This window comes from Allobosea vaviloviae (assembly GCF_001298265.1).
Classification (GTDB): domain Bacteria; phylum Pseudomonadota; class Alphaproteobacteria; order Rhizobiales; family Beijerinckiaceae; genus Allobosea; species Allobosea vaviloviae_B.
Genome location: NZ_LGSZ01000077.1, coordinates 1 through 56280, shown reverse-complemented (window position 1 = coordinate 56280; position 56280 = coordinate 1). Strand labels below are relative to the sequence as shown.

At 67.4% G+C, this 56280-nt stretch carries 50 protein-coding genes, 2 tRNA genes and 1 riboswitch (1 of these 53 only partly in view); of the genes, 32 read left to right on the top strand and 20 right to left on the bottom strand.

The window, feature by feature from the left end; genetic code table 11:
* Positions 1–728, top strand: partial view of an acyltransferase family protein gene (locus AE618_RS23960; RefSeq protein WP_082365537.1) — the 3' portion only. 343 nt of this gene lie to the left of the window's left edge; 728 of the gene's 1071 nt are visible here — the last part of the coding sequence; its start codon lies beyond the left edge, outside the window; the stop codon is at positions 726–728.
* A 40-nt stretch (positions 729–768) separates the two neighbouring features.
* Here AE618_RS23960 and AE618_RS23955 read toward each other — a convergent pair.
* Positions 769–844 (bottom strand) — tRNA-Phe (locus AE618_RS23955).
* 427 nt (positions 845–1271) lie between these two features.
* Between AE618_RS23955 and AE618_RS23950 the strand changes: the two genes are divergently transcribed.
* From AE618_RS23950 to AE618_RS23895, 12 genes are all read left to right on the top strand, one after another.
* Positions 1272–1362 (top strand) — tRNA-Ser (locus tag AE618_RS23950).
* 321 nt (positions 1363–1683) lie between these two features.
* Complete coding sequence (locus AE618_RS23945) at positions 1684–2622, top strand: ABC transporter permease (protein ID WP_054211587.1); 939 nt, start codon at positions 1684–1686, stop codon at positions 2620–2622.
* Positions 2619–3512 (top strand): ABC transporter permease, encoded by an 894-nt coding sequence (locus tag AE618_RS23940; RefSeq protein WP_082365536.1) that lies wholly within the window; start codon positions 2619–2621, stop codon positions 3510–3512. The genes AE618_RS23945 and AE618_RS23940 overlap by 4 nt, the downstream gene beginning before the upstream one ends.
* 79 nt (positions 3513–3591) lie before the next feature.
* A complete protein-coding gene (locus AE618_RS23935; RefSeq protein ID WP_054211586.1) occupies positions 3592–5151 on the top strand; it encodes an ABC transporter substrate-binding protein in 1560 nt (519 codons plus the stop codon).
* Position 5152: 1 nt separating this feature from the next.
* Positions 5153–6040, top strand: a complete 888-nt coding sequence (locus AE618_RS23930; protein WP_054211585.1) for a metallophosphoesterase family protein — start codon at positions 5153–5155, stop codon at positions 6038–6040.
* A 317-nt stretch (positions 6041–6357) separates the two neighbouring features.
* On the top strand, positions 6358–7185 hold the full coding sequence (locus AE618_RS23925; RefSeq protein WP_054211584.1) for a sugar phosphate isomerase/epimerase family protein: 828 nt from the start codon (positions 6358–6360) through the stop codon (positions 7183–7185).
* Between the two features lie 145 nt (positions 7186–7330).
* On the top strand, positions 7331–8965 hold the full coding sequence (locus AE618_RS23920; RefSeq protein ID WP_054211583.1) for an ABC transporter substrate-binding protein: 1635 nt from the start codon (positions 7331–7333) through the stop codon (positions 8963–8965).
* 13 nt (positions 8966–8978) lie between these two features.
* Positions 8979–9971, top strand: a complete 993-nt coding sequence (locus AE618_RS23915; RefSeq protein WP_054211582.1) for an ABC transporter ATP-binding protein — start codon at positions 8979–8981, stop codon at positions 9969–9971.
* Complete coding sequence (locus tag AE618_RS23910; protein WP_054211581.1) at positions 9968–10969, top strand: ABC transporter ATP-binding protein; 1002 nt, start codon at positions 9968–9970, stop codon at positions 10967–10969. The genes AE618_RS23915 and AE618_RS23910 overlap by 4 nt, the downstream gene beginning before the upstream one ends.
* Positions 10969–11901, top strand: coding sequence for an ABC transporter permease (locus AE618_RS23905; protein WP_054211580.1), 933 nt, complete (start codon positions 10969–10971; stop codon positions 11899–11901). Before AE618_RS23910 ends, AE618_RS23905 begins: the two co-directional genes overlap by 1 nt.
* Positions 11902–11966: 65 nt before the next feature.
* The gene (locus tag AE618_RS23900) at positions 11967–12770 is read left to right on the top strand and encodes an ABC transporter permease (RefSeq protein WP_248311005.1); all 804 of its coding nucleotides are present in this window, start codon (positions 11967–11969) and stop codon (positions 12768–12770) included.
* Positions 12771–12774: 4 nt separating this feature from the next.
* Positions 12775–14247 carry an alkaline phosphatase family protein gene (locus AE618_RS23895; protein WP_054211578.1) on the top strand — a complete coding sequence of 491 codons (1473 nt, stop codon included), beginning with the start codon at positions 12775–12777 and terminating at the stop codon, positions 14245–14247.
* Positions 14248–14356: 109 nt separating this feature from the next.
* Here the strand turns inward: AE618_RS23895 and AE618_RS23890 are convergent, their stop codons facing one another.
* Complete coding sequence (locus AE618_RS23890) at positions 14357–15163, bottom strand: SDR family NAD(P)-dependent oxidoreductase (protein ID WP_248311004.1); 807 nt, start codon at positions 15161–15163, stop codon at positions 14357–14359.
* A 160-nt stretch (positions 15164–15323) separates the two neighbouring features.
* On the opposite strand from AE618_RS23890, the gene AE618_RS23885 reads away from it, so the two are divergent.
* On the top strand, positions 15324–16013 hold the full coding sequence (locus tag AE618_RS23885; RefSeq protein WP_054211577.1) for a DUF2161 domain-containing phosphodiesterase: 690 nt from the start codon (positions 15324–15326) through the stop codon (positions 16011–16013).
* Between the two features lie 41 nt (positions 16014–16054).
* Here AE618_RS23885 and AE618_RS23880 read toward each other — a convergent pair whose 3' ends face one another.
* The 5 genes from AE618_RS23880 to AE618_RS23860 all read right to left on the bottom strand — a co-directional run bounded on the left by AE618_RS23880 (position 16055) and on the right by AE618_RS23860 (position 21178).
* On the bottom strand, positions 16055–16762 hold the full coding sequence (locus AE618_RS23880) for a L,D-transpeptidase (protein WP_054211576.1): 708 nt from the start codon (positions 16760–16762) through the stop codon (positions 16055–16057).
* 132 nt (positions 16763–16894) lie between these two features.
* Positions 16895–18175 (bottom strand): FtsX-like permease family protein, encoded by a 1281-nt coding sequence (locus AE618_RS23875; RefSeq protein WP_054211575.1) that lies wholly within the window; start codon positions 18173–18175, stop codon positions 16895–16897.
* Positions 18172–18927 carry an ABC transporter ATP-binding protein gene (locus AE618_RS23870; protein WP_082365535.1) on the bottom strand — a complete coding sequence of 252 codons (756 nt, stop codon included), beginning with the start codon at positions 18925–18927 and terminating at the stop codon, positions 18172–18174. The genes AE618_RS23875 and AE618_RS23870 overlap by 4 nt, the downstream gene beginning before the upstream one ends.
* Complete coding sequence (locus tag AE618_RS23865; RefSeq protein WP_248311003.1) at positions 18905–19384, bottom strand: hypothetical protein; 480 nt, start codon at positions 19382–19384, stop codon at positions 18905–18907. Before AE618_RS23865 ends, AE618_RS23870 begins: the two co-directional genes overlap by 23 nt.
* A gap of 54 nt (positions 19385–19438) precedes the next feature.
* Positions 19439–21178 (bottom strand): alkaline phosphatase, encoded by a 1740-nt coding sequence (locus AE618_RS23860; RefSeq protein WP_054211597.1) that lies wholly within the window; start codon positions 21176–21178, stop codon positions 19439–19441.
* 254 nt (positions 21179–21432) lie between these two features.
* Here AE618_RS23860 and AE618_RS23855 point away from each other — a divergent pair, with 254 nt between their 5' ends.
* The 5 genes from AE618_RS23855 to AE618_RS23835 all read left to right on the top strand — a co-directional run bounded on the left by AE618_RS23855 (position 21433) and on the right by AE618_RS23835 (position 25554).
* A complete protein-coding gene (locus tag AE618_RS23855) occupies positions 21433–22551 on the top strand; it encodes a mandelate racemase/muconate lactonizing enzyme family protein (protein WP_054211573.1) in 1119 nt (372 codons plus the stop codon).
* Positions 22552–22749: 198 nt separating this feature from the next.
* Positions 22750–22851, top strand: a riboswitch (TPP riboswitch).
* Positions 22852–22916: 65 nt separating this feature from the next.
* Positions 22917–23960: a glycine oxidase ThiO gene (thiO, locus tag AE618_RS23850; RefSeq protein WP_054211572.1), complete on the top strand. Its 1044-nt coding sequence runs from the start codon at positions 22917–22919 to the stop codon at positions 23958–23960.
* On the top strand, positions 23944–24141 hold the full coding sequence (gene thiS, locus AE618_RS23845; RefSeq protein WP_054211571.1) for a sulfur carrier protein ThiS: 198 nt from the start codon (positions 23944–23946) through the stop codon (positions 24139–24141). Before thiO ends, thiS begins: the two co-directional genes overlap by 17 nt.
* Before the next feature lies 1 nt (position 24142).
* On the top strand, positions 24143–24931 hold the full coding sequence (locus AE618_RS23840) for a thiazole synthase (RefSeq protein WP_054211570.1): 789 nt from the start codon (positions 24143–24145) through the stop codon (positions 24929–24931).
* Positions 24928–25554 (top strand): thiamine phosphate synthase, encoded by a 627-nt coding sequence (locus AE618_RS23835; RefSeq protein ID WP_054211569.1) that lies wholly within the window; start codon positions 24928–24930, stop codon positions 25552–25554. Before AE618_RS23840 ends, AE618_RS23835 begins: the two co-directional genes overlap by 4 nt.
* A gap of 122 nt (positions 25555–25676) precedes the next feature.
* Here AE618_RS23835 and AE618_RS23830 read toward each other — a convergent pair whose 3' ends face one another.
* Entirely contained in the window at positions 25677–25991 is a 315-nt protein-coding gene (locus tag AE618_RS23830) for a SelT/SelW/SelH family protein (RefSeq protein ID WP_054211596.1), read from the bottom strand.
* A gap of 95 nt (positions 25992–26086) precedes the next feature.
* Positions 26087–26905, bottom strand: coding sequence for an IclR family transcriptional regulator (locus tag AE618_RS23825; protein ID WP_054211568.1), 819 nt, complete (start codon positions 26903–26905; stop codon positions 26087–26089).
* Between the two features lie 177 nt (positions 26906–27082).
* On the opposite strand from AE618_RS23825, the gene AE618_RS23820 reads away from it, so the two are divergent.
* From AE618_RS23820 to AE618_RS23790, 7 genes are read left to right on the top strand one after another with little or no spacing between them, the layout of a single operon-like run.
* On the top strand, positions 27083–28135 hold the full coding sequence (locus AE618_RS23820) for an ABC transporter ATP-binding protein (RefSeq protein WP_054211567.1): 1053 nt from the start codon (positions 27083–27085) through the stop codon (positions 28133–28135).
* On the top strand, positions 28132–29031 hold the full coding sequence (locus tag AE618_RS23815; RefSeq protein ID WP_054211566.1) for an ABC transporter permease: 900 nt from the start codon (positions 28132–28134) through the stop codon (positions 29029–29031). The genes AE618_RS23820 and AE618_RS23815 overlap by 4 nt, the downstream gene beginning before the upstream one ends.
* A 5-nt stretch (positions 29032–29036) precedes the next feature.
* The gene (locus tag AE618_RS23810; protein WP_054211565.1) at positions 29037–29831 is read left to right on the top strand and encodes an ABC transporter permease; all 795 of its coding nucleotides are present in this window, start codon (positions 29037–29039) and stop codon (positions 29829–29831) included.
* An 11-nt stretch (positions 29832–29842) separates the two neighbouring features.
* A complete protein-coding gene (locus AE618_RS23805; RefSeq protein WP_054211564.1) occupies positions 29843–30133 on the top strand; it encodes a (2Fe-2S)-binding protein in 291 nt (96 codons plus the stop codon).
* The gene (locus tag AE618_RS23800) at positions 30130–31518 is read left to right on the top strand and encodes an FAD-dependent oxidoreductase (RefSeq protein ID WP_054211563.1); all 1389 of its coding nucleotides are present in this window, start codon (positions 30130–30132) and stop codon (positions 31516–31518) included. Before AE618_RS23805 ends, AE618_RS23800 begins: the two co-directional genes overlap by 4 nt.
* The gene (locus tag AE618_RS23795; RefSeq protein WP_054211562.1) at positions 31515–32711 is read left to right on the top strand and encodes an NAD(P)/FAD-dependent oxidoreductase; all 1197 of its coding nucleotides are present in this window, start codon (positions 31515–31517) and stop codon (positions 32709–32711) included. The genes AE618_RS23800 and AE618_RS23795 overlap by 4 nt, the downstream gene beginning before the upstream one ends.
* Positions 32708–33760 carry an ABC transporter substrate-binding protein gene (locus AE618_RS23790; protein ID WP_054211561.1) on the top strand — a complete coding sequence of 351 codons (1053 nt, stop codon included), beginning with the start codon at positions 32708–32710 and terminating at the stop codon, positions 33758–33760. The genes AE618_RS23795 and AE618_RS23790 overlap by 4 nt, the downstream gene beginning before the upstream one ends.
* A 153-nt stretch (positions 33761–33913) precedes the next feature.
* On the opposite strand, the gene AE618_RS23785 is transcribed toward AE618_RS23790, so the two are convergent.
* The 3 genes from AE618_RS23785 to AE618_RS23775 form a co-directional block, all read right to left on the bottom strand.
* On the bottom strand, positions 33914–37105 hold the full coding sequence (locus AE618_RS23785; RefSeq protein ID WP_054211560.1) for an efflux RND transporter permease subunit: 3192 nt from the start codon (positions 37103–37105) through the stop codon (positions 33914–33916).
* A 148-nt stretch (positions 37106–37253) separates the two neighbouring features.
* Complete coding sequence (locus AE618_RS23780; protein WP_054211559.1) at positions 37254–38480, bottom strand: efflux RND transporter periplasmic adaptor subunit; 1227 nt, start codon at positions 38478–38480, stop codon at positions 37254–37256.
* A gap of 58 nt (positions 38481–38538) precedes the next feature.
* Positions 38539–39375 (bottom strand): alpha/beta hydrolase, encoded by an 837-nt coding sequence (locus AE618_RS23775; RefSeq protein WP_054211558.1) that lies wholly within the window; start codon positions 39373–39375, stop codon positions 38539–38541.
* Positions 39376–39506: 131 nt separating this feature from the next.
* On the opposite strand from AE618_RS23775, the gene AE618_RS23770 reads away from it, so the two are divergent.
* A complete protein-coding gene (locus AE618_RS23770) occupies positions 39507–40460 on the top strand; it encodes a LysR family transcriptional regulator (protein ID WP_054211557.1) in 954 nt (317 codons plus the stop codon).
* Positions 40461–40518: 58 nt separating this feature from the next.
* Here the strand turns inward: AE618_RS23770 and AE618_RS23765 are convergent, their stop codons facing one another.
* From AE618_RS23765 to AE618_RS23760, 3 genes are all read right to left on the bottom strand, one after another.
* Entirely contained in the window at positions 40519–40773 is a 255-nt protein-coding gene (locus AE618_RS23765; RefSeq protein WP_156330465.1) for a hypothetical protein, read from the bottom strand.
* 124 nt (positions 40774–40897) lie between these two features.
* Complete coding sequence (locus tag AE618_RS28235; protein ID WP_156330464.1) at positions 40898–41173, bottom strand: hypothetical protein; 276 nt, start codon at positions 41171–41173, stop codon at positions 40898–40900.
* A 106-nt stretch (positions 41174–41279) separates the two neighbouring features.
* Positions 41280–42773 carry a carboxypeptidase M32 gene (locus AE618_RS23760; RefSeq protein WP_054211555.1) on the bottom strand — a complete coding sequence of 498 codons (1494 nt, stop codon included), beginning with the start codon at positions 42771–42773 and terminating at the stop codon, positions 41280–41282.
* Between the two features lie 82 nt (positions 42774–42855).
* On the opposite strand from AE618_RS23760, the gene AE618_RS23755 reads away from it, so the two are divergent.
* Positions 42856–43134: a hypothetical protein gene (locus AE618_RS23755; protein ID WP_054211554.1), complete on the top strand. Its 279-nt coding sequence runs from the start codon at positions 42856–42858 to the stop codon at positions 43132–43134.
* 9 nt (positions 43135–43143) lie between these two features.
* Here the strand turns inward: AE618_RS23755 and AE618_RS23750 are convergent, their stop codons facing one another.
* Positions 43144–44235, bottom strand: coding sequence for an NADH:flavin oxidoreductase/NADH oxidase (locus tag AE618_RS23750; protein WP_054211595.1), 1092 nt, complete (start codon positions 44233–44235; stop codon positions 43144–43146).
* 172 nt (positions 44236–44407) lie between these two features.
* On the opposite strand from AE618_RS23750, the gene AE618_RS23745 reads away from it, so the two are divergent.
* The 4 genes from AE618_RS23745 (at position 44408) to AE618_RS23730 (ending at position 51285) form a co-directional block, all read left to right on the top strand.
* Entirely contained in the window at positions 44408–44890 is a 483-nt protein-coding gene (locus tag AE618_RS23745) for a MarR family winged helix-turn-helix transcriptional regulator (RefSeq protein ID WP_054211553.1), read from the top strand.
* Between the two features lie 19 nt (positions 44891–44909).
* Positions 44910–46121, top strand: a complete 1212-nt coding sequence (locus tag AE618_RS23740) for an efflux RND transporter periplasmic adaptor subunit (RefSeq protein ID WP_054211552.1) — start codon at positions 44910–44912, stop codon at positions 46119–46121.
* Positions 46122–46165: 44 nt separating this feature from the next.
* Entirely contained in the window at positions 46166–49243 is a 3078-nt protein-coding gene (locus tag AE618_RS23735) for an efflux RND transporter permease subunit (protein WP_054211594.1), read from the top strand.
* Positions 49244–49374: 131 nt separating this feature from the next.
* Complete coding sequence (locus AE618_RS23730) at positions 49375–51285, top strand: WG repeat-containing protein (RefSeq protein ID WP_054211551.1); 1911 nt, start codon at positions 49375–49377, stop codon at positions 51283–51285.
* Positions 51286–51491: 206 nt separating this feature from the next.
* Here the strand turns inward: AE618_RS23730 and AE618_RS23725 are convergent, their stop codons facing one another.
* The 4 genes from AE618_RS23725 to AE618_RS23710 form a co-directional block, all read right to left on the bottom strand.
* Positions 51492–53165: an SDR family oxidoreductase gene (locus AE618_RS23725; RefSeq protein WP_054211550.1), complete on the bottom strand. Its 1674-nt coding sequence runs from the start codon at positions 53163–53165 to the stop codon at positions 51492–51494.
* Positions 53165–53590: a thiol-disulfide oxidoreductase DCC family protein gene (locus AE618_RS23720; RefSeq protein ID WP_156330462.1), complete on the bottom strand. Its 426-nt coding sequence runs from the start codon at positions 53588–53590 to the stop codon at positions 53165–53167. Before AE618_RS23720 ends, AE618_RS23725 begins: the two co-directional genes overlap by 1 nt.
* A 193-nt stretch (positions 53591–53783) precedes the next feature.
* Positions 53784–55058: an acyl-CoA dehydrogenase family protein gene (locus AE618_RS23715; RefSeq protein WP_054211548.1), complete on the bottom strand. Its 1275-nt coding sequence runs from the start codon at positions 55056–55058 to the stop codon at positions 53784–53786.
* Positions 55059–55238: 180 nt separating this feature from the next.
* Positions 55239–56276, bottom strand: a complete 1038-nt coding sequence (locus AE618_RS23710; RefSeq protein WP_054211547.1) for a phosphotransferase family protein — start codon at positions 56274–56276, stop codon at positions 55239–55241.
* Positions 56277–56280 lie beyond the last annotated feature (4 nt).

Sequence of the window (56280 nt, the reverse complement as noted above, 5' to 3'; positions counted from 1 at the left end):
TGCCGGTCTCGAATCTGTACCGGATGACCTATGGCCCCTTTGGCGGCCAGTTATGGTCGGTGATGGTCGAGATCCAGTTCTATCTCCTCTTCCCGGTTCTCGCGCTGGCCTTGAAGGCCAAAGGACCGCGGTTTCACTGCACGCTCATCCTCCTTCTGATCACCATGCGGGCGGCAGTCTTCGTCCTGAACGGCACCGTCTATCACATGGCTTACTTCTCGATATTCGGGAATCTGGACATCTTCCTGATCGGATGTCTGGCCGGCATCGCCTACAAGGCAACCGAAGGCCGGACCTTCGCCTGGTACTGGCCCGTTCTCATCATCGTCGCCATGAACATCCTGCTGGTGGTCCTGTACCGGTTTCTGCGGCTGTCCGATGCATCGCCGCTCTGGATCATCTGGCCTGATCTGCAGGGCGTGGTCTGGGCTGCGCTGATCATCACCTATCTTCGGGCACACATGCGCATCCCGCTGTCGAGCGCCCTCAGCTATCTCGGCAAGATCAGTTATTCGATCTATGCATGGCATATCCTGGTGTGGATGCTCGTGGCGCGCGTGATGCCGCTGCCGCTGGGTACGCCTTATCTGACGGGGCTCGTGCTCGTCTTGCCGCTGACGATCGCATTGTCGGCCCTCAGCTATGCCGTGATCGAATCGCCGTTCCTGATGATGCGGGCGAGATACGTCTCGCCGTCCGCAGGCGCCGAGGAACCCGCCAGGGGGTGATCCGGCGCGGTCGCATCAAAGCTGTCATTTGGAGAAGAAATGGTGCCCAGACCTGGATTCGAACCAGGGACACTGCGATTTTCAGTCGCATGCTCTACCAACTGAGCTATCTGGGCGCCGGAGAAGCGTGAAGCCGCTTCCCGTTGGTGGGCGCGGTATAGTCGGTGGCGCGCGCGCTGTCCAGTCGCTTTGACAGCTTTGCGACAAGTGCCGGGCTTGCCCATGAACCCTGCCGTTATGCCGGCGGCAGCGAGGCATTCCTGCGCGCCAGCGGGGGCGGTGCGAGGCCTGGTTGAGGGGGAAGCGGCGCCCGGCGGCTCCCTGTCGATTCGAGCCCTCGCGGACTTTCGATCGGCCGTTGAGGCGCGATCGCACGATCAGGCACCCTCGGCAGTCGGATCACGCTTGCCATCCGCGTTCGAGCAGCCCGCCGGCGCAAAGGCTGCCCCCCGATCGTGAAAAGCCACTGTTTGCGGAAAAGGCGGGATTGTCCGTTGGACGGCTTGTCAAAGCGGTCGGCCATCGGGCATAGAGCATCTCAACGGAGACGTGGCCGAGAGGCTGAAGGCACTCGTTTGCTAAATGAGCATACCCCAAAAGGGTATCGAGGGTTCGAATCCCTCCGTCTCCGCCACTCCTAAGTAAGCGATGTGCAGTCCACGCGTCCGAGGTGGTCCGTCACGCGGCCGAGTCCCGGTCAGGGCTGCACGTCCAAGCCTCGTTTCCGGGGCGTTGAGCCGACGTTATCAGGAAAAAGCCAGCCGCGCGACCCGATCGGGTGACGCGCGACCCTGTTAAGTAGGCAGCCTCGCCACGTCGCCGCCCGGAAAGGCCGCGTCTCGGTGTCACTTCGCTGACACCTGACCGCGCTAGGCGACCGGGCAGCCTGCCCTGCAGCAGCGCCGAGATGGTGACCCCACTGCCGCGTGATGGTCCCGTGAGGAATGGGAGCAGCATGCTGAACTTCATCGTCCGGCGGATGCTGCGAGCGCTTCTGACGCTCGCGATCTGCGTCACGGCCGTGTTCGTCGTCCTCCGTCTGGCGGGCGACCCGACAGATATCCTCCTGCCCGATGATACGCCGCCCCTGGTCAAGGCGGAGTATCGCGAGCGCTGGGGCCTCGACCGGCCGATCGCGGAGCAATACGCCCGCTTTCTCATCGCGGTGACACGCGGCGATCTCGGGGTGTCGTTCGCCGATGGTCGTTCCGCCGTCATGGTCGTGGCCGAGGCCATTCCCAACACGCTGATGCTGGCCGCCGCGGCCCTGTCCCTGGCGCTGATCATCGGCATCCCCTTGGGGATGCTGGCGGCGCTGAAGCATAATTCGGCGCTGGACCGCATCGTCATGTCGATCGCCGTGCTGGGCTTTTCGATCCCCACATTCTTCCTCGGCATTCTGCTGATCCTGCTGTTTGCCCTGACGCTGCGCTGGCTGCCGTCCTCGGGCACGGACACCTGGTGGCATCTGGTCATGCCGACCTTGACGCTCGCCGCCGGCCTGCTCGGCAAGATCGCGCGCTTCACCCGCACGGCGATGCTCGAGGTTCTGGGCCAGAGCTTCGTGCGGACGGCGCGCGCCAAGGGCGTCCCGCGCCTGCCCGTGCTCCTGCGGCATGCCTTTCCCAATGCGGCGGTGCCGCTGCTGATGTTCTTGGGTATCGAGACCGGCCTGCTGTTTGCCGGCGCCGCCGTCACCGAGACGATCTTCGCCTGGCCGGGCGTCGGCCGCCTGCTGGTGTCGTCGGCCGGGGTCCGCGATCTCGCGGTGATCCAGACCGCGATCCTGTTCGTCGCGGCCGTCATCATCGTCTCGAACCTGGCCGTCGACATCATCCACGCCCTGATCGACCCCCGCATCGATGTGCTCGGCGCCAAGGGCCACGCCTCATGAGTGCGGCCGAGCCTTTGACCGCCCGCGTCCTCACGCCCGGCGCGCGTTCGATATTCGTCGGCGCCATGCCGGTCAGCATCCGGCTCGCGCTCGGATTCCTGCTGCTGATGGTCGTCGTATCCTGCCTCGCGCCCGTGCTCGCGCCCTATGATTTCGCCACGCAGAATCTCGCGCGCCGCCTGCGCCCGCCGGTGTTCTGGGGAGGGGACTGGGCCTATCTGCTGGGCACCGATCACCTCGGGCGCGATATCCTCAGCCGCCTGATCTACGGAATCCGGACCTCGATCGCGATTGCGCTGGCTGGAACGCTGATCGGTGCCGCCATCGGAACCCTGTTGGGCTATGTCGCCGCCCGTCGCAGAGGCTGGCTGGACGATGTCATCATGATGATGGTGGATGTCCAGGCGGCCTTGCCGGCCTTCTTCATCGCCATCGCTTTCATTGCCCTGGTCGGCTCCAACCTGCTGATCTTCGTCGTGCTGGTCAGCCTTGAGGGCTGGGAGCGCTATACCCGTCTCGTGCGGGGCTTGGTGATCTCGGAGCAGGCGGCCCTCTATGTGCGGGCGGTGAAGGCGCTGGGGGCGACGACCAACCGCGTCAATCTCAAACATGTCCTGCCCAACATCGCGGCCTCTTTGGTGGTGCAGATGACCATCACCTTTCCCTGGGTGATTCTGCTCGAGACAACGCTCTCCTTTCTGGGGCTGGGCGTGCAGCCGCCCGGCACATCTCTCGGACAGATGCTGGGCGCAGGCCGCAATTACCTGCTGCAGGCCTGGTGGATCGCGGTGTGCCCCGGCCTCGTGATCTTTCTCACGACATTGTCGGTCAGCCTCCTCGGGGACTGGCTGCGCGACCGGCTGGACCCGACGCTCGACGGGGCCGCCTGACCCGCTCCCGGCCGGCCTGTCACGGGCCTGTCGCCTGCGTCGCATAGCCGTCGGCCACCGCTCTCCTGGAACCTCCGCCATGTCGCTCGATCGCCGCCGTTTCGTTCAGGGCGCCATTGCCGCACCGTTCGTCGTCACCACCCCTCACGCCTTCGCCCAGACCGACAGGCGCCCGGCCATGACGGTGGCCGTCGCCGAACTGCCCAAGGTCCTCGAACCGGCGATGGAGCTGAACAATGTCGGCACGCGCGTCACCTATTCCATCTTCGACACGGTGATCCGGCGCGACTTCAAGAGCCAGTCCGGGGGAGGGGGCTCGAAGCTGGTGCCGCATCTCGCTGTGTCCTGGGAACGCGAAAACCCGCGGTCGCTGGTCGTCAAGTTCCGGCCGGACGTGAAGTTCCACAATGGCGACGAGATGACCGCCGAGGATGTCGCCTACACCTTCCGGGACGGGCGTCTGTGGGGCGACAAGGCCGAGATCCCGGGCGGTCGGCCGTTCTTCGGCACGCTGGAGGCCGTCGAGGCGATCGACAGGCACACCGTTCGCTTCAAGACGGTCGCGCCCGATGTGCTGATGGAGCAGCGGCTTGCCTCCTGGTGCTCCTGGATCGTCAACAAGCGCCATTACGAGAAGGTCGGCCTCGACGGCTTCGGCAAGAACCCGGTCGGGACCGGCCCCTTCCGCTTCTCGCGCATGCGCGCCAACGAGTTCATGGAGTTCGAGGCCTTCGACGGCTACTGGATGGGTCGTCCCAATGCCCGGCGCGTCACCTTCCGCGAAGTGCCGGAGCTGTCGACCCGGATCGCCGGCCTTGTCTCCGGCGAGTTCGACCTCATCACCAATGTGCCGCCGGACCAGATCCAGGTCATGTCGAGCTACAAGGATGTCGAGGCGCGTTCGGTCGTGCTCGCCAACAGCCATCTGCTGACCTTCGACGCGCGCAGCCCCGGCACGTCGGACAAGCGCATCCGGCAGGCCCTGGCGCTCGCCATCGACCGGCGCAAGCTGGTCGATGCCTTGTGGCTGGGCAAGGCGGTGATCCCGCCCTCGCACAATTATCCCGAATATGGCGACATGTTCCTGGAAGGGCGCAGCCTTCCCTTCAACCCGGAGCGGGCCCGCGCGCTGCTGCGTGAAGCCGGTTACAAGGGCGAGCCGATCACCTATCGCACCATGCCGAACTATTACACCGGCGCGCTCGACGCCGCGCAGATCATCGTCGAGATGTGGAAGGCGGTGGGCATCGACGCGCGCCTGCAGGTGGTCGAGAACTTCGCCCAGATGCAAGGTCCCGGTCAGCAGGTCGGCAACACCTCGAACTCGACCCGCTTTCCCGATCCGCTCGGCGCGATCTGGCCGAGCTGGGGCCCGGCTTCCGCCTTCCAGACGACCAAGGCCTTCGCCGAGGCGGATGCCGCGCCCTTCAACACCGCGGGGCGTGCGCTGCTCGGAGAGACCGATCCGGTGAAGCGCAAGGCGCTGTTCTCCCAGATGCTCGACGCCTATGAGGATGCCTGCCCCGGGACGATCCTGTACCAGCCGTTGGAAACCTATGGCGTGAAGAAGAAGGTCAACTGGACGCCCTACAGCTTCTTCTTCATGGACCTGCGCGCCGACAATCTGAGCTTCGCCTGAGATGAGCGCAGCCGACCCATCCGACCGCCCCCTGCGCGTCGTCCAGGTTTCGGACACGCACCTGTCCGAGACCCATGCTTATTTCATCGACAACTTCGATGTCTTCGTCGACGAGATGCAGGCGCTAAAGCCGGACCTGATCGTCCATACCGGCGACATTTCGTTCAACGGCCCGGTGAGGCGCGCCGATCTCGCCTTCGCGAAGGCGCAGCTGGACCGGCTGCCGGCGCCCGTGCTGACGCTGGCGGGCAACCACGACATCGGCGAGGCCCCGCCTTTCTCGCGGCTCGATCAGCCGATCGACGCGGCGCGCATGGCGGCCTGGACGACGGCTGTCGGCCCGATGTGGTGGAGCCACGATCTCGGCAATTGGCGACTGATCGGGCTCGACAGCGCCCTGATGGCCTCGGGCCTGGCGGAGGAGGCGGCACAGCTCGCCTTCCTGCGCACGCAGCTCGCCTCGCGGGGCCCCCGCCAGGCCATGGTCTTCATGCACATGCCGCCCTTCGAGACCGATGCGAAGGATGAACGCCCGACCACCTCCTGCGTGCCGCATCCGGCACGGCGGGCGCTGCTCGACACCTGTCGCGACGCGGGCGTCAAGGTGATCGCCTGCGGTCATCTGCATGTCTACCGCAGGCTCCGCTATCAGGGCATGGGCATCGTCTGGGCGCCGCCGACGGCCATGATCAATTTCGAGCGCCAATGGCGCAAATGGCGGCGCTGGTCGCGACCGGGTTATCTGGTCTGGACCCTGGAAGGCGGCAAGATCCGCCATGATCTCGTCGAGCCCCGCATGATGATCGCGCAGGACACCTCGCGCTGGACCGATATCGGCGGCACCACCACCAACATGCCGCCGCGGCCCCTGCGCAGGCATTTCGCGTAAGCCAGCGAGACCGCTTCGGACGCGTCGTCGCGCTGATCCCGTGGCGGCCGCTCGCTTGGGTAGGCGGTCGCGGCGGCACCGATCAGGCGCGACGACGTGCCGGACACCAGGAGCGACCCGCCGCGGCCCTTTTCTCGGCATTGTCGATAGCCAGCTAGGCGAATCGGCGAGATCGACCGCTTCCCCCCACATCTCGGGTCGATCTGTCATCTGCTCGTCACCGGCCGCAGGCTAGTTCCGCGCCGAGGCAGAGGCGTCTGCCAGCTGGGGCATTGCCCGGTCCCAGATCCGATTTCCCGTCTTTCCGGACCGCTCCTATGGCCATTCACCAAGCCTTGCCCGTCCTCGGCGTCGCGCTCCCGCTCGCCGGCATCCGTCTTCACCGCGACTGGATCCTCGACAAGCAGCGCGATCTGGAGGTGCAGGATTTCTTTTTCGCCGATGTCCTGAACGGCGACTGGAGGCCGCTGGCCGACGAGGTCAAGCAGACGATCGACGGCCATACCGGACGCCTGGGCATTCACGGCCCGTTCTGGGGCTTCAGCATCGCCTCGAAAGACCCCGATGTGCGGGCCGTCGTCCATAAGCGCATGCATCAGGGGCTGGATGTCTGCGCCCATCTCGGCGCGACGCAGATGGTGATCCACTCGCCCTACACGACCTGGGACTACAACAACCTCGACGATCATCAGGATGCGCGCCAGGCGACGATCGAGCTGACGCATGCCGCCATCGGCGACGCGGTCCGGCGTGCGGCCGATATGGGCGTCGTGCTCGTCATCGAGAACATCGAGGACAAGGACGCCCATATCCGCGTCGATCTCGCCCGCTCCTTCGACAGCGAGTTCGTCCGCGTCTCGATCGACACCGGCCACGCCAATTACGCCCATGGCTCGACCGGCGCGCCGCCGGTCGACTACTTCGTCCATGCTGCGGGCGACATGCTCCACCACGTCCATCTTCAGGATACGGACGGCTATGCCGACCGCCACTGGAATCCGGGCGAGGGCAACATCCGGTGGGCCTCCGTGTTCCGCGCGCTCGAGCGGCTGAACAGCAACCCGCGCCTGATCCTCGAGGTCCGCAACAAGGAAACCGTCAGGGCAGGCGCAGATCACCTGATCGCGCTGGGTCTGGCGCAGTAACGGCACTGGCGCCCAGCGTCATGTCATCCAGCTGTTGCTCTGGCTGACTAGCGTTCGAAGTCATGGCGCCGCGGCCCCAGGCTTGGGTCCCGGCGGGTCCCGACGGCGTTCGAAAATCGCCCATTCAATCAACGGAGAGACTGTCATGGCCGCTTTTACGCGACGCAAGGCGCTGCAGTTCGGCGCGGCGACACTGGGTGCATCCGCCCTGCCGCAATTCGCCATCGGCCAGGCGGATAACCGTCCCTCGATCACCATTGCGGTGCAGAAGATCGTCAACTCCAACACGCTCGACGTGCTGCGCGAGCAGTCCAATGTCGGCGAGCGCGTCTTTTTCACCTCGCTCTGGGAGCCGCTGATCGGCAAGGACTGGCTCGGCAACCTGCTGCCGCGTCCCGGCCTCGCCACCGAGTGGAAGCGCATCGACGACCAGACGATCGAGCTCAAGCTGCGGCAGGGCGTGAAATTTCACAACGGCGCCGAACTGACTGCCGAGGACGTCGTCTTTACGTTCTCCCGCGAGCGCATGTTCGGCAACACTGCGGCCAAGAACCGCTCGACCATCAAGGCATTCGAGACGATCCCGACGCCGCGTCCCGGCAAGGAACTGCCGGTCGACATCCCCGCCGTGGCGCGCCGGGCCTGGCCCGACCTGCTGCGCGTCGACGCCATCGATAAATACACCGTCCGCTTCTACAACGCGACGCCGGACGTGACGCTGGAAGGCCGCTTGGCGCGCTACGGCTCGGACATCATGAGCCGCAAGGGCTGGGAAGACGCCGCCAGCTATCTCGACTGGGCCCGCAAGCCGATCACCACCGGCCCCTACAAAGTGGTCGAGTTCCGTCCCGACAATTCGCTCACGCTCGAAGCCCATGACGAATACTGGGGCGGCCGCCCGCCGCTGAAGCGCATCCGCTTCGTCGAGGTGGCCGAAGTGCCGAGCCGCATCGCCGGCCTGCTCTCCGGCCAGTACCAGTTCGCCTGCGACATCCCGCCCGACCAGATCAGCGACATCGAGAAGAATGCCGGCTTCGAGGTGCAGGGCGGCACCATCCTCAATCACCGCCTGACCGTGTTCGACAAGAACCATGCCCAGCTGCAGAACCCGCTCGTGCGGCGCGCCTTCACCCACGCCATCGACAGGCAGGCCATCGTCAACTCGCTCTGGGCGGGCCGCACCAAGGTGCCAGCCGGCCTGCAGTGGGAATACTACGGCGACATGTTCCACGCCGACTGGACGGTGCCCGAATACAACCCGAAGCTGGCCGCCGACCTTCTCAAGCAGGCGGGCTACAAGGGTGACCCGATCCCCTATCGCCTGCTGAACAACTACTACACCAACCAGAACGCCACCGCGCAAATCCTCACGGAGATGTGGCGCTCGGTCGGTCTCAACGTGCAGATCAATTCGCTCGAGAACTGGTCGCAGATCATGCAGCGCGACGACAGCCGTGCGGTGCGCGACTGGTCGAACTCAGCCCCCTTCAGCGATCCGGTGTCGTCGATCGTCAACCAGCATGGGCCCAACGGCCAGCAGCAGCAGATCGGCGAATGGACTAATGCCGAGATGAACCAGCTCTGCGAGGTGCTGGAGACCTCGACCGACCGGGCCCGCCGCCGCACCGCCTTCCGCCGCATGCTGGAAATCTGCGAGCGCGAGGACCCCGCCTATACCGTCCTGCATCAGAACGCGACCTTCACCGCCAAGCCCAAGGCCTTGCAGTGGAAGGCCTCGCCGGCCTTCGCCATGGACTTCCGGCCCGGCAATTATGTTTGAGGCGGGCCGGCAGATGGCCTCGACACGGCTCACCCTGTCGGGCCTGACGGTTCGCTTCGACGGCGTGACTGTCCTGCACGGCATCGATCTGTCGATCGGCAAGGGGGAGGCGCTCGGCCTCGTCGGCGAGTCGGGATCGGGCAAGTCCGTGACCTGGCTCGCCGCGCTGGGCCTGTTGCCCGGCAAGGCGCGGGTCTCCGGCAGCGCAAGGCTCGATGATCTGGAACTCGTGGGCGCAAGGCCCGCCGCGCTCGACAAGGTGCGCGGCGGCCGCGTCGCCATGATCTTCCAGGACCCGACCAGCGCGCTCAACCCGGTGCTCAAGGTCGGAACCCAGATCGGGGAGGCCTTGTCCCTGCACCGCGGCCTGTCCGGCCGGGCGATCAAGGCCGAGGCCAAGCGTCTTTTTGATCTGGTCGGCATTCCCGACGCGGAACGGCGCCTCTCGGCCTATCCGCACGAATTCTCCGGCGGGCAGAACCAGCGCGTCATGATCGCCATGGCGCTGGCTGGCGCGCCTGACATCCTGGTGGCCGACGAGCCGACAACGGCGCTCGACGTGACCATTCAGGCTCAGATCCTCGATCTGCTCAACACGGTGCGGCGCGAGATGGGCATGGCGCTCGTGCTGATCAGCCACGACCTGGGCGTCATCGCCGAGACCTGCGATCGCGTCGCGGTGATGTATGCGGGGCGGATCGTCGAAGAAGCGCCGGCCGCCGAGCTCTTTGCGGCGCCCCGGCACCCTTATGCGCAGGGTCTCCTGAACTCCTTGCCTCCGCTGGGGGGCGCGCGCCGCAAGCTGGTCTCGATTCCCGGCGTCGTGCCCGATCCGCGCGCGCTGCCCAAGGGTTGCGCCTTTGCGCCGCGCTGCACGCAGGCGGCCGAGATCTGCCGCGAGGTGGTGCCCGCTTTGCGCAATGCCGCAACGGACAGGCGCGTGGCCTGCGTGTTCGAGCCAGTGGTTCCGGCTCCCGCGCCTGACCGCGAGCTCGAGCTGGCATGAGTACTGTCCTGCTCAGAGCCACGGACCTGTCGCGGACCTACGGGTCGCGGCGGGGCCTGTTCGGCGCCGTCACCAAGGTTCGCGCGGTCAACCGCGTCAGCTTCAGCATCGCCGCCGGCGAGACGCTGGGCATCGTCGGCGAGTCCGGCTCCGGCAAGTCCACGATGGGCCGCATGGCGCTGGGCCTCGAGGCCCCGGACGAAGGGCAGGTGCGCTTTGCCGGCGAGCCGATGCCGGCATCGGGCTCGCCCGCATGGCGAGCGCAGCGCGCGCGCATGCAGATGATCTATCAGGATCCGCTCGGCGCGCTCGATCGCCGCTTGCCGGTCATCGTCCAGGTGCAGGAGCCGCTCGACATCCACCGCATCGGCGATCAAGCGCAGCGCCTTCGGCTGGCGCAGGAGATGCTCGCCCGCGTCGGCCTGTCATCCGAGCAGATGACCCGCTATCCGCACGAACTCTCCGGCGGCCAGCGCCAGCGCGTCGTGCTGGCGCGGGCCCTGATGACCAGGCCCGACTTTCTCGTCTGCGACGAGCCCGTCTCGGCGCTCGACGTGTCGATTCAGGCGCAGGTGGTCAATCTGCTGGTCGATCTGCAGGCAGAGTTCGGGCTCGCCATGCTGTTCATCAGCCATGATCTGCGCGTGGTCCGGCAGGTCTCCAACCGTGTGGCGGTGATGTATCTCGGCGATTTCGTCGAGGAGGGGGACGCGGACGACCTCTTTGCCGCGCCGCTGCACCCCTATACGCGCGCCCTCGTTTCGGCTGCGCCGGTCACAAAGCGTAGCAGCGGCCAGGCCCGCATCGTGCTGACGGGCGAGCCGCCGAACCCCGCCGATCGGCCGGGCGGCTGCAGTTTTCATCCCCGCTGTCCGCTGGCCATCGCGCGCTGCAAGCAGGAGGCCCCCGTGCTGCGCTCCGTCGAACAGGGGTTTGGCCGCCGCGTCGCCTGCCATCTGGTCGAGCCGTCCAGCATGCCCAACAGCAAGGCCGCGTGATGCTGCGCTATTTCGCCATCCGCTTCGGGCGCGCGGCCATCACCATCGCGCTGGTCGTCACCTTCGCCTTCGTGGTGTTGCGCCTGTCGGGCGATCCCGCGCAGATCATTCTGGGTCCCGAGGCGCCGCCGGAGGCGATCGCCGCCTTCCGGGCGGCCTGGGGTCTCGATGATCCGCTCTGGCTGCAGTATTTCCACTATTTCGGGGCGATCGCCCAGGGCGAGCTCGGCCGCTCGATGCGCGATGGGCGCTCCGCGATCGAACTGGTGGTGGAGCGCATCCCCATCACGCTCGCGCTGACATTGCCGGCGCTCGCCATCAAACTGTGCGTCGGCGTTCCCGCCGGCATCTATGCCGCCCTGCATCGCGGCAGCCTGGCCGACCGCATGGTGATGATGCTCTCCGTGGCGGGCTTCACCATTCCCAGCTTCGTGCTCGGCCTCACGCTGGTCCTGATCTTCGCCGTGAAGCTCGGCTGGCTGCCGTCGGGCGGGCAGGACAGCTGGCGCCATGCGATCCTGCCCGTGCTCACCCTCGGCATCGGTGGGGCCGCAGTGCTCGCGCGCTTCACCCGCAGCGCCATGCTCGAAGTCCTCGGCCAGCCCTTCATCCGCACGGCCAGCGCCAAGGGCGTGCCGTGGCGCGACGTCATCATCGGCCATGCCCTGCCTAACGCCGCGATCCCGACCGTGACGATCATCGGCTTCATGATCGGCACGCTGATCGCCGGCGCGGTGGTGGTCGAGAGCGTGTTCTCCTGGCCCGGCGTCGGCAGGCTCTTGGTCGTGGCGGTGGCGAACCGTGATCTCGCCGTCGTCCAGTGCATCCTGCTTCTGGTCGCCGCCACGATGGTGAGCTCGAACCTCATCGTCGATTTTCTCTATGGTTTCCTCGATCCGCGCCTGCGGCAAACGGTGGGAAAAGCGGCATGAGTGATCAGGCGCTCCCTGCGGCTGCGGCACAGAAAGTGTTTGGCCGTCGCTGGCCGGGCCAGGACATGCCGCTGCTGGTCAAGATCGCGCTTCTCTGGCTGGTCGCGATGATCGTTATCGCCATCGTCGCGCCGCTGATCAGCCCGTTCGTCTACACCGCGCCGAACCTGCGCAACCGGCTCGTGCCTCCGGGGACGTTGCCCCATATCCTGGGGACCGACGAACTGGGCCGCGACGTGCTCTCGCGGCTCTTGATCTCGATCCGCATCTCGCTTCTGATCGCCTTCGGCGCGTCGATCATCTCGGCGGTTCTGGGAACGACGCTTGGCTTTCTCGCCGCGTATTTTCGGGGCCTGGTCGAGCAGATCGTGCTGATGCTGGCCGACTTCCAGGCCTCGATGCCCTTCCTGATCCTGGCGCTGTCGGTGCTGGCCTTCTTCGGCAATTCGCTGGGTCTGCTCATCGGGCTGATGGGCCTGTTCGGCTGGGAACGCTATGCCCGCATCTCGCGCGGCCTGGCCATTTCCGCCAGTGCGCAGGGCTATGCTTCGGCCTGCCGGCAGCTCGGCGCCTCGCCGATGCGGGTCTATCTGCGCCATATCCTGCCCAACATCGCCTCGACGCTGATCGTCTCGATGACGCTGGTCTTCCCTGAAGTGATCCTGCTCGAAAGCGGCCTGTCCTTCCTTGGGCTCGGCGTTCAGCCGCCGATGACCAGCCTTGGCAACATGGTCGGCTATGGCCGGGAATACATCACGCGCGCGCCCTGGATCATGCTCTCGCCGGCACTGACCATCGTCTGCACGACGCTGGCCGTCTCCGTGCTCGGCGACTGGCTGCGCGACAAGCTCGATCCAACCTTGAGATAGCAGCATGCAAAAAGCGTCACGGGTCGTCGTTGTGGTGTTCGACGGGCTGAGGCCCGACATGGTGACGCCGGAGCGCATGCCGAATCTGGCGGCATTCGCCGGCGAAGGCACCTGGTTCCGGGAGGCGCGCTCGGTGTTCCCGTCGATGACGCGGGTGGCGACGTCCTCGATCTCGACCGGCGCGCCGCCGGCAATCCATGGCATCGTCGGCAACAGCTTCTATTTCCCCGAGGTGACCCCCGATTTCGTGCTCGACACCTCGCTGGCTGCCGATCTCGCTTTGGCCGAAGAGCGCCTCAACGGGCCCTTGATCGCTCCGGAAACGCTTGGCGACCGGTTGGCGGCACAGGGCAAGAGCTTTGCCGTGGTCCATTCCGGCTCGGCCGGCTCGACCTATGCGATCAATCCGCGGGCGGCCGCCCATGGCCACTGGACCTTCTCGGTGATGGGCCAGGAAGCCACGCGGACGCCTCACGCCGTCGACGAGGTGGTGGAGCGCTTCGGGCCGCTGCCGCCCCGCACCCTCCCGCGCTTCGAGGAGACGGAGTACGTCACGCGCGTCTTCATCGAGCATGTGCTGGGCGACATGGACCCGGATGTCGCGCTGATCTGGTTCAACGAGCCCGACACCTCGTTTCACTACAAGTTCCTGGCCTCCGACGACACGAATGCCGTCATCACGGCGGTCGATGCCGCGTTCGGGCGAATCCGTGCGGCGATCGACGCCCGGTCGGATGCCGACGACATCGCCATCATCGTGGCCTCCGATCACGGCCAGATTTCCAGCTCGGGCGTGGCCGACATCGCCGGCCTGCTCGACGAAGCCGGCCACAAGGCGGCGCGCGCCTCCGCTCGGGCGATCAATGGTGCCGCCGTGACGGTGACGGGCGGCAACATGGGCGAAATCCGCATGGTCGACGGCGATATGCACCGGCGCGACCAGATCGCGAACTGGCTGATGCAGCGCGACGAGATCGGCATGGTGTTCACGCCATCGGACGATCCCGTGCGGGGCGCGGTGGAAGGAACCTTCTCGACCGCGCTCGTCGGCCTCGACCATGCGCGGCAGCCGGAACTCGTCTACGTGCTGCGCTCCGATACCAGCGTCGATGCACATGGCCTGCCGGGCCTGGGCCTGATCACCGGAGGCGTGCCGGTGGGCGGCGGGATGCATGGCGGGCTCAACCGGCACGAGCTCAACACGGTGCTGATCCTGTGTGGCGCGGCGCGAGGCGGCGCTTCAGGCGCGACGGAAGCACCCGCCGGCATCATCGATATCGCACCGACGGTGCTCGATCTGTTCGGGCTTTCAGCGCCTGCGAGCATGCGCGGGGCCAGCCTGATGAGGCCGGATATTCGCCATCATGCCCCCGCGGTCGAGGTCTTCGAGACCGGAACGGGGGTCTTCCGCCAGCGGTTGAGCATCGCGCGGCGCGGCGAGCATGCCTTCCCGGTCCATGGCGGCAGGCTCGACTGAATTCACGGCTGCGGAGCGGGACGGCCGTCACGCCATGGACATGCGTGACGACCAGGCACGTCAGGCGGCGGGCCAGGCTGTTCCCTGTTCGCTCGTCAGAGAAGCCGACTCAGGGGCCGACGAGCTGCCCGCCATCGACCACGATGCTCTGACCCGTGACCCAGCTTGCCCGGTCGGAGGCGAGGAAGAGCACGACTTCGGCGACCTCCTCGGGCCTGCCCATGCGGCCGAAGGCGATGCCGGCCAGCGTCGACTGGTAGAGCTCGGGGTTGGAGGTCTTCCGATCCTCCCAGGTTCCGCCCGGGAATTCGATCGAGCCGGGCGCGACGCAGTTCACCCGGATGCCCTTGTGCGACAGCATCTTGGCCTGGCTGGCGGTGTAATGCATCACCGCCGCCTTGACGGCGCCGTAGGGTGCCGAACGCGACGAGGCCCGCAGCCCCGAGATCGACGAGATGTTCACGATCGACGAGCCCGGCTTCATATGCGGGATCGCCGCATGGCTGCCGCGGACCACAGCCATCATATCGATGCTGAGCGAGGCCGCCCAGCCTTCCTCGTCGTCGGAATGTCCGAAGCCGGAGGCGTTGTTGACGAGGACGTCCAGCCCTCCCAGCGCTGTCACCGCCGCAGGCACATAGGCCTCGATCGCGGCCGCATCGGCGAGATCGACGCTGGCCGCATGCGCGGTGACGCCGAGCGCGGCGATCTCCCGGCGCGTCGCCTCCAGCGGTCCGGCGCTGCGGGCACAGATCGAGACCGATGCGCCGCGCGCCGCGAACCGCAGCGCGATCGAGCGCCCGATGCCGCGGCTGCCGCCCATCACGATCACGCGCTTGCCGGTGAAGTCCTTGGTCATCTTGGGCTTGTCCTTCGTTGTGGGCGCTTCGGCATCGCCGGGCTGAGGTAACGCCACGGGTTCTCGTCCGGCATGCGGGGCCTGCGAGCGGCGGGGCGCAGCCCATTGACGCTGCCTGTCTGCTCGAATGGGCACCCCGCCAAGCGTCCTTGGTCTGCGTTTGCCTCTGTGAAACGAGTATCAGGCATATCTGTCGGTCGGCTGCCCGGAGGTCCGCGTGGAAACGTCGCTCTATTTACCCGTCAAGCACTTCCTTCAAGGTCTGGGCTACACCGTCAAGGGAGAGGTCGGCCGCTGCGATCTCGTCGGCCTCCGGGACGACGATCCGACCGTGGTCGTGATCGGCGAACTGAAGCTGACCTTCAATCTCGAACTCATCCTCCAGGGCGTGGACCGGATGGGTCTGGGCGACGAAATCTGGCTGGCGGCCCGGCTTTCGCCGCGGGGGAAGGGACGGGAAAGCGACCCTCGCTATCGCAATCTGTGCCGGCGCCTCGGCTTCGGGTTGCTCGGCGTGGACGCATCCGGCCGTGTCGACGTGCTCGTCTCTCCGGCAGCGCCGACGCCGCGCAAGGACCCGCGCCGGCGTTCGCGGTTGGTCGAGGAGCACAAGCGACGCCAGGGCGATCCATCGGCAGGCGGAAGCACGCGCAAGCCCATCATGACCGCCTATCGGCAGCAGGCGCTGGCCTGCGCGGCGGCGATGACGCTGGCGCCGCAGCGGCCGCGCGATCTCAAGCCGTCATGTCCCGATGCGCAGAAAATCCTGCACCGCAACGTCTATGGCTGGTTCGAACGCTTCGAGCGGGGCGTCTATGCGCTCACCGAGACAGGCCGAAGCGCCCTGGCCGCCTGGCAGCCTGAACCCTCGCGAGTCAGCCCGGACCACAGCGCGCCATCCGCATGAGGTGGCAGCGAGGCGGGAGCTGTCCAGCCTTGCAGGCCCGGTCAGGCCGGCAGGACGACCACCTTCGACTTGACCGGAGTGCGATCATACAGGTGGATCATGTCCTGGCTGAGCAGGCCGACGCAGCCGCTGGTGATCCCTGAGCCGATCGTCTCCGGGTCGCTCGAGGCATAGATCGTGTAGAGCGTGTAGGCGCCGTTCTGATAGAGATGCAGCGTGCGGGCGCCGAGCGGGTTCTCAAGGCCGCCGGGCATGCCGCGAGCCCAGACCGCGACCTCCGGCTGGCGCTTGATCATCTCCCTGGGCGGCGTCCAGGTTGCCCATTCGGATTTGCGCCCGACATAGGCGTCGCCGCTCCAGCGGAAACCGTCGCGCCCGACATTGGCGCCATAGCGGGTGGCCGAGCCGTCGCCCTCGACGCGGTAGACATAGTAATTGCCGGGATCGACGATGATCGTGCCGGCCGCTTCCTTGCCGTCATAGGCGACCGTCTTGCGGAAATATTTCGGGTCGACCTTGGTGACGTCGACTGCGGGAATCGGGAACTTATCCTGCGGCACCGGCCCGTAGACCTTCTCCGCCTCGGCGAGGCTCATGCCGTCGGTGACAGCGCAGCCGCCGAGCCCGAGCGCGCCCAGACCCACCGCCGAGCCGACCAGGAACGACCGGCGGTTGAGCAGCGCAGCGCGACGCCCAAACGCGATCTCGTCATTCTTGCCGGCATCGGCATTCACACCGTCGATGATCATGGTTCTGGAATTTCCCTTGCCCTGTTGCCCGACGAGAGACCACTCCGGCACAGACGCGCTGAACATTTTGCTAAGCTTAGATTGCCTTCAGATGACCGGATTGGCAAGTTCGCCCCGTCCCGCCGACCCGCGTCAGCCGCGCAATTCGGTGGCGATCGGGCTGCGGAACGATGCGGCCGCCGGCAGCAGGCTCAAGACGGTCCCGACGACGAAGAGCAGGGCGACCTGCAGCAGTTCGGGCGACTCCACCGAGATGGCGAGCCGCAGACCGGTCTGCGCCTCGACCGCTTTCGCGAGCGCCCCTGCCGCGCCGACGCCGAGCATCAACCCCGCCACGCAGCCCAGCGCCATCAGCGCGGCCATGCCGAGCCAGATCACGAGCAGCACGTAGAGCCGCGGCGCGCCCATCGCACGCAGCACCGCATAGCGCCGCCGCCGCAGGCCGGCGACGGCGACGAGCAGCAGCAGGATGGACGACAGGACGAGCGTGGCGTTCAGCGTCGAGGCGAGGACCAGCAGGCCGCGCGCGTCGCCGAGCGCCCGGTAGATCCCGACAAGCACCTCGGCCGGGAAGAACGCCATCGTGCCGCTCTGGGAGTATTGGCTGCGCGCGGTGAACAGAGCCATCGCGCCGCTCTGGCGATAATGGCTGCGCAGGGCATAGGCTCCCGCCACGCTGCGCGGCTTGACGACGACCGCCGGCACGCCCGGCAGCGTCTCCGCGTCGAAGGGCGCGCCGATCCTCTCGACGCCGGGCGCATGGCCGTTGCCGAGACCATGCACCTCCCAGACGCTCTCGACCGGTACCAGGATCGCGCGGTCCCAGGGCGAACCGAGCGGCGGCAGGCGTCCGACGACGGTGTAGTCATGGCCGGCATGGCGATGCTTCGCCTCGTCCTCGTCTTCCTCCCCGGCCTTGCGCCCCTGCACGGCGGGAGCATGGGACGGCGCGATGCGATCGCCGAGCTTGTAGCGGACATCGGCGCCGACCACCGCCTCGCCCTCGGCGGCGAAGAGACGCCCCTCGCTCGGGGCGATGCGGCCCCAGCGGCCGGCGAAGGCGCTCGTCGTGCCGATGATCGGATAGCCCCGGCTGACATCGCCGAAGGCGATCGGTGCGAAATCGGCGACGCGCTCGTCCTGGGCGAGCGCCTTGAGCACGGCGCCGTCCATCAGCGGGATCGCTTCGAGTTGCAGATAGATCGTCGACATCAGCAACTGGGTCTGGCTGCCGGGGGCGCCGATCAACAGGTCGAAATCGGCCGCGGCGACGGTCGAACTCTTGCGCAGGGCCCGCTCCTGCGCGCCGATGGCAACGCCGATCGCGACCGCCATGGCGATCAGCGCAACGATCGCCAGCGCTGTCCAGCGCAGGGCTCGCAGATCGGCCCAGACCATCGCGAAAGGGTTCATGCGGCGTGTCCCGACACCGTGGCGAGGTCGGGGAGGGGCGGAGCCGGCGCAATGTCGATGCAACGTTCCATCCGCGCCAGCAGCCCTGAATCATGGCTGGCGCAGATCAGCGTGGCGCCGGCCTCGCGGGCGGCCTCGACCAAAAGGGTGCCGACCTCCTCGGCATGGGCTGCATCGAGGCTGGCGGTCGGCTCGTCGGCGAGGATCAGCGCCGGCCGCCGGCTCAGCGCGCGGGCGATCGCGACCCGCTGCTGCTCGCCGCGCGAGAGCACGCCGGCTTTCCGGCTCAGATCGGTGAGGCCCATTCGCCGGGCCAGCGCCTCGCCATGCTCGCGCTCGGCCCGGCCGATCCGCCAGGACGAGAAACTGGCCGGCAAGGTGATGTTGGCGGCGACGTCGAGTTCGGGAATCAGGTGAAAATCCTGGAAGACATAGCCGAGCGTGTTGAGCCGCCAGCGATCGCGCCGGGAAACGTCCAGGGCGGACACCTCGGTCTCGCCCCAGGCGACCGTGCCGCTGCCCGGGAGGATCAGCCCGGCGATCAGATGCAAAATCGAGGTCTTGCCGGAGCCCGACGGCCCGCGCAGACCCAGATGCTCGCCCGGCGCGACGACGAGTTTCGGCAGGTCGAGCACCCGGAACGGGCGGCCGTCGCCGCCGCGATGATCGAGCGTGACGCCGGTCAGCCGCAGGGTTCTTGCCGTGGCCAAATCCTTTGCCGCGATGGTGTTAGGCGAGGGTGAAGCTGGCATCGGTCAATCTGATCTGGCTGACGAAGCCGGTCTCGGCATCGGTGGCCGAACCGATCTCCAGCCGCCCGGCGACGACGACCTTGCGGCCGGCGCTGACCATCGGCGTGATCTCTTTCATGAAGACGACGACGATATCGACCGGCCAGTCGGCATCCGACTGGCAAAACGGGCAGATGGCCAGCGGTTCGCGCGTCAGCACGAAGAAGTGGCTCTCGGGCTTCAGCGGCGGCGCCATGTAGCCGGTGATCCTGACGCTCTGCCCCCGCAGCGCCGTCACGCGGTCGGAAAACTGGAAGCCGAGCACGCCGAAGGATTTGTAGAGGCTGTCGAAGGCGATGCCGGCGGGCTCGGCGGCCAGCGCCGGGCCGCAAAGCGCGATCGCCGCAGCCCCGTTGAGGAGGCCGCGGCGGGTCGGGATCGCAGGTTTCGCGCAAAGCTGCATCGGTTTGTCTCGCATCCCGAGGTCGGCGCCTGTCAAGGCCGCGCCGACCTCTGTCTGGTCTTGGGAGGCTTACTTGCCGCCCAGCGCCAGGGCTTCCGCCATGACGCGGAAGACATAGGTGTTGGGCTTGTGGCCGCGGAATTTCTCGGCACCCGGGCCCATCGCGGTCAGAATCACGTCATCGGCCGAGTGGACGCCGCTATTGGCGTCGAAGGGCAGGTTGCCGGTCTTGCGGGCGGCGAGCGGACCCGTGCAGTCCTTCTCATTGGCGATGTTGGTCTTGCCATCGGGGCCCTTCACGGCCGGCACGCGTTCGCCGCTCATGTTCGGCCGGCCGGTGTCGCAGGTGTCGGGATAGCTGCCATAGACGACGGCCAGGCGGCGCGAGGTGTCCACCTTGGTCGGATAGCCCTCGGCGTCGAGCGGGCCGTAGTTCGGCGGCCGCGATTCGGCGTAGACGCCGAGCTTGTCGCGCAGGAGCTGGCCCGGACGGTCGTCGTCATAGGTGCCGATGATCGAGATCGGATGGGCGTGATCGGGCACGACGATGATCAGCGTATCGTTGCGGTCTCCGGCGAAGTCCTTGGCGAGCTTGACGGCGTTGTCGAGCATGATCGTGTCGAACACCGAGCGCTCCCAGTCGAGCGAATGGCTGTACTTGTCGATGCGCGCCGACTCGACCATCAGGAAGAAGCCGTCCGGGTTGCCTTTCAGCATGTCGAGCGCGGCTCTGGTCTGCTCGACCACATCGGGCTGATCGGGGAATTTCGAGATCGTGCCCTTCTTCGCCAGTCGCAGGTCGAAGGCGCCGTCGATATTGCCGGTGTTGTAGAGGCCGAGCAGCTTCTTGGAGCCGGCGGCGACCGCCGCGTTCATCTCGGTCTTGGTGGTGGCGAGCGTGTAGCCGGCCTCCTTGAACTTCGCGATGAAGTCCTGCTCGTCGGTGCGCTTCGAGCCCGGCGTTGCCTTGGAGAGGAAGTTCGGCGAACCGCCGCCCATGATCACGTCGGGCTGCACGTCGTGGAACATCTTGACGATGTCGTTGAAGTCCGAGCGGCGGCGGGTGTGGGCGACCATCGAGGCCGGCGTGGCGTCTTCGATTTCGGAGTTGGTGACCACGCCGATCGCCATCTGGCCGCGGCGCTTGATCACCTCGGCAATGGTTTCGACCTTCGGATGGTCGAGCGTCAGCGCGTTCTTGGCGCAATAGACGCCGAGTGCGTTGACGCAGGATTTGTGGCCGGTCGTGTAGGCGTGGGCGGCATTGGCGCTGTCGGTGACGATCGAGTCGCTGCCCGAGGTCGAGATCAGCGCCATGTTGGACATATCGTCCATGGCGAGTTCGCCGTTGTAGCGGCCTTCGTCCCAGCCCTTGGACAGGATGCGCGCGGCGGTGCGGTTGGCGACCGACATGCCGTCGCCGATGAAGAGGATGACATTCTTGGCGCGGCGCGGCTGGGCGGTCGCGAAGACATCCCACTTCACCGTCGCCTTGTTGGTCCCCTGCGTGGCTTCGACCACGTAGTTGCCGGCCGGCAGCGACGCGCCGCGCAGCCACAGCGCCGAATGCTTCTGGCCTTCCTCGCTCTGCATAAAGGTCGTGGCCTTGCCGAAGATCTCTGCGGGGGCCTTGCCGTTGATCGTCACAGTGACGTCGGCCGAGGTCGGCGCATTCGGGAACTCGACCTTGAAGTCGAAGCGCGAGCCCTCGAGGATTTCGGCGCGATTGATCGGGTAAATCGTCTGCCCGGCCACCGGCCCGGCTGCCGACAAGCCGCCGATCGCCGCGGCGATCCAAAGTGTCGTCATGCGCATCGTTGAAATCCTCATCCGGGGGCCGAGACTCATTCTGCGCGCGTCTTTGCAGCGGCATATGACAGTATCTCGACAGAGCGCACGCAGCTGTCGTGCCACAGCGGGCGCTGCGGGTCGCCGCTCCCCGATTCCCGGCAGCCGCCCCTCCTGCGACATCTGTTGAAGCGGTCGGCATCCTGTGGTCGAACTCTGCTCAACACGCCGTCGTGACCGATCCCTGGTCGCAAATGGCGGCCGGGAGGACCACCATGCGCATCGCCAGTATCGAGCCCTTCATCCTGCACATCCCGGTGACGGGCGGTTCGATCGCCGATTCCACGCATCGTATCAGCCATTGGGGCGTGGTCGGCGCGAAAATCGTCACCGAAGATGGGTTGGAAGGTTACGGCTTCACCGGCACCCATGCCGATCTGCCCTCCGACCGCCTGATCACCGCCTGTATCCGCGACTGCTACGCGCCGCTGCTGATTGGCGAGGATGCCTTCGAGATCAGCCGGCTCTGGCTCAAGATTGCCCGCCATCCGCCCCTGCAATGGGTCGGACGCGCCGGCATCACCCAGCTGGCACTGGCGGCGGTGGATGTGGCGCTCTGGGACCTCAAGGCCAAGAAGGCGGGCGTGCCGCTCTGGCATCTGCTGGGCGGCGCGACCAAGCCCAGGCTCGAGGCCTACAACACGGATATCGGCTGGCTCTCGATCCCCAAGGACCAACTCGTCGATGGCTGCCGGATGGCTGTCGAGCGCGACGGCTTCCACCGCATCAAGGTCAAGGTCGGCCATGCCGATATCGGCATCGACATCGGCCGGCTCGAGGCGGTGCGCCAGGCGGTCGGCTCCCATGTCAGCCTCGCCATCGACGGCAACGGCAAATGGGACCTGCCGACCTGCAAGCGCTTCTGCGCGCGAGCCGAGCCGCTCGACATCTTCTGGTTCGAGGAGCCGCTCTGGTATGATGATGTCGGCTCGCACGCCGCGCTCGCCCGTTCGACCTCGATCCCCGTCGCGCTCGGCGAACAGCTCTATTCGCTCGACGCCTTCCGCGCCTTCATCGCCGCCGATGCGATCCATTACGTCCAGCCTGACGTGACCCGGCTGGGCGGCATCACCGAATACATCCAGGTAGCGGAGCTCGCGCTCGCCAGTCGCTTACCCGTGGCGCCCCATGCCGGCGAGATGAGCCAGGTCCATGTCCATCTCGCCTATTGGCACCAGGCGACGCCGGTCCTCGAATACATCCCCTGGATCAAGGATGCCTTCGTCGAGCCGGCCAATGTCGTCGATGGCTGTTTCCTCAAGCCGCAGCAGCCCGGCGCCGGGACGACGCCGACAGCAGAAGCGATCACGCGCTTCGCCAAGCCGCTGGCGTGATCGCCATACCCGGCGAAAGACGAGGCAAGCTCAAATGAGCGGGTCATCCCGGACGCAGCGAAGCGAAGATCCGGGATCCATGCCGGAACGCTGGTTCGAAAAAGTTCAGGCATGGATCCCGGGTCTCCCTGCGGTCGCCCGGGATGACTCCGCGGGACCAACCCGCCTTGCTCATGCCGCCATGGCAACTTAGATTGAGACGATCCGTTGGGGTGCCCGCAAGGCTGAGAGGTGCTGATGCACCAACCCATCGAACCTGATCCGGGTAATGCCGGCGAAGGGAACGGTTTTAGGCTCGTCGCTCTTTAAGCACGCCATTGCCGTTGCCTTCCCGGTCAAGTGGGAATGGCATGTCCGATCCGTCCATGCAGCCAAAGTCGCTTCCGCGTCCGAGGACCAGCGCAGGCAAGCCTGTTCATGTCGGCATCGTCGGTGCCGGCGTCGTCGGCCTCGCCTGCGCGGCCGAACTGCTGGCCCGTGGCGCGACGGTCACGCTGCATGAACGCGGCGCCTTTGCGGGCCAGCAGGCCTGTTCCTGGTTCGCCGGCGGCATGCTCGCCCCCTGGTGTGAAGGCGAGAGCGCCGAGGAGCCTGTCATCCGCCTCGGGCAGGAAGCCGCCGGTTGGTGGGAGCGCCATGTCGAGGGCGTGGTCCGCAAGGGCACGCTTGTGCTGGCGCCGAGCCGCGACCGCAGCGAAATCAGGCGCTTCGGCCAGCGCACCTCGCATTTTCTGGAGCTCGATGGTGACGGCATCGCGGCGCTCGAGCCCGATCTCGCCGGGCGTTTCGGCAAAGGCCTGTTCTTCGAAGGCGAAGCCCATCTCGATCCCCGCCGGGCGCTCGCCGGCCTGGCGCGGCATGTGCTGGAGGCCGGCGGCGACATCCGTTTCGGCAGCGAGGCGAGGGCGGACGACATCGCCGCCGATATCGTGCTCGACTGTCGCGGCCTCTCGGCTCGGGACGCGCTGCCGGATTTGCGCGGCGTCAAGGGCGAGATGCTGCTGCTGCGCAGCCGGGATCTGACGCTGTCACGCCCCGTCCGTCTGCTGCATCCGCGCATTCCGCTCTACGTCGTGCCGCGTGCGGACGGGCTCTTCATGGTCGGCGCGACCATGATCGAGAGCGCCGATCGCAGCCGGATTTCGGCCCGCGCGATGCTGGAGCTGCTCGGCGCGGCCTACGCGCTGCACCCCTCCTTCGGCGAGGCCGAAGTCGTCGAGATTGGCGTCGATGCCCGCCCGGCCTTTCCCGACAACCTGCCGCGGCTGACGCGCCGGGGCCGGGTGATCCATGTCAACGGGCTCTATCGTCACGGCTTCCTGCTCAGCCCCGCCATGGCGCGGCTGGCGGCGGACGCGGTGCTCGATCCAGCCGCGATACCGGAGATGCTCCATGACGTTGCTGCTTAACGGCGAACCGCGAGAGGTCGCGGCCGAGACGCTGGCCCAAGTGCTGGACGAACTCGGCTATGCCGGCAGGGTGGTCGCCACCGCCGTGAACGGCGATTTCGTCCCGGCCCGCAAGCGCGAGACTGTCAGGCTCACTGAGGGCGACCGCATCGAGGTCGTCGCGCCGATGCAGGGCGGCTGAGATGCAAGAATCCGCGACAAAAGCGTTCTACGGCTTCGAGCCGAAGAGCCGGCTCTTTCTGGGCACGGCGCAATATCCCTCGCCGGCGATCCTGGCCGATGCCGTCCGTGCGTCGGGCGTCGAGGTCGTCACCGTCTCGCTGCGGCGGGAAGCGGGGGAGGGCGGAGCCGGGGAGGCCTTCTGGTCGCTCGTCAAGCATCTCGGCGTGCGCGTCCTGCCCAACACGGCAGGCTGCCACGGCGTCAAGGAGGCCGTCACCACCGCGCAGATGGCGCGCGAGGTCTTCGGCACCAACTGGATCAAGCTCGAGGTGATCGGCGAGGACGATACGCTCCAGCCCGATGTCGTCGGCCTGATCGAGGCGGCGCGCCTTCTCAGCGCCGACGGTTTCGAGGTCTTCCCCTATACCACCGAGGACATCGTCGTCGGCGGCCGCCTGCTCGATGCCGGCTGCGAGGTGCTGATGCCCTGGGGCGCCCCGATCGGCTCCGGCCGGGGCCTCAACAACCCCTATGGCCTGCGCACCATGCGCCAGCATTTCCCCGATATTCCCCTCGTGGTCGATGCAGGTATCGGTCTGCCGTCCCATGCCGCCCATGCCATGGAGCTGGGCTATGACGGCATCCTGCTCAACACGGCGGTCGCCAAGGCCGGTGATCCCGCGCTGATGGCCAAGGCCTTCGCCGCGGCGATCGAGGCCGGTCGTCAGGCCTATGAGGCGCAGCCGATCGAGGCGCGCGACATGGCCGCCCCCTCCACCCCCGTCATGGGCAAGGCGTTTCTCTCATGAACAACACTGCCGTCGCGAAGCTCGACCCGTTCTACCCGATCTTCGACAGCGCCGACTGGCTCGCGCGCATGCTGCCGCTCGGCGTCAAGCTCGTGCAGCTGCGCGTCAAGGACAAGGCCGAGGTCGAAACCGCCCGCGAGATCGCGCGTGCCAAGGCGCTCTGCGCGCAGGCCGATTGCGTCCTCGTCGTCAACGACTACTGGCATCTGGCGATCGAGGAGGGCTGCGACTTCGTCCATCTCGGCCAGGAGGATCTCGAGGAGGCCGATCTCGGCGCGATCCGCAAGGCCGGCATGAGGCTCGGCGTCAGCAGCCATGACGAGGTCGAGCTGGAGCGGGCGCTGGCGACGCAGCCGGACTATGTCGCGCTCGGCCCGGTCTATCCGACCATCCTCAAGGCGATGAAATGGGACCCGCAGGGCCTCGAGCGCGTCACGCAGTGGAAGCGCCGCATCGGTGACATCCCGCTGGTCGGCATCGGCGGGATCTCGCTGGAGCGGGCGCCGGGCGTTTTCGAGGCCGGCGCCGACATCGTCGCGGCCGTGACCGATATCACGCTCAACGCCGATCCGGAGGCACGGGCAAGGGCCTGGATCGCGGCGACGCGCAGCCAAGCAGTGTAGGGCGCGTCATTCTCGGGCGAAGCGAAGCGCAGACCCGAGAATCCCAGGGCGAGAGAACCCCAGGACGAGAGACTGCTGGTTTCCGAGATGCTCGGGTCAAGCCCGAGCATGACGGTCCCGGCTCAAACGCTCTCCACCGCGACATGCCCATCGACATGGCCGAGGCTGCGCTGCGGATCGAGCCGGTCGCGCACGCGCTGCTTCAGGATCTTGGAATCCGGGAAGCCGCCTTCGGTCTTGCGGTCCCAGATCAGCTCGCCGTCATAGGTGATCTGGAAGATGCCCCCGGTGCGCGGGATCAGCGCGACCTCGCCGAGATCCTGCCCGAAGGTCGAGAGCAGCTCCTGGGCGAGCCAGGCGGCGCGCAGCATCCACTGGCACATCGAGCAATAGGTGATGGCGATGCGCGGGGCGGGCTTGGGGGCGGTTTCGGTCATGACGATCTGCCTTCGGGAACGGTGCTGAGCCTTCGAGACCATGCTTCTCCGTGGCGGGCAAGCGCGCTGCGGCATGACGGATCGGCGTGGGCCGGTCAGCCCGCGATCGCGCTCAGGCTGCGCGAGGGATAGCGCAGCGCCATGTCGAAGGGGTTGAGCCTGGCGCCCAGCGCTTCGGCTTCCGCCTTGAGGATGCCGACGACATTGGCGAGCCGGTCGTCGCGCAGCCGCTCCAGCAGCGTGCCGACGCTGAGCGCCGCCACCGCGCGCCCATCCGCATCGCAGACCGGCACGGCGACGCCGGCCATGCCGGGGATCAGCCCGGTGTTGAGGTTGACCCAGCCCTGCTCGCGGGCCCGGTCGAGCGCGCCGCGCAGCGCGGCCTCGTCGAGAAAGCCGCGATCGAGCAGGCGGGGCATGTTGAAGCGGATCACCGCGTCGCGCTCGGCCTCGGGCAGATGCGCCAGCATGGCGAGGCTGCCCTGGCCGAGCCCGAGCGGCACCTTGCCGCCGATGTCGCCGGTGAAGGAGCGGATCGGGAAGGGGCCCTCGATCCGGTCGAGGCACACGGCGTCATAGCCGTTGCGCACCAGCAGGAAGACGGTGTCGCTCAGCGTTGCCGAGAGCCGCAGCAGGGCCGGGCGAGCCAGTTCGCGCAGGCCGCCCGATTGTCCCGCACGGGCGGCGAGCACGAAGAAGTCGAGCGCCGGCCGGTAGCGCTTGCCGCCCGCGACCTGCTCGACGAAGCCTTCCGCCATCAGGTCTCGCAGCGCCCGGTGCGCGCTCGGCTGGCCGCAGCCGGCGGCGCTGGCGATGTCCTTCAGCCGCATGCCGGCGGCATCGCCCGCGGCGACGATGCGCAGGAGCCGCAAGGCGCGCTGGAGGCTCGATGCGGGTTCGGGGGGCAGCGACATCGACTGAAATGATCCAAAGCTGAGAAAGGGAAAAATTTCACATAACGGAATTATGTCAATATAAATTCTCCAATGTGAAATCCTCGGTTGACGGATTTGTGTCGTCTGCGTCTCCTTGCGGCATCGCAGTCCGGCCTCCGGTTCGATCATGGCCGGGCGCCCGCATCCGAGGTGCCGATGGGCTTCCTGACGCTGCAATCGCTGAGCAAGGTCTATGGCGAACTCGCCGCCGTGCGCGATGTCGACCTCAGCGTCGCCAAGGGCGAATTCGTCTCGCTGCTCGGCCCCTCCGGCTGCGGCAAGACCACGACGCTGCAGATGATCGCGGGCCTCGTCGAGCCGACCAGTGGGCGCATCACGCTGGACGGCCGCGACATCACCCATGAGAAGCCCAACCGGCGCGGCTTGGGCATCGTCTTCCAGAGCTATGCGCTGTTTCCGCATATGACGGTGGCGGAAAACGTCGCCTTCGGCCTGGAGATGCGCAAGATCGCAAAGGCTGAGCGGGACCGCCGCGTCGCGCAGATGCTCGGCCTCGTCCATCTCGGCGCCTTTGCCGAGCGCTATCCGCGCCAATTGTCGGGCGGCCAGCGCCAGCGCGTCGCGATCGCGCGCGCCCTGGTGATCGAGCCGCCGGTGCTGCTGCTCGACGAACCCCTGTCGAACCTCGACGCCAAGCTGCGCGAGGAGATGCAGTTCGAACTGCGCCGCATCCAGCGCAGCGTCGGCACCACCACGATCATGGTGACGCATGACCAGGCCGAAGCGCTCTCGATCAGCGACCGCGTCGTGGTGATGGAGCAGGGTCGCATGACCCAGGTCGACGCGCCCTACAAGCTCTACGAGCGGCCGGCGACGGCGTTCATCTCCTCCTTTGTCGGCAAGATGAACCGCATCGAGGGCGTCTGGCAGGGCGGCCGCGCCGAGGTCGCCGGCATCGCCTTGCCGAGTGAGCCGGCTTCGCTTTCGGACGGGCAGGCGGTGGCGTTGTCGCTGCGGCCGGAGAAGATCCTGCTTGCGCAGGCCGGGCAGGGCGTTCTGGACGGGGTGATCCTCGCCCGCTTCTTCCTCGGCAGCTACTGGCTCTTCACCGTCGAGACGCCGGTCGGCGCCATCTCGGTCTCGGTTCCCAACCAGGGCGAGGAGCCGCCGGGCGAGGGTGGGCGGGTCTCGCTCGCCTGGACGCCAGCCAGCCTCAAGGTCGATGCGCTGGTCGGAGCCGCCGCATGAGCGCCACCAGCCAGAGCGCCACCAGCCACAGTCTCGGCCCGCCGGCGGCACGCGCCAATCCCACGCCCTGGTTGCTGGTTGGCCCCGGCTCGCTGTTCTTCCTCGGGCTCGTGGTGCTGCCGCTGGTCCTGACGGTCATCCTCTCCTTCCACGTCTACGACCACACCACCGGCATCAAGAACGAGTTCACGCTGGCGCATTACATCGCCGTGTTCTCGGACGACTACTATCTCGGCACCTTCTGGCGCACGCTGCGGCTCGCCTTCCTGACGACGCTGATCTGCGCGGTCATCGGCGCGCCGGAAGCCTATATCCTGTCGCGGATGCGCGATCCCTGGCGCTCGGTCTTCCTGCTGGTGATCATCGGCCCGCTGCTGGTCTCCGTCGTGGTGCGCGCCTTCGGCTGGAGCATGCTGCTCGGCTCGACCGGCCTGGTGAACCAGACCCTGCAGGCGCTGGGGCTCGGCACGGTCAAGCTGCTCTACACCGAGACGGCGATCGTGATCGCGCTCGTCCACGTCATGCTGCCCTTCATGGTCATTCCGGTCTGGACCGCGCTGCAAAAGCTCGATCCGATGGTCGAGGCCGCCGCCTTGACATTGGGCGCCTCACACTTCACGGCGCTGCGCCGCGTGGTGATGCCGCAGGTCTCGCTGGGCATGCTCTCGGGCAGCCTGATCGTCTTCGGCCTCTCGGCCAGCGCCTTCGCCATTCCCGGCCTGCTCGGCGGCCGCAGGCTCAAGATGGCCGCGACGCTGGTCTATGACGAATACATGCACGAGCTGAACTGGCCGCTCGGCGCCGCCATCGCCATCATCGTGCTCGCGGCTAACCTTGCCATCATGCTGGCCTATAACCGCATGGTCGAGGCCCGCGCCCGCCGGACGCTGGGGTAAGCGCCATGCAGAAGAACGGCCCCATCGCGCTGATCTTCCACAGCCTCGTCGTCGCCTTCGTACTGGCGCCGCTGGTGGTGATCTGCCTCGTTGCCTTTACCCCCGAGAACACGCTCTCGATCCCCACGACCTCGTTCTCGCTGCGCTGGTTCCGCGAGATCTTCATCCATCCCGATTTCGTCGCCTCCTTCGTCAACAGCCTCTGGCTGGCGACGCTTGCCGCGACGATCTCGGTAGCGCTGGCCGTGCCCGCCGCGCTCGCCATCGACCGCTACGCGTTTCCGGGCCGCAGCGCGCTCAACGCGCTGTTCCTGTCGCCGCTGATCATTCCCCATCTCGTGCTCGGCGTCGCCTTCCTGCGGATGTTCGCGCTGATCGGCGGCACCGGCTCCTTCGCCTGGCTGGTCGCGACCCATGTCATCGTCATCACGCCCTATGTGCTGCGGCTGGTGATGGCGGCCTTCACGGGGCTGGACCGCAGCGCCGAGCAGGCGGCGATGACGCTGGGCGCCTCGCACTGGACGGTGTTTCGCCGCGTCACCGCGCCGATGATCCTGCCCGGTATCACCGGCGGCTGGCTGCTCGCCTTCATCAACTCCTTCGACGAGCTGACGATGTCGATCTTCGTCACCTCGCCGCAGACGGTGACGCTGCCGGTGCGGATGTACATGTACGCCACGGAATCGATCGACCCGATGATGGCGGCGGTCTCGGCTTTGATGATCGCGCTGACCGCCATCGCCATGCTGATCCTCGACCGCGCCTTCGGGCTCGACAAGATCCTCGTCGGGCAGAAGTGAGGGCGAACGCCATGCCGCTGCTCCACCGCATCGCCCGTAAAGGCCACACGACCGTCGCCTTCACCCTCGATGGCGAGCCGCGCGAGGGCCGGGCAGGCGACACGCTGCTGACGGCGATCCTGAGCCAGGCGAAAGCGGTCCGGGTGAGCGAGTTCTCGGGCCAGCCGCGCGCCGGCTTCTGCCAGATGGGCGCCTGCCAGGATTGCTGGGTGACGCTCGCCGATGGCGCGCGCCTGCGCGCCTGCACGACGCCATTGGCGGCCGGCATGAGCATCGTCACGCGGGCAGGGAGCGCGGCATGAACGGACGCGCGCAGCCGCTGGTCGTCGGCGCCGGGTCGGCCGGCATCCGCGCCGCGCAGGCGCTCGTCGCCGCCGGTTTGCGTCCACTCGTCGTCGACGAAGCGCCTTCCTGCGGCGGCCAGATCTACCGCCAGCGCCTCGTGCCGGACGAGCGCAGCGAGACGGCGCTCTATGGCTCCGAAGCCGGCAAGGCGCGCGCGCTGCACCGCGATTTCGCAGCCCTGGCCGGCGATCTCGACTACTGGCCGCAGGCGCTGCTCTGGAACCTCCGCGACGGCGTGGCCGACATCGCGGTCGCCGGCGAGAGCCGCCGCGTTGCCTATGACGGTTTGATCCTGGCGACAGGCGCGACCGATCGCATCCTGCCGCTTCCCGGCTGGACGCTGCCCGGCGTGTTCACGCTCGGCGGTGCGCAGGTCGCGCTGAAGGCGCAGGGCTGCGCCATCGGCAGCCGGGTCGTCTTCGTGGGCACCGGCCCGCTGCTCTATCTGGTCGCCTGGCAATACATGAAGGCGGGCGTCGCGGTCGCGGCCGTGCTCGATGCCGCGCCCTTTTCGGCCAAATTCGCCATGCTGCGCGGCCTCATGCTGTTTCCGGCCGTCGTTGCCAGAGGCATGCGCTTCGTCGCCGAACTGCGCCTGCGCGGCGTGGCGATCCATTCCGGTGTCGACAATGTCCGCTTCGAGGGCGGCGATGCAGTCTCCGGCGTCGCCTGGACGCAAGCCGGCCGCACGCATCGTCTCGCCTGCGACGGTGTCGGCTACGGGCTCGCTTTGCGCTCGGAAACGCAAGCCGCCGACCTTGCCGGCTGCGCCTTCCGCTTCGACGAGCGCGACCGGGCCTGGCTGCCGCAGCGCGACGCCGCCGGGCGCAGCAGCGTGCGGCATGTCTATCTGGCGGGCGATGGCGCCGGCATCGCGGGGGCCGATGCGGCCGAGCGGGCAGGCGAGCGCGCCGCGCTGGCGCTCTGCGAGGATCGGCACCTGCCGTACTCGCCGGAACGCGCTGCCGTGCTCGACGTCGAACGCGCGCGCATCGACCGTTTCCGCGACGTGCTGGAGGCGGCCTTTCCTTATCCCACGCATTGGGCTGCCGGCCTCGCCGACGACACGCTGCTGTGTCGCTGCGAGGAGATCCGCACGGGTGAGGCCCGCGACGCGATCGACCGCTTCGACATCGTCGAGATCAACCGGCTGAAAGCGGTCAGCCGCGTCGGCATGGGCCGCTGCCAGGGCCGCATCTGCGCCGGCGCAGCGGCCGAACTGCTGGCGGTGCAGACCGGTCGCAGCCTCGACAGCGTCGGGCGGCTGCGCGCCCAGGCGCCGCTTAAGCCGGTCCCCTTGGTGCTGACACCGGCGCCGCGCGAGACGGAGGCAGCGGAGTGAGCGCGCGTCTCGATGTCGATGTCGCGATCATAGGCGGCGGCCTCGTCGGCGCCTCGGCTGCATTGGCCCTGCGCGGCATGGGCCTCAGCGTCGCCCTGCTCGACAAGGGCTTCTGCGGCGCGCAGGCGAGCGGCGTGAATTATGGTGGCGTGCGCCGGCAGGGGCGGCCGCGCGAGCAATTGCCGTTGTCGCAGCGCGCGCACGCGATCTGGCCGCGTCTCGCATCGCTCATCGGCATCGATGGCGAGTTTCTGCGCTCGGGCCATCTCAAGCTCGCCCGCGGCGAGGCCGACATGGCGGCGCTCGAAGCCTATGCCGCCACCGTCTCCGATCAGGGCCTGGACCTCGAACTGATCGGCCACAACGATCTGCGCGAGCGCTTTGCATGGATCGAGGGCGACATCACCGGCGCGTCGCTCTGCGCGGGCGACGGCCACGCCAATCCGCGCCTCGTCGCCGCCGGTTTTGCCAGCGCCGCGCGCCGCGCCGGGACGCATGTGTTGGAAAACACGCCCGTGACGGGTGCCACCCGAAACGGCGCCGGCTTCGCGCTCGAGGCGGGCGAAGGGCTGACGCTGCGGGCCGGCGCGCTCATCAACAGCGCCGGAGCCTGGGCCGGGCCTTTCGCGGCGGCCTTCGGCGAGCCGGTTCCGCTCAGCCGGATCTATCCCTCGATGATCGTGACCGAGCCGCTCGCACCGATCATGACCGTCAATACCGGCATGGAGGGCGGCGGCGTCTATGCCCGCCAGGTCGAGCGCGGCAATTGCGTCGTCGGCGGCGAGCGCGGCTTGCCCCTGGCCGACATCGATCTCTCGCGCCCCACAGGTGATGGCGCGCTCGCCATCATGAACAAGGCGGCCGAGCTCTTTCCCGCGATGCGCCATGCCCAGGCGATCCGCTTCTGGACCGGCACCGAGGCCGCCATGCCCGACCGCAACCCGGTGATCGGACCCAGCGGCACCACGCCCGGCCTGTTCCACGCCTTCGGCTTCACTGGAGCCGGATTCCAGATCGCGCCCGGCGTCGGCGAAGTCCTGGCCGAACTCGTTCGCGACGGCGCCACGACCACCCCGATCGAGGCCTTCTCGATCGGCCGTTTCAGCAAGCCTCCTTCAACCAGCGACCGCACAGCCGACGGCTCGGGTGCGGATCGCTTCTCAGAGCCGCAAAACAGGGGAGTTTTCACATGATCCATCGTCGCACCGCGCTGGGCGCTGCCGTCGCCACTTTGGCGCTCGTCGCCGGCACGTCCGCCTTCGCCCAGACCAAGACGCTTTATGTCGGCATGAACGGCGGCAACTTCGAAAAGACCTTCACGCAAGGCGTCTTCCCGGAGTTCGAAAAGGCCAACAATGTCAAGGTCGTCGTCGTCCCCGGCACGTCCTCGGACATCCTCGCCAAGGCGACCGCAGCCAAGGACAAGCCGCAGATGCATGTCATGTTCCTCGACGACGGCGTCATGGTCCGCGCCATCGGCGCCGGTCTCTGCGAGAAGCTGAAGGCCGGTCCCGAACTCGGCGAACTCGCCAACGGCACCCGCATGAAAGACGACATGGCGGTGGGCATCGACCTCGGGATGACCGGGCTCGCCTACAACAAGAAGATGTTCGACGAGAAGGGCTGGGCCGCGCCGACCTCCTGGATGGACCTGGCCGACCCCAAGTTCAAGGACAAGGTCGTCTTCCAGTCGGCCTCCGCCTCGTCCTTCGGCCTGCACGCCTTCCTGATGTTCAACCGCATCCAGGGCGGCACCGAGGCCAATGTCGAGCCGGGCTTTGGCAAGTTCCGCGACACCATCGGCAAGAACGTCATCGAGTTCATCCCGAACTCGGCCAAGATCTCCGAGATGGTCCAGACCGGCGAGGCGGCTATCTTCCCGCTGACCCCGACCGCGGTCGCGACCCTGAAGGAAAAGGGCATTCCGGTCGAATACGCCCAGCCCAAGGAAGGCTCGGTGGTGCTGATGGTGGCGCAATGCGTCATCGCCAACAATTCGGAGCCGGAACTCGCCCAGAAGCTCGCCGCCTATCTGCTCTCGGCCGAGGCGCAGTCGAAGGCGTTGGCCGTCGGCAACGTCGTGCCGTCGAACAGCAAGGCCAAGGCGACGACGCCGGAAGCCGAAAAGAAGCTCGAGGCCTTCCACGGCTTCATGAAGACCGCCGTGGTGCTGGACTGGGACGCGATCAACGCCAAGCGCCCTGAATGGAACAGCCGCTGGAACAAGATGATCGAGCGGTAAGTCCAGCCTGCTTTTGAACCACGCCGTCATCCCGGGCGACCGAAGGTCGACCCGGGATCCATTCCTGACCCTCTCCGATGAGGGTTCCGGAATGGATCCTGGATCTTCGCTTCGCTGCGTCCGGGACGATGGCGTTCTCCTTTCAGAGAGGGGTCATGCCGCCTTCGCCACAGGCGCCGGCTCCGCCTCCGCCTCCGCGCCGTGCTGCTTCAGCGGCCTGTTGCCGGTGAGCTTGCGCATCAGCACGTAGAACACCGGCGTCAGGAAGATGCCGAAGGCGGTGACGCCGATCATGCCGGAGAAGACCGCGACTCCCATCGCATGGCGCATCTCGGCGCCGGCGCCGGTCGAGGTCACCAGCGGCACCACGCCCATGATGAAGGCGAGCGAGGTCATCAGGATCGGCCGCAGCCGCAGGCGGCTGGCCTCGATGGCGGCCTCGACCGGCGTCCGACCCTCGAATTCGAGCTCGCGCGCGAATTCGACGATCAGGATCGCGTTCTTGGCGGACAACCCGACCAGCACCACGAGTCCGATCTGGGTGAAGACGTTGTTGTCGCCGCCGGTCCACCAGACGCCGGCCATCGCCGCGAGCAGACCCATCGGGATGATCATGATGATCGCGATCGGCAGCGTCAGGCTCTCATACTGCGCGGCGAGCACCAGGAAGACGAGCAGGATCGCGATCGGGAACACCAACATGGCGGAATTGCCGGCCAGGGTCTCCTGATAGGTCAGCTCTGTCCATTCGAAGGCGAAGCCCTTCGGCAGCGTCTCCGCGGCGATCCGCGTCACGGCGTCCTGCGCCTGGCCCGAGGAATAGCCGGGAGCCGGGCCGGCATTGATGTCGGCGCTGAGGAAACCGTTATAGCGGATCGCCCGTTCCGGCCCGGAATCGTTGCGCACGTTGAGCACGGCCGAGAGCGGCACCATCTCGCCCGTGCTGGAGCGGACCTTCAGCTTGCCGATGTCCTCCTGATGGGCGCGGAAGGGCGCATCGGCCTGCACCCGCACCGTGTAGGTACGGCCGAAGGTGTTGAAGTCGTTGACATAGGACGAGCCGAGATAGATCTGCAGCGTCTCGAAGACATCCGTCACGGGCACGCCGAGCTGGCGCGCCTTGGTGCGGTCGATATCGGCATAGAGCTGCGGCACGTTGACCTGGAAGCTCGAGAACATGCCGGCGATCTCGGGCGCGGTCGAAGCCTTCGCCATGAAGGCCTTGGTCGCTTCGTCGAGCGCCTTGTAGCCGAGGCCGGCGCGATCCTCGATCTGCAGCTTGAAGCCGCCGATCGTGCCCAGCCCCTGCACGGGCGGCGGCGGGAACATCGCGATGAAGGCGTCCTTGACGCCCGCGAACTCCTTGTTGAGCTGCATGGCGATGGCGTTGCCCGACAGCGAGGGGTCCTTGCGCTGGTCGAAGGGTTTCAGGCCGACGAAGACGATGCCGGCATTCGACGAGTTGGTGAAGCCGTTGATCGACAGGCCGGGGAAGGAGATCGCGTTCTCGACGCCGGGATGCTTCAGGGCGATCTCGTCCATGCGGCGGATCACGTCCTCGGTCCGGTCGAGCGTCGCGGCATCGGGCAGTTGCGCGAAACCGACGAGATACTGTTTGTCCTGGCCGGGCACGAAGCCTGACGGCACGGTGTTGAACAGCACGCCGGTCAGCCCGACCAAGCCGACATAGATCACCATCATCACCGTCTTGCGGCCGAGGATGCGGCGCACCCCGCTGCCATACGCCTCCGAAGAGCGATTGAAGAAACGGTTGAAGCCGCGGAAGAACCAGCCGAAGACGCGGTCCATGAAGCGCGTCAGCGCATCCTTGGGGGCATGGTGGCCCTTCAGCAGCAGTGCCGCCAGCGCAGGCGACAGCGTCAGCGAGTTGACCGCCGAGATCACGGTCGAGATCGCGATGGTCAAGGCGAACTGCCGGTAGAACTGGCCGGTCAGGCCGCTGATGAAGGCGAGCGGCACGAACACGGCGACCAGCACGAGCGCGATCGCGATGATCGGGCCGGAGACCTCGCGCATGGCCTTGTAGGTCGCCTCGCGCGGCTCCAGACCGTGCTCGATGTTGCGCTCGACATTCTCGACCACGACGATCGCGTCGTCGACCACGATGCCGATCGCCAGCACGAGCCCGAAGAGCGAAAGCGCGTTGATCGAGAAGCCCAGCAGATACATCACCGCGAAGGTGCCGACGACCGAGACCGGCACGGCGACGAGAGGGATGATCGAGGCCCGCCAGGTCTGCAGGAAGACGATGACGACCAGCACCACCAGCGCGATCGCCTCGAGCAGCGTCGTGATCACGGCCTTGATCGAGGCCCGCACGAACTGGGTGGTGTCGTAGACGATCGCATAGTCCACGCCCTCGGGCATGTTCTGCTTGATCTCGCGCATCGTCTCCTGGACGCGGTCGGCAATCGCGATCGCGTTCGAGTTGGGCGCCTGGAAAACCGGCACGGCGACCGCCGACTTGCCGTTGAGCAGCGAGCGCAGCGCGTAGTCGGCCGCGCCCAGCTCGATGCGGGCGACGTCCTTGAGGCGGATCACGGCGCCGCTGGCGACGGTCTTGACGATGATGTCGCCGAATTCCGCCTCGTTGGCGAGGCGCCCTTGAGCGTTCACCGAAAGCTGCAGGTCGAGCCCCGGGCCGCTCGGCGAGGCGCCGATCACGCCGGCCGCGGCCTGGACGTTCTGGGCCCGGATCTCGCGCACGATGTCGGATGGCGAGAGGCCGTGCTCGGCGACCTTCTGCGGATCGAGCCAGACGCGCATCGAATAATCGCCCGAGCCGAAGAGCTGGACCTGGCCGACGCCGTCGATGCGCGCCAGCCGATCCTTCACGTTGAGGACGGCGTAGTTGCGCAGATAGGTCGTGTCGTAGCGGCCGTTCGGCGAGGTGATGTGCACCACCATCGTCAGGTCAGGCGAGCTCTTGATGGTGGTGACGCCGAGGCGGCGCACCTCCTCCGGCAGGCGCGGTTCCGCCTGGCTGACGCGGTTCTGCACGAGCTGCTGGGCCCGGTCGGGGTCGGTGCCGAGCCGGAAGGTGACGTTCAGCGTCATCACCCCGTCCGTCGTCGCCTGGCTCGACATGTAGAGCATGCCCTCGACGCCGTTGATCTGCTCCTCGATCGGCGTCGCCACGGTCTCGGCGATGACGCGCGGATTGGCGCCGGGATATTGCGCGCGCACCACCACGGTCGGCGGCACCACCTCGGGATATTCCGAGATCGGCAGGGTGCGCAGCGAGATCAGCCCGGCGAGGAAGATCAGGACGGAGAGAACGCCGGCGAAGATCGGCCGGTCGATGAAGAATTTGGACAGGTTCATGGCACGCCCCCCTTTGGAGCGGATGTCTTGCGTGATGAAAGCGCCGTCATGCTCGGGCCTGACCCGAGCATCTCGGAAACCAGTGCACTCTGGCCCTGAGATTCTCGGGTCTGCGCTTCGCTTCGCCCGAGAATGACGCGCGTCGGGATCAGCGCTGGGCGATCTCCGTCTTGGCGGCGCCGCGCTTCAGTTCAGCCTTCTCGGCCATCGGCACAGGCTCAGGCGCGACGCTCGCGCCCGGACGGATGCGCTGCAGGCCGTTGACGACGATGCGCTCGCCGGCCTTGAGCCCGGAGGCGACGACGCGCAGCCCGTCATGCGGGGCGCCGAGCGTGACCTCGCGCCAGAGCGCCTTGTTGTCGTCGCCGACCACGAAGACGAACTTCTTGTCCTGGTCTGTGCCCTCCGCGCGCTCGTTGATGACGAGGCCCTGCGCGGCCCGTGCCTGGCCCATCTGGACGCGCACGAACTGGCCCGGCAGCAGCTTGCCATCGGGGTTGTCGAGCAGCGCCCGCACCCGGATCGTGCCGCTGCCCGCATCGACGCCGTTGTCGATGAAGTGCAGTTTGCCGGTGACGGTTACGGCCTCGCTGGTCGCGGTCGCGAGCCGGACCGGTATGCGCTCCAGCGCACGCTCGCGGCCCGGCAGGCTGGCGAGCGCATCGAGCACCGTGCGCTCGTCGGCGTCGAAGGCGGCATAGACCGGATCGACCGAGACCAGCGTCGTCAGCAGAGCCGTGCCGGCCCCGGCCGCCACGAGGTTTCCGACGGTGACGCCGAGCCGCCCGATGCGCCCGCTGATCGGCGCGCGGATCTGGGTGTAGTCGAGGTTGAGCCGCGCGGTCTGCTGCGTCGCCTGGGCGGCCTGCAGATTGGCCTGTGCCTCGCGCAAGCCGTTATAGCGCGTGTCGAGATCCCGCTGCGAGACGTTGCGGCTCGCCATCAGCTGCTGGCCGCGCTCATTCTCGCCCGCGGCCAGCGCGACGCGCGCCTCGGCCGCCAGGACCTGGGCCTGCGCCCGCTCCAGCTCGGCGAGATAGGGCGCCTGGTCGATGCTGATCAGCAGGTCGCCCTGCTTGACCAGTCCGCCCTCGCGGAAATGCACGGCCTCGACCACGCCGGAGACGCGCGAGCGCAGCTCGACGCGCTCGATCGCTTCGAGCCGGCCGGAGAACTCGGCCCAGTTGATGATATCGCGCGGCTCGACGGTCGCGACCGAGACGGGCGTTGCCGGTGGTGCTGCGGGGGCGGCCGCGGGCGTGTCGCCCTGGGCGTGCCCGCCGAACAGGTTGAAGGCGAGGGCGAGCGTAGCGAGAGAGGCGCCGGCAGCGAGACCGCCGCCCAGCAAGCCACGACGATGCGTTCCCTGGATCATGGGTTGGTTCCTTGGATGAGACGGAATCGGAAATGCGAAGGGCGAGGGCGGCGCGCGCCTAGGGAGGCGCGGTCTGGGCGTAGAAATCACTCACATGAGAGCAGGCCCTGCAAAGACAGGAGTCGTTCTGCGGCGCCCCCGCATAGGCTGCCGGCCACTGCGTCGGAGCAGTCTGCACATGGTGGCGCACGCTCACACCCGCTTCCTGCAGACGGGCTGCATAGGCCGCGGCCTCGTCGCGCATCGGGTCGTCGCCCGCGCTGATCAGCAGGGCGGGAGGCAGGCCGGCGAGCCTCGTGGCGTTGAGCGGGGCGGCGTAAGGGTGGGCGGCCTTGTCGGGCGTGCCGAGATAGTCGGCCCAGCCATCGGCCCAGTGGCAGCCGACCGGCCCGGCTTCGGCTGCGCGCAGCGAATAGGTCCCCAGGCACGCATCGAGCATGGGCGACAGCAGGATCTGGCCGGCCAGCGCCGGGCCGTGCCGGTCACGCGCCATCAGGGCGAGCGCGGCGGCGAGGTTGCCGCCGGCTTCCTCGCCCGCGACATAGAGCGGAGCATGCCTGGCTGCCCAGCGGGCGCGCATCTTGCCGATGGCGACGAGCGCCCCATATGTCGCCTCCAGCGCCTCGGGGAAGCGATGCGCCGGCGCCAGCGGGTAATCCAGCGAGATCACGACCGCGCCGGCCTCGGCCAGCATCGTCGCCACCGCCTCACCCTCCACCAGCGAGCCGCCGGTGAAGGAGCCGCCATGCAGATGCACGACGATCCCGGAGTCAGCCGCGATCTCGGCGGGCGCATAGAGCCGGGCCGCCAGCGACGCCGTGCCGGCCGCGATCGTCTCCTGCCGCCAGAAGACGGCGCGGGGATTACGATAGGGCTGGATCGACGTGGCGAGCATGGCGCGGCCTGTGCTGTTGCGGTGCAGCAGGATTTAGGTGATATCTGTGGGGCAATAAATGGTGCTTTCGTTCATTCATTATTTCCTGAGGGAAATAATGGCATCGCGTCACGGCTCGAAGTGAGGGTTCGATGGATCAGCTCAGCGCCATGCGCGCCTTCGTCAGGGTGGTCGAGGCCGGCACCTTCACCCGCGCCGCCGATTTGCTCGACATGCCCAAGCCGACGGTCACCAAGCAGATCCAGCAGCTCGAAGGGCATCTGCGCGCGAAACTGCTCAACCGCACGACGCGCCGCGTCACCGTGACGATGGACGGCGCCGCCTATTACGAGCGGGCATTGCGCGTTCTCGGCGAGATCGACGAGCTCGACGCCAGCATGGCGCTGTCGCAGGCGCGCCCGAGCGGGCGGCTGCGGGTCGATTGCAGCGCCTCGTTGGCCATGGCGGTGATCATCCCGGCGCTGCCGGGCTTCCATGAGCGCTATCCCGAGATCCAGCTCGATCTCGGCCTCAGCGACCGCCCCGCCGATCTCCTGGCCGAGAATCTCGATTGCGCCATCCGCGCTGGCGAGATTCAGGACCAGAGCCTGATCGCACGCCGCATCGGCGAGATGTTCGCGATCACCTGCGCCGCTCCCTCCTACCTCGCCCGCCACGGCATGCCGAACCATCCGCGCGATCTGGAGCAGGGGCATCATATCGTCGGCTACCGCATGGCCGGCACGGGCCGCACGATGCCCTTTCTCTACGCCAATGAGCGCGAGACCATCGAGGTCCGCAGCCGCTACATCGTCTCGCTGAACGAGGGCAACGGCTATGTCGCGGCGGCCGTCGCGGGGCTCGGAATCATCCAGGCGCCGACCTTCATGGTGCAGGACCACATCACGGCCGGCGCACTCATGCCGATCCTGGCCAACTGGTGCACGGCGCCCAAACCCCTGCACATCGTCTACCCGCCCAACCGGCACCTCTCCAACAAGGTCCGCGTCTTCGTCGACTGGCTGGCCGAGCTCTTCGCCAGAGACGACAAAATCCAGCGCAAATCGAGCCTGAAGGCGGCCGAGGAGATCTGCGCGGCCCAGTGAGGAGAGGAGCTGCGCCCGATGGACGAAGGCAAGGCCTCATCCTCGGATTCAGGCGGGCTCACTTCCTGGCAATGCAGGTCCCGAGGCTCGCGACCGTCCCCGGCGGGCAGGTCTTCACGGCGCTGCTGGGCTGCGACAGGGCCTTGAACGACTCGCAGCAGGCGCCACGCAGGTAATATCCGCTCGGACAGCCGCCCACCGGCTCGATTCGGTCCTTGCCATCCCGCGTCGGACGGCAGGCGCTGGCCGCGAGCGCGGCAGGGGCGGGCCACAGGATGGACGCGACGATCAGGGCGGCAATGATTCGGATCATGACGCGATGATTCCGCATGATGGGTGGCAGGTCCATGGGGCTGTGTGCGGTCGAGTGAGGGAACGAGCGGCCGTGGCCGCTATTCGCTCGATTTCCGGTTTGGGTCGAAAGCGGACGACGAAGCTCATGGCTTCGTTGGGTTCGGCAATACGGGTAGGTTCTTATATATAAACTGTTCGTATTGTCTCATAGATTCGCGCTCTGCTTTCGCGACATGCGTGAGCACACATGCAATGCGAGCTTTGGGCAGGCGCTCGATGATGAGACGCGCGTTGCCACGGCACTCATCTTCCGAATTGTAGAGGTTATCTGTGGTTGAGACCGATAATCTGTCCTGCTGTGCGACGCCAACGCGCGGCTCATTCCACACGAGCATGCTCCAGACCATGACGATTTCCACGTATACAGCTCCTGCATTCTAACTTGCTCGGATTTCTTCCTTATCGCGCGGCGATAAAATCGTAGCAAGGCAAGTCCGCAACGGGTCGGGAGCTTACCCGCTGCCCTCAACCCTCACCCCCATACCTCTTCCGCAGATGCGCCTTGAACGCCCCCGCATCCAGCGGCCGACCGGTCGCCTGCGTCAGCAGGTCGTCGGTCTCCAGCAGCGAGCCCTGGCTGTGGATGTTGCTGCGCAGCCAGGACAGCAGCCCGGAGAAGTCGCCGCGGCCGATCGCCGGCAGGATGTCGGGCGCCGCCGTGCAGGCGGCCTCGAAGATCTGGGCTGCGGTCATGGCGCCCAGAGTATAGGTCGGGAAATAGCCCCAGCCGCCGCTCGGCCAATGCACGTCCTGCAGGCAGCCGAGCTTGTCGTCGGGCACGGTGACGCCGAGCAGATCCTTCATCCCGGCGTTCCAGGCGGCGGGCAGTTCCGACAGCGGCATGGCGTCCGCGATCAGCGCCTTCTCCAGCCGGTAGCGCAGGATGACATGGGCCGGATAGGTCACCTCGTCGGCATCGACGCGGATGAAGCCGGGCTCGACCCTGGTGTAGCGCCGCCACAGCGCATCGGTCTCCCAGGCCGGTCCCGAGCCGCCGAAGGTCTCGCGCATCAGCGGCGCGGCGAAGGCGATGAACTCTTGTGAGCGGCAGGCCTGCATCTCGACCAGCAGCGACTGGCTTTCATGCAGGCTCATGCCGCGCGCTGTGCCCACCGGCTGGTTCAGGAAGCCTTGCGGGCGGCCCTGCTCGTAGAGCGCGTGCCCGGTCTCGTGCAGCACGCCCATCAGCGCCTTGGCGAAGTCGCCCTCGTCATAGCGCGTGGTGATGCGCACATCGTTGTCGGCCCCGCCGCAGAACGGATGGGTCGAAACATCGAGCCGCCCGCGCTCGAAATCATAACCCAGAGCCGCCATCATCCGCAGGCCGAGCGCCCGCTGCTTCTCGATCGCGAAGGGGCCTTGCGGGTCGGCCACCTGCGGGCGCTTGCCCTGCACCGCCAGAACCTCGTGCGTGAAGCCCGGCAGGAAGTCCGCGAGGTCGTCGAACAGCAGGTCGATCTTGGCCGAGCGCCCGCCGGGCTCGTAGTCGTTGAGCAGCGCGTCGTAAGCGCTCAGGCCGAGCCTCTCGCCCTTGGCCGCGCCGATCTCGCGCTGGATCGACAGCACCTCCGCCAGATAAGGTAAAAGCCCGGCGAAATCGGCCTCCGCCCGCGCCTGCCGCCATTTCATCTCGCAGGCCGAGATCGCCTTGGAGGAGGCTTCGACGAGATCGGAGGGCAGGGCGGTCTCGACCGTCCAGAGCCGCCTGATCTCGCGCAGATTGGCGCGCTCCCAGGGGCCGAGATCATGGTCGGCGTCGGCATCCGCCAGCCAGTCGCCGATGCGTGCGTCGGTGATCATGCCGTGATGCATCACCCGCAGCAGCGCCATGCTCTCGGCCCGCGTGCCAGCGGCGCCCTTGGGCATCATCACGTCGCTGTCCCATTGCAGGATGCCCACCGCGTTGCCGAGCGCCGAAGCGCGGCCGAAATGCGTGGAGAGGTCGGAATAGGCGGTCATGGCATATCCTCGGGTCTCGATTGCGAGCCGCCACGGGGACGGTTAGCGTCGTGCGTCTTGGGCTGCGTGGAGAGCGGATGTGATGGCGGTCAGGGCGTTGGCATGCGCCGGTCTTCTGATCCTGTGCGCCTGTCAGGGTACGATCCCGACCTATGGCTTCCAGCCATTGGCGGGACAGCCCTCCGTCTCGTCAAGCGAGGCCGCCGCAACCTGCCTTGGCCGCGCCGCGGCGGCCAAGCGCGCCGCCGCCGCCGACATCTGGGCCGGGGGAGGCGAGCCCGCCTACCACCAGACCTATGCCGCCTGCATGTCGTCCTTCGGCTGGAAGCGCATTGTCGTCAGCTCCTACCGTTACGGCTGAGCCGGCCGTTCAGCTGAACAGCTCCTTGTACTGCCGCGGCTGCGAGCGCAGGAACTGCGGTGCGGCCTTGACGCGGGCGCCGAGCTGCGCCGCCGCATGCCAGGGCCAGCGCGGATCGAACAGGATGCCGCGCGCGATCCCCACCAGATCGGCATCGCCCGTGCCGATGATCGCCTCGGCCTGGTCGGCCTCGGTGATCAGCCCGACCGCGATGGTCGGCAGGCCGGTCGCCTGCTTGACCGCGCGTGCGAACGGCACCTGGTAGTTGGGGCCGAGCGGGATCTGCTGCGCAGTCGAATTGCCGCCGCTGGAGACATGGATGAAGTCCGCGCCGCGCGCCTTGAGTTCCCCCGCGAAGGCGATCGTCTGCTCGATGTCCCAGCCGCCCGCGACCCAGTCCGTGCCCGAGACGCGCATGCCGACCGGATAGCCAGCCGGGACGACGGCCTTCACCGCCTCGAACACCGCGAGCGGGAACCGCATCCGGTTCTCGAGCGAGCCGCCATAGGCATCCGTGCGGCGGTTCGAGAGCGGCGACAGGAACTGGTGCAGCAGATAGCCATGGGCGCCGTGCAGCTCGATCATGTCGAACCCGAGCCGGACACTGCGCCGGGCGGCGGCGGCGAAGGCCTCGACCAGCCGCGCCAGGTCGTCCGTCGACAGCTCCTGCGGCGGGCGCGGATAGCTCTCGAAGCCGGCGCTGGAGGGGCCGACCACCTCCCAGCCGCCTTGGTCGAGGCCGAGCTGCCCGCCGCCCTTCCAGGGCTGATCGACCGAGGCCTTGCGCCCGGCATGGGCGAGCTGGACGCCGATCGGCATGTCCGACCACTTCCGCACCGATTTGAGAACGCCGGCGAGCGCCGCCTCGTTCTCGTCGCACCAGAGGCCGACATCCTGCGGGCTGATCCGCCCGGCCGGCTCGACTGCGGTCGCCTCGATGATCAGGAGGCCGGCACCAGACAGCGCCAGATTGCCGAGATGGATCGTGTGCCAGTCGCTGACATTGCCGTTCTCAGCCGAATACTGGCACATCGGCGCGATGACGATGCGGTTGGCGAGCGTGAGGCTGCCGATCTGGAAGGGGCTGAAAAGCTGGCTCATCGTCTGTCTCCTGATGCTGGGACCGATATAGGCGACGCGCGCCGCAAGGGCCAACACCCCTGCGCATCATCGCACGATTGTGCAGCTGCGAGACCGGCCCAGATTTGCCACAATGCCGGATATGGTAAGCATGCTTATCATATGCATGCTTTCGCCGCAGAGGAGCCGATCCATGCGACGCCCGCTACGGCGCGAACTGACATTTCAACTCGTCGAGACGGCGCGGCTGCTGCGCACCCATGTCGATCAGCGGGCGCGTGAGCACGGCACGACACGGGCGCAATGGGGCGTGCTCGGCCGTCTGCGCCGCCAGGAGGGCCTCAATCAGGTCTCCCTGGCCGAGCAGCTCGACATGCAGCCGATCTCCGTCGCGCGGCTGATCGATCGCCTCGAGGACCAGAAGCTCGTCGAGCGCCGGCCCGATCCGCGCGACCGCCGCGCCCATCTCCTGCATCTGACGCCGGAGGGGCGGGCGCTGGTCGATGGTCTCGACGGCCTGCGCAGCGAGATCGCGACGGATCTTCTGGGCGATGTCGAGGAGGAGGCGATCCGCACCGCGCTCGAGACGCTGGCTACCGTACGCGATCGCATTCGTGCGCACAGGCAGGACGGCGCGACACAGCCGGCGCCTCCCTTTGCCGACACTGCCGTTTGATTGCCGGAGCCTCGTATCGATGAAGCGCAAAAGCGTCCTGACCATCGCCGTTCTGACGGCAGCCGTGCTTGCCAGCGGGATCTGGTTCAATGCGTCTCGCGGCAGGGTCGAACCCGCCGATCCCGCGCGCTCGGCCCGTGCCGGCCGGGCTGGAGACGGGGCGCCGGTCTCGGTGATGACGGCTCTCGCGACCCGTGAGGATGTCCCGGTGCGCAAGCGCGCGATCGGTTTCGTCGAGACACCCGCCAGCGTTGTGGTGAAGTCCCGGCTCGACAGCCAGATCATGGCCCAGCACGTCTCGGACGGCCAGTTCGTTGGGAAAGGCGACCTGCTCTTCACCCTCGACGACCGCGACATCAAGGCCCAGATCGACAAGGACGAAGCCGCGATCGCCCGCGACGAAGCCACGCATAAGCGCGCCGAGAACGACCTCGCACGCTATCAGCAGCTGCTCGCCAGGAACGCGGGCACGCAGCAATCCGTCGATCAGGCGACAGCCGACGAGCGCTCCACGGCGGCCACGATCCTCTCGGACAAGGCCTCGCTCGAGGCCGACAAGGTCAAGCTCGGCTACACCCGCATCACCGCGCCGATCGACGGTCGCGTCGGCGCGGTTCAGGTGACGCCGGGAAATCTCGTCGGCGCCAACAGCACCGGCACGGGCCTGCTGACCATCACCCAGATGCAGCCGCTGCGGGTCGCCTTCTCGATGCCGGAGAGCGACCTTCCGGTGCTGCGGCGTGCCCTGAATGCGAGCACGGCCGTGCCGGTCTCCGCCATGGTGACGGGGGCGGGCGGTGCGCCGGCGATGGGCACGCTCAACTTCGTCGACTCCGTCGTCGACAGGGCCTCGGGCACGATCGCGGCGAAGGCAGCCTTCCCGAACACGGATCTCGCGCTCTGGCCGGGCCAGTATGTCGATGTCGAGATCGCCGCCGACACGCTGACATCAACGACGGTCATCCCCACCGTTGCCGTCCAGACCGGCCAGAAGGGGCCTTACGTCTATGTCGTGAAGCCTGACGAGACGGTTGAGCTGCGCCAGGTCGAAGTCGCGCTGAGCGATGGCGGGCACAGTGCCATCACAAGCGGTGTCTCGCCTGGCGAGCGCGTCGTCACGGACGGCCAGATGCGGCTGAAGCAGGGCACGCATATCCGCGACAAGAGCGCCGGCGCCAAGGCGCCGCCCGCTCCGCAGAGCGTGCCGGTCGCCGGGGGAGAGCGCTCGTGAACATCTCCGGCTTCTGCATCCGCCATCCGGTGGCGACGATCCTGATGTCGGTCTCGCTCGTGCTGGCCGGCTCGTTTGCCTACCGCTTCCTGCCGGTGGCGGCCCTGCCGCGCGCCGAATTCCCGGTCGTCAACGTCTCCGCCCAATTGCCCGGCGCCTCGCCCGACACGATGGCGACCTCGGTCGCGACGCCGCTGGTCAAGCAGTTCGCCACCATCGCCGGCATCGACTCGATCGCGACCACCAACGCACAGGGCACGACCTCGATCGCGATCCAGTTCGTGCTGACCCGCAACATCGACGCAGCCGCAGCCGACGTGCAGGCCGCCATCGCCCGCGCCCAGCGCCAGCTCCCGCTGGAGATGACGACGCAGCCGAGCTACCGGAAGGTCAACCCGGCCGATGCGCCGATCATCCTGATGGCGCTCAAGAGCGACGTCGTGCCGCTCTCGCAGCTCGACGCCTTCGCCCAGCAGGTGATCTCGCCATCGCTCTCGACGGTCGACGGCGTCGCCCAGGTGCTGATCTTCGGCAGCCAGAAATATGCCGTCCGCATCCAGATCGATCCGACCGCGCTCGCCGCGCGCGGCATCGGCGTCGATGAACTGCAGGCCGCGATCACCGCGACCAATGCCAACACGCCGGTCGGCACGCTCCAGAACACCAACCAGCAGCTCACGATTCAGGCAAAGACGCAGCTCGCGAATGCGGCGCCGTTCGCCAAGGTCATCATCGCCACCCGCGAGGGCAAGCCGGTCCGGCTCGGCGATGTCGCCAGGGTCATCGATTCCGTCGAGAACCTGCAGACCGGCAGCACCTTCGACGGCACGCCCTCGGTGGTGCTGGCCGTCCAGCGTCAGCCCGACGCCAACACGGTGCAGGTCGTCGACCGCGTCAAGGCGATGCTGCCGGCCTTCTCCGAGCAATTGCCGGCGGCGGCCTCGCTGGCCCTGCTGAACGACCGCTCGAGCTCGATCCGCCAGGCCGTGGACGACGTCCAGTTCACGCTGCTGCTGACGGTCGCGCTCGTCGTCATGGTGATCTTCGTCTTCCTGCGCCGGATCGCCGCGACCCTGATCCCGGCGGTCGCGGTGCCGATCTCGATCGTGGCGACCTTGGCTGCGATGTATGCCTTCGGCTTCGCGATCGACAACATCTCGCTGCTCGGCCTGACGCTCTCGGTCGGCCTCGTCGTCGACGACGCCATCGTCATGCTGGAGAACATCGTCCGGCACATGGAGGAGGACGGGCTGTCGGCCTTCGACGCGGCCCTGAAGGGCTCCGCCGAGATCGGCTTCACCATCATCTCCATCTCGCTCTCGCTGGTCGCGGTCTTCATTCCCGTGCTGCTGATGGGCGGCGTCATCGGCCGCATCTTCAACGAGTTCGCCGTGGTGGTGACGGTCTCGATCCTGGCCTCGGCCTTCGTCTCGCTGACGCTGACGCCGATGCTGTGCTCCCGCCTGCTCAGCGGTTATTCGGAGCACCATGAGGAGAACGCCTTCGGCCGCATCCTCGAACGCGGGTTTGAGGCGATCCTGCGCGGCTACGACCGGGGTCTGGTCGTCTGCCTGCGCTTCAAGCCGCTGATGCTGCTGACCTTCTTCGGGACGCTGGCGCTGAGCGTCTGGCTGCTGCAGACCGCTCCCAAGGGCTTCTTCCCGCAGGAGGATATCGGCCAGCTCCAGGTCTCGACCGAGGCGCGGCAGGACATCTCCTTCGAGGCGATGCGGCAGCTCCAGAACCAGGTCGCCGAGGTCTTCCGCAAGTCGCCCTTCGTCGCCCATGTCGCCTCCTCCGTCGGCAGCAGCGGCGGCGGTGCGAGCGGGCTCAATGCCGGCAGGCTCTTCGTCGAGCTGAAGCCGCGCGAGGAACGTCCGGCCATCCAGCCGGTGCTGGCCTCGCTGCGGCGCGACCTCGCCCAGATCCCCGGCATCACCGCCTATATGACGCCGGTGCAGAACCTGGACATCGGCGCGCGCGCCTCCAAGAGCCAGTACCAGCTCGTGGTCCAGGGCCTCGACCAGGCGCAGATGAACGAATGGGCGGTGCGCCTCACCGAGGCCATGGCCCAGGACCGCGCCACCTTCGCCGACGTCACCTCCGACCTGCAGAACAATGCGCTGGAAGCGACGCTGGTGGTCGACCGCGACAAGGCCAATTCGCTCGGCATCGGTGCCGACATCCTGCGCTCGACGCTCTATTCCGGGTTCGGGGTGCGGCAGGTCTCGACGATCTATGCCACCGGCGACAACTACAACGTCGTCGTCGAGTTCGATCCCAAGGGTGGCTGGGGGCCGGAACGGCTCGATGCGATCCGCGCCAGGGGCCGCGACGGCACGCTGATCCCCATCGGCGCGTTCGCCCGCGTCGAGCGCACCGCAGGCCAGCTCACCGTCAACCAGCTCGGCCAGCTTCCGGCCGTGACGATCTCCTACAACCTGCCGGCCGGCGTCGCGCTCGGCGCCAGCGTCGAGCGCATCAACGCCATCAAGGCGCTGATCGGCCTGCCGACCTCGCTCTCGACCACCTTCGCCGGCACCGCCAAGACCTTCCAGGATTCGCTCGCCAACCAGGGCCTCCTGATCATGGGCGCGATCCTGACGATCTACATCGTGCTCGGCATCCTCTATGAGAGCTTCATCCACCCATTGACGATCCTGACCGGCCTGCCATCGGCCGCGATCGGGGCGCTGGGCGCGCTCAGGCTCTTCAATCTCGATCTCTCCGTGATCGCGATCATCGGCCTCCTGATGCTGATCGGCATCGTCAAGAAGAACGCGATCATGATGATCGACGTGGCCCTCGTCCTCAAGCGCGAGGGCAAGTCGGCGGAAGAGGCGATCCATCAGGCCTGCGTGATGCGCTTCCGCCCGATCCTGATGACGACGCTTGCGGCATTGATGGGCACCTTGCCGATCGCGCTCGGCGCCGGCGCCAGTGCGGAACTGCGCCAGCCGCTCGGCATCGCCGTCGTGGGCGGCCTGATGATCAGCCAGGTGCTGACCCTGTTCATCACGCCCGTGCTGTTCCTCTACATGGAAAAGCTCAGCCTGGGGCTGGAGCGGCTCTTTTCGAGGAGAGAGCCTGCGGCGCCGGCTCATCCTGCGCCGGCGGAGTGAGCGCGGCGGGTCTCATGGTTCGATCGGCGGCCGGGCGTGTCGGCCTTGCGCCGAAGTGGAGCAGAGTTCTGCCCAAAAATGGCCTTGCGTGCGAGACATACCGGTGTCGTCGATGAACCGGGGGATGTGACATGCGATCTGACCGCATCCGCGCATGGACGCTCGCACTGATCGCGCTGTCCTGCTCGGCTGCCGCTGCGGAGACGCCCAAACCGCGCTGCAGCGGCGTCCTGGACAGATGCGGTTATGTCGACAGCCGTGGCACCACGGTCATCGCAGGCGATTTCGAGAAGGCAGAACGGTTCTCCGATGGCCTCGCGGCGGTGAGGGTCGAGGGCCTGTGGGGCTTCATCAACGAGACCGGTGAACTTGTCATCAAGCCACGGTTTCAGGCAGTCAGGCCCTTCGAGGGGCGTCGCGCCAGTGCGACCGTCGATGGGAAGGCCGGCATCATCGACAGGTCCGGCGCGTTCGTGATCGCCCCGCAGTTCCGCTGGACGGTGCCGTTCACCGACGAGGTCGCTCTCGTCGAAGAAGGGCAGGCGGACGGGCCCATCAACCGCAGCGATCCGTTCTATTCGCCCACCGCCTCCTTGCGGCTCTACCACCATCGCACGGGCTGGCTGACGCCCAAGGGGCTCAGGTTCCAGCGCTTCGGGCGTGTCGGGGATGGTAGCGCGTCCGGCCTGATCTGGGCTGCGACCATGGAGGGCGATCGCCTGCTAGGCCTACTGAATGATCGTGGCGAATGGGTCGTCTCGCCGCGTTTCAGGCATGTACAGTCGCTGAGCGACGGACGAGCGATCGTGGCGGACGCCAGCGGCAAATGGGGAGCCGTCGACGAAGCAGGAGCTGTCGTCGTCCCGCCTCGATACGATTGGCTCGGCTATTTTCGCGATGGCTTTGGGCTCGTTGGAGGCCCCGGGACCGGCGTTTCCCGTAAAATGGGGCTGATCCGCAAGGATGGAACGGTTGTCGCCGAGCCCATCTACGACAAGGTCGAACGGCCGGAAGGTGGCAGGCCCGCACGCGTCCGGCAGGGCGACGACTGGTACGAGGTCCAGGCCGACGGCCGGCTCGCCCGCGTGGCTGCTGATCCGAACGGCATCCTCGTCGGTTCGTGTCCGCAGGGACTCAAGATCTGGCAGAAGGGTGAAAAGTACCTGCCGACGAAAGACGACGGCCGCCCGAGCGTCGATCGCGATGTCGACTACGTGCAGTTCGGGATCGTTTCGGAGAATGCGATCTCGGCAGCTCGTGTCCTGGACTGCCGTGCGCCGATCTACATTGCCTACAAGGGTGATGGAAAGGACGACGAGAACTACACATATCTGAGGACTGACGGAGAGCCGCTGTTCAGTCCTGTGCAATACTACAAGTCGGCACGCGTTTTTCGATCCGGCCACGCTGTCGTCGGGACCGCGCGATGGGGGCAGGGCGGTGACTGGGGTATCGTCGATACCGAGGGGCAATTCACGCTGCCGCTGCAGAATCAGCCTCTTGGCTATCATCCGGGCGCGTCCGGCATTCATGGGAAGCCGGTCTTCTCAATCGGCGTCGGCGACACCCAAGGGTTTGTCGATGCGACCGGCAATCGCTTGCCGGAGATGAGGGCGGCGCTCGACAGCGCTGTGCGCGAGAGCGCGCTCGCCTGCGGCGACGGCGCGAAGATTTTCGCCGATGGCGACCGGTTCGGAATGGTCGCCAAGGACGGCCGCGTCATGATCGCGCCCGTCCACCGTGCCCTGTCCTGCTTTCGGAGCGGCGTCGCCTGGGCGCCCGATGGCAACAGGCAGGAATGGTGCCCGATAGGGCCGGATGGGCAGTTTAGGACGATGCCGGCCTGCATCAAAACGTTTTACCCGGTGAGGATATCTCACCACGCCCCCGAAAAATTCTCCGACGACGCTCACGAAAGCAGCATCCTGTGGGTTCGTGCCGGTCTCGATTACGGCCTCGGTCGGCGGCAGACGCCCCCCGGCTGGGTCGGGGACGGCGTGATGAGCAAGGCCTCCTACTCCGTGGCGCCGTTCAGGCCCTGATCGGCGAGCCGCGAGCCGGTCGCGCTCGCTCTTGACAGATCGCCTCGACAACGCAGACGAAATTCCGCCATCACATTGCGGCGGGGCTGACCCTGTTCATTACGCCCGTGCTGTTCCTCTACATGGAAAAGCTCAGCCTGGGGCTGGAGCGGCTCTTTTCGAAGAGCAAGCCTGCGGCCCCGGCTCATCCCGCGCCGGCCGAGTGACTACGCGTCGGGCGCGGCCGGTACCAGCCAGCCGCGATAATGCGTCAGCAGCCCGACGAATGGCAGCGTCAGCTTGATGTCGAAGCGGAAGCGGCCCTCCTCGTCGACGAACTCGCGCGCCTCCGAGCGGGGCAGCAGCATGCGCGGGAGGGGGATGCCGAGACAGCGGGCGCTTGTGACGGGGAAGGCGATGCCGTCCGCGCTCGCCGCAATCCCGAGCCGGAAGTGGAGGGGGCCGAACGCCTCCTCGATCCCACCGCACCCGTCCGCAGACAGACGCGAGGTGAAGCGTGACCCGCCGAAATTGCGGGTCCAGAGTTCCGCCTCGCCGTCGTCGCCGATGACACGCTCGATGGTGATGCTGACCGGCAGGTCGCGCGCCGCCTCCGGCAGGCCGATCAGCCGTCGCAGCGATCGGGCGAGGGGATGCGTGCCGGCCTCGACGCAGGCCCGGCCATGCCAGACCGGCGGGCCGGCTGCATCATGCAGCGCTGCGACAGGAGCCGGCAGCGCCACGAAGGCCGCATCGCCAAGCGCCTCGACGAAGACGGGCGCGCCATGGACGCTTTCCTCCCGGCGTGTGGTGATCGCGTAGGGGGCCATCTCGGCCTCGATCTCGGCCAGCGTCAGCGCCCCGGCGGCGGACCGGGCACCGGGCGCGAGCCTGCCGTCGAGCAGCGCGCGCACCGCCGCCGCCGCCGGCAGCGTCGGCACATGCGGGCCGTCGCCACGCTCCGCCAGCAGCGACCAAGATGCGCGCCGCAATCGGCCCTCTGCATCGAGCCCGCCGACCTCGACCAGCATGCCGCCGCGATCCGAGGTCGGCAGGCGCGTGATGCGTCGTGCCCAGAGCAAGGCCGGGATCAGCGCATCGAGCGTGCCGATCGCGCCGTGACGGGCAAGCCACGCCAGAGCCATGATGCCCCATTGCTCGATCGGGGATTCAAGTCCGGCCCGGAAGGCGATGCGGGAGCGAACCTTCAGGCTCGGTCCGACCCATTCCGCATCGACGGTTTCGACCGCCGCGACGCGGCGTCTGCCGAGGCCGGGCATGCCGATGCGCCGGCTGTCCAGCCAGCCATGCGTCTCTTGAAGCGCGCCTTCCCGCCAGATCGGGATCGGCCGGCCGGCATAGGACAGGATCGCGGCGATCACCGCCCCTCCGACCTCGCTGCGCCCGCCGGGCGTGATCGCGATGTCGATGCTGTCGATGCGCTGCCAGCCCTCCGTGAGGGCGGTTACGGCGGCTGACGACAGAGCCGGCGTCGAGCTCGCGCCGGCCAGCGCGACGAGGCCGCGCTCCCGCGCCAGTTCGTCCAGCGCGGCGCCAAAGCCGAGAATGTAGTCGCGCGCATCGGCGAGATCGACGACATGCGCGCCTGCCGACAGCGCGGCGCGCGGCACATCGTAGCCCGCCCCCTGGAAGGGGCCGGATGCGTCGATCACCAGCCAGGGCGCCAGCCGCGCCATCTCCCCGCCCGGATCGCGGCGATGGTCGAAACCCAGACCGGAGATCGTCGTCCCGGCAACAGGAGTGATCCCGCTCGCCAGAGCGCGGGCTTTGCTTGCGTCGCGCGAGGTGACCAGCAGCTCCAGACCCGGAATCGCAGCCAGGTGGCGCGCCAGCCTTCGGCCGAACACACCGGTCCCGCCGATCAGGAGGACGCGCCGCATCACGTACCGTCCGGCAGGCTGAAGCGGTGGCGTTGCGCCGGATCGGGCATCTCGCAAGCGGTCTTCTGTCCGAACAGCCGATAGCGGTTGCGGGCGACGCGGTCGTAGAGCCAGTCGCGCATCGCCCGCGGCAGCACGGCGCCGGCCAGCAGCAGCCGCGCCGGCCCGCCGAGATGCGTCAGCAGCGCCAGCACGCCGTCGGATTTCTGCAAGGCCCTGCCGTCCTCGATGAAGAGGAAGCTCTCGGGATCGTCGGGGTCGATGCCATGCGCTTGCGCCAGCGTGCGGCCCTCGCGCGACTGGATCGCGACGAAGCGGATGGTAGCGTCCTGCTCGTGCCGCAGCGTGTAGTGGACGCTGCCGGAGCAGAGCACGCAGACGCCGTCATAGAGCCAGACCGGAGCATCCTCGGTGGGCTGCGGCATCGGCTCTTCCATCACGGCTCCAAGATCCTGCAATCTTGCCACGGAACCGCCGGGTCATCCCGGACAAGCCGCGCAGCGGCGCCGATCCGGGATCCATTCCGGAACCTCACCGGCCAGCGCTCCGGAATGGATCCCGGGTCTTCGCTGCGCTTCGCCCGGGATGACCCGGCGGTTTCGGACAAGGCTGGCATGGTCAGCTGGCGGCCGGCTTTTCGTAAGGCACCCTTACACCCTGCTCGGCCATCGTGCTGCGGTTGGCGCCTTGCCGCTTCTTGATCTCGGCCCGCGCCACGGCACGCAGATGCACCTCGTCGGGGCCGTCGATGAAGCGCAGCGCCCGGCCCCAGCTGTAGATGAAGGCGAGCGGCGTGTCGTTGGAGAGCCCGGCCGCCCCGAAGACCTGCATCGCCCGGTCGGCGATCTTCGTCTGGAGCCGCGTCGCCACCACCTTGATCGCCGAGACCTCGGTGCGCGCGGCCTTGTTGCCGTGTGTGTCCATCATCCAGGCGGCGCGCAGGCACAAGAGCCGCGCCTGGTCGATCTCCATGCGCCCCTCGGCGATCCAGTCCTGCACATTGGCGTAGTCGGAGAGGTTGCGGTTGAAGGCCTTCCGCTCCAGGGCGCGCTCGACCATCAGTTCGAGCGCCACCTCGCATTGCCCGATCGAGCGCATGCAGTGGTGGATGCGCCCGGGTCCGAGCCGCGCCTGCGCCAGGGCAAAGCCCGCCCCTTCCTCGCCCAGCATGTTGGCGGCGGGCACGCGCACGGCATCGAAATCGGTCTCGGTATGGCCTTCCGGCGAATGGTGGTTCAGCAGCGGCAGGTTGCGCATCACTGTGACGCCCTTGGCATCCATCGGCACGATGATCATCGAATGGCGCTTGTGCGGATCGGCGTCCTCGGCGAGGTCGGACAGCCCCATCACGATGCAGAACTTGACGTTGGGGTGCAGCGCGCCGGTCGTCCACCATTTGCGCCCGGTGACGATGTAGTCGTCGCCATCGCGGATGATCGTGGTCTGGAGATTGGTCGGGTCGGAGGAGGCGACGCCGGGCTCGGTGATGCCGACGCAGGAGCGGATCTCGCCGTTCATGAGCGGCACCAGCCAGCGCTCGCGCTGCTCCGGCGTCGCGAACATGTGCAGGATTTCCATGTTGCCGGTGTCGGGCGCGTTGCAGTTGAACACCTCCGACGACCAGTAGATCCGGCCCATGATCTCGGCGAGCGGCGCATATTCGAGATTGGACAGCCGCGTGCCCGGCTCGTCCGCCTTCAGCGCCGGCAGGAACAGGTTCCACAGGCCTTCCGCCCTGGCCTTTGCCTTCAAGCCGTCGATCAGGGTCATCGGATAGCGCCCGGCCTCGACCTCCGCGCGCCACTGCACATCGGTCGGCTGGACATGGGCATCCATGAACGCCTGCAGCCGCGTGCGCAGCTCCTCGACCCGGGCGGAATAGGCGAAATCCATGGTGTGTCCTCGCTAGACTTTGAACGCTTCATCTCAAACGCGCCGTCATCCCGGGCGACCGCAGGGAGACCCGGGATCCATTCCGGAACCTTACCGGCAAGCGCTCCGGAATGGATCCCGGATCTCCGCTTCGCTCCGTCCGGGATGACGGAGGATGTGAGTCATGGTCCCGGATGGTGATCAGGCCGCACCAATCACGGCTTCTGCCCGCAGCGCGAAACTCTCGGCCATTTCGCCGACCGCGACCGCGTCCTGCGCTGCCGCATTGCCGGCCTTCGCCCGGGCCGCGATGCCGTCGAGGATGACCGCGAAGCGCAGCAGCGAGAAGGCGAGGTGGAAGCGGCCCGGCCCGTCGTCGCGCCCGGCCGCCGCGCAATAGCGCTCCAGATACTCTTCCTGCGTGGGAATGCCGAGCGCCTCGCGATCGAGCCCGGCGATGCCGGCATACATCTGCGGCGTCGAATGCCAGGGCAGGCAGGAGAAGGCGGCGTCCGAGAGCGGGTGCCCAAGCGTGGACAACTCCCAGTCGAGCACCGCGATCACGCGCGGCGCATCGGGCGAAAACATCAGATTGCCGAGCCGGAAATCGCCATGGACGATGGTGGTCGCAGGCGTGTCGTCGAGATGGGCGCCGAGCCAGTCGAAAACGCGATCGACAGCCGCGATCTCATGCGTCTTCGTCTCCCGCCATTGCCGGCCCCAGCGCGCGATCTGACGGGCGAAGTAGTTGCCGGGCCTGCCGAAATCGGCGAGACCCGCGCCTTGCCAGTCGAAACGGTGCAGCGCGGCCAGCGTCTCCGCCATGGCGAAATACATTGCCTCGCGGTCAACGGCCGCCACGCCGGGCAGGGCGGTGTCGTGGAAAACACGGCCATCGAGCCGCTCCATCAGGTAGAACGGCGTGCCGACGACATCGTCTTGCGCCTCGAACAGCACGACTGGCGGCACGGGAACAGCCGAGCCCGCCAGTGCCTTCAGGATTCGGTATTCGCGATCGACCGCATGCGCCGAGGGCAGCAGCGGTCCCGGCGGCTTCTTGCGCAGCACCAGCAGCGTCCCGGCGTCGCGATAGGACAGGAAGAAGGTCGGGTTGGACTGCCCGCCGCTGATCCGCTCCAGCGTCATGGCCCCGCTCGCGCGGCCGGGCAGTGCGGAGCGCAGATAGGCATCGAGGCGGGCGCCGTCGAAATCCAGCGGGGCGGGGGCGGGCGCAGGCATGGGC

What these genes read in the sequence shown, in the direction of transcription:
- AE618_RS23790 (WP_054211561.1), top strand. Translation starts at nt 32,708, where the DNA reads ATGATCCATCGTCGCACCGCGCTGGGCGCTGCCGTCGCCACTTTGGCG.
- thiO (WP_054211572.1), top strand. Translation starts at nt 22,917, where the DNA reads ATGCAGCCAAAGTCGCTTCCGCGTCCGAGGACCAGCGCAGGCAAGCCT.
- AE618_RS23765 (WP_156330465.1), bottom strand. Translation starts at nt 40,773, where the DNA reads ATGATCCGAATCATTGCCGCCCTGATCGTCGCGTCCATCCTGTGGCCC.
- AE618_RS23865 (WP_248311003.1), bottom strand. Translation starts at nt 19,384, where the DNA reads ATGCGAGACAAACCGATGCAGCTTTGCGCGAAACCTGCGATCCCGACC.
- AE618_RS23860 (WP_054211597.1), bottom strand. Translation starts at nt 21,178, where the DNA reads ATGACGACACTTTGGATCGCCGCGGCGATCGGCGGCTTGTCGGCAGCC.
- AE618_RS23710 (WP_054211547.1), bottom strand. Translation starts at nt 56,276, where the DNA reads ATGCCTGCGCCCGCCCCCGCCCCGCTGGATTTCGACGGCGCCCGCCTC.
- AE618_RS23855 (WP_054211573.1), top strand. Translation starts at nt 21,433, where the DNA reads ATGCGCATCGCCAGTATCGAGCCCTTCATCCTGCACATCCCGGTGACG.
- AE618_RS23915 (WP_054211582.1), top strand. Translation starts at nt 8,979, where the DNA reads ATGGCCTCGACACGGCTCACCCTGTCGGGCCTGACGGTTCGCTTCGAC.
- AE618_RS23780 (WP_054211559.1), bottom strand. Translation starts at nt 38,480, where the DNA reads ATGATCCAGGGAACGCATCGTCGTGGCTTGCTGGGCGGCGGTCTCGCT.
- AE618_RS23940 (WP_082365536.1), top strand. Translation starts at nt 2,619, where the DNA reads ATGAGTGCGGCCGAGCCTTTGACCGCCCGCGTCCTCACGCCCGGCGCG.
- AE618_RS23935 (WP_054211586.1), top strand. Translation starts at nt 3,592, where the DNA reads ATGTCGCTCGATCGCCGCCGTTTCGTTCAGGGCGCCATTGCCGCACCG.
- thiS (WP_054211571.1), top strand. Translation starts at nt 23,944, where the DNA reads ATGACGTTGCTGCTTAACGGCGAACCGCGAGAGGTCGCGGCCGAGACG.
- AE618_RS23720 (WP_156330462.1), bottom strand. Translation starts at nt 53,590, where the DNA reads ATGCCGCAGCCCACCGAGGATGCTCCGGTCTGGCTCTATGACGGCGTC.
- AE618_RS23920 (WP_054211583.1), top strand. Translation starts at nt 7,331, where the DNA reads ATGGCCGCTTTTACGCGACGCAAGGCGCTGCAGTTCGGCGCGGCGACA.
- AE618_RS23875 (WP_054211575.1), bottom strand. Translation starts at nt 18,175, where the DNA reads ATGAACCCTTTCGCGATGGTCTGGGCCGATCTGCGAGCCCTGCGCTGG.
- AE618_RS23900 (WP_248311005.1), top strand. Translation starts at nt 11,967, where the DNA reads ATGCCGCTGCTGGTCAAGATCGCGCTTCTCTGGCTGGTCGCGATGATC.
- AE618_RS23755 (WP_054211554.1), top strand. Translation starts at nt 42,856, where the DNA reads ATGGCGGTCAGGGCGTTGGCATGCGCCGGTCTTCTGATCCTGTGCGCC.
- AE618_RS23770 (WP_054211557.1), top strand. Translation starts at nt 39,507, where the DNA reads ATGGATCAGCTCAGCGCCATGCGCGCCTTCGTCAGGGTGGTCGAGGCC.
- AE618_RS23820 (WP_054211567.1), top strand. Translation starts at nt 27,083, where the DNA reads ATGGGCTTCCTGACGCTGCAATCGCTGAGCAAGGTCTATGGCGAACTC.
- AE618_RS23830 (WP_054211596.1), bottom strand. Translation starts at nt 25,991, where the DNA reads ATGACCGAAACCGCCCCCAAGCCCGCCCCGCGCATCGCCATCACCTAT.
- AE618_RS23910 (WP_054211581.1), top strand. Translation starts at nt 9,968, where the DNA reads ATGAGTACTGTCCTGCTCAGAGCCACGGACCTGTCGCGGACCTACGGG.
- AE618_RS23735 (WP_054211594.1), top strand. Translation starts at nt 46,166, where the DNA reads ATGTCGGTCTCGCTCGTGCTGGCCGGCTCGTTTGCCTACCGCTTCCTG.
- AE618_RS23825 (WP_054211568.1), bottom strand. Translation starts at nt 26,905, where the DNA reads ATGTCGCTGCCCCCCGAACCCGCATCGAGCCTCCAGCGCGCCTTGCGG.
- AE618_RS23725 (WP_054211550.1), bottom strand. Translation starts at nt 53,165, where the DNA reads ATGCGGCGCGTCCTCCTGATCGGCGGGACCGGTGTGTTCGGCCGAAGG.
- AE618_RS23905 (WP_054211580.1), top strand. Translation starts at nt 10,969, where the DNA reads ATGCTGCGCTATTTCGCCATCCGCTTCGGGCGCGCGGCCATCACCATC.
- AE618_RS23925 (WP_054211584.1), top strand. Translation starts at nt 6,358, where the DNA reads ATGGCCATTCACCAAGCCTTGCCCGTCCTCGGCGTCGCGCTCCCGCTC.
- AE618_RS23810 (WP_054211565.1), top strand. Translation starts at nt 29,037, where the DNA reads ATGCAGAAGAACGGCCCCATCGCGCTGATCTTCCACAGCCTCGTCGTC.
- AE618_RS23775 (WP_054211558.1), bottom strand. Translation starts at nt 39,375, where the DNA reads ATGCTCGCCACGTCGATCCAGCCCTATCGTAATCCCCGCGCCGTCTTC.
- AE618_RS23870 (WP_082365535.1), bottom strand. Translation starts at nt 18,927, where the DNA reads ATGCCAGCTTCACCCTCGCCTAACACCATCGCGGCAAAGGATTTGGCC.
- AE618_RS23930 (WP_054211585.1), top strand. Translation starts at nt 5,153, where the DNA reads ATGAGCGCAGCCGACCCATCCGACCGCCCCCTGCGCGTCGTCCAGGTT.
- AE618_RS23835 (WP_054211569.1), top strand. Translation starts at nt 24,928, where the DNA reads ATGAACAACACTGCCGTCGCGAAGCTCGACCCGTTCTACCCGATCTTC.
- AE618_RS23745 (WP_054211553.1), top strand. Translation starts at nt 44,408, where the DNA reads ATGCGACGCCCGCTACGGCGCGAACTGACATTTCAACTCGTCGAGACG.
- AE618_RS23740 (WP_054211552.1), top strand. Translation starts at nt 44,910, where the DNA reads ATGAAGCGCAAAAGCGTCCTGACCATCGCCGTTCTGACGGCAGCCGTG.
- AE618_RS23945 (WP_054211587.1), top strand. Translation starts at nt 1,684, where the DNA reads ATGCTGAACTTCATCGTCCGGCGGATGCTGCGAGCGCTTCTGACGCTC.
- AE618_RS23715 (WP_054211548.1), bottom strand. Translation starts at nt 55,058, where the DNA reads ATGGATTTCGCCTATTCCGCCCGGGTCGAGGAGCTGCGCACGCGGCTG.
- AE618_RS23800 (WP_054211563.1), top strand. Translation starts at nt 30,130, where the DNA reads ATGAACGGACGCGCGCAGCCGCTGGTCGTCGGCGCCGGGTCGGCCGGC.
- AE618_RS23815 (WP_054211566.1), top strand. Translation starts at nt 28,132, where the DNA reads ATGAGCGCCACCAGCCAGAGCGCCACCAGCCACAGTCTCGGCCCGCCG.
- AE618_RS23840 (WP_054211570.1), top strand. Translation starts at nt 24,143, where the DNA reads ATGCAAGAATCCGCGACAAAAGCGTTCTACGGCTTCGAGCCGAAGAGC.
- AE618_RS23760 (WP_054211555.1), bottom strand. Translation starts at nt 42,773, where the DNA reads ATGACCGCCTATTCCGACCTCTCCACGCATTTCGGCCGCGCTTCGGCG.
- AE618_RS23785 (WP_054211560.1), bottom strand. Translation starts at nt 37,105, where the DNA reads ATGAACCTGTCCAAATTCTTCATCGACCGGCCGATCTTCGCCGGCGTT.
- AE618_RS23880 (WP_054211576.1), bottom strand. Translation starts at nt 16,762, where the DNA reads ATGATCATCGACGGTGTGAATGCCGATGCCGGCAAGAATGACGAGATC.
- AE618_RS23805 (WP_054211564.1), top strand. Translation starts at nt 29,843, where the DNA reads ATGCCGCTGCTCCACCGCATCGCCCGTAAAGGCCACACGACCGTCGCC.
- AE618_RS23730 (WP_054211551.1), top strand. Translation starts at nt 49,375, where the DNA reads ATGCGATCTGACCGCATCCGCGCATGGACGCTCGCACTGATCGCGCTG.
- AE618_RS23895 (WP_054211578.1), top strand. Translation starts at nt 12,775, where the DNA reads ATGCAAAAAGCGTCACGGGTCGTCGTTGTGGTGTTCGACGGGCTGAGG.
- AE618_RS23750 (WP_054211595.1), bottom strand. Translation starts at nt 44,235, where the DNA reads ATGAGCCAGCTTTTCAGCCCCTTCCAGATCGGCAGCCTCACGCTCGCC.